The sequence below is a fragment of the Allobosea sp. OK403 genome (assembly GCF_900113835.1).
In the GTDB taxonomy this organism is placed as follows: Bacteria; Pseudomonadota; Alphaproteobacteria; order Rhizobiales; family Beijerinckiaceae; genus Allobosea.
In genome coordinates this window covers 57,672-114,626 of record NZ_FOQV01000009.1, presented here as the reverse complement: position 1 = coordinate 114,626, position 56,955 = coordinate 57,672, and the positions used below count along the sequence as shown (strand labels likewise).

General features: G+C 64.9%; 51 protein-coding genes and 1 pseudogene (2 of these 52 running past the window's edge). 30 read left to right on the top strand and 22 right to left on the bottom strand.

What is annotated here, in order from left to right; genetic code table 11:
• Both BMZ97_RS23850 and BMZ97_RS23845 read left to right on the top strand, forming a co-directional pair.
• Positions 1–235: the final stretch of a YeeE/YedE family protein gene (locus BMZ97_RS23850; protein WP_244546581.1), read on the top strand. The gene continues 266 nt to the left of window position 1, outside the view; the window shows 235 of its 501 coding nt (coding positions 267–501); its start codon lies beyond the left edge, outside the window; it ends in the stop codon at positions 233–235.
• Positions 232–1,014 (top strand): sulfite exporter TauE/SafE family protein, encoded by a 783-nt coding sequence (locus tag BMZ97_RS23845; protein WP_092175681.1) that lies wholly within the window; start codon positions 232–234, stop codon positions 1,012–1,014. Before BMZ97_RS23850 ends, BMZ97_RS23845 begins: the two co-directional genes overlap by 4 nt.
• Positions 1,015–1,102: 88 nt before the next feature.
• On the opposite strand, the gene BMZ97_RS23840 is transcribed toward BMZ97_RS23845, so the two are convergent.
• On the bottom strand, positions 1,103–1,465 hold the full coding sequence (locus tag BMZ97_RS23840) for a winged helix-turn-helix transcriptional regulator (protein WP_244546580.1): 363 nt from the start codon (positions 1,463–1,465) through the stop codon (positions 1,103–1,105).
• Between the two features lie 160 nt (positions 1,466–1,625).
• On the opposite strand from BMZ97_RS23840, the gene BMZ97_RS23835 reads away from it, so the two are divergent.
• Complete coding sequence (locus BMZ97_RS23835; protein ID WP_175525706.1) at positions 1,626–2,360, top strand: SDR family NAD(P)-dependent oxidoreductase; 735 nt, start codon at positions 1,626–1,628, stop codon at positions 2,358–2,360.
• Between the two features lie 221 nt (positions 2,361–2,581).
• Here BMZ97_RS23835 and BMZ97_RS23830 read toward each other — a convergent pair whose 3' ends face one another.
• Complete coding sequence (locus BMZ97_RS23830; protein ID WP_175525705.1) at positions 2,582–3,334, bottom strand: IclR family transcriptional regulator; 753 nt, start codon at positions 3,332–3,334, stop codon at positions 2,582–2,584.
• Between the two features lie 153 nt (positions 3,335–3,487).
• Between BMZ97_RS23830 and BMZ97_RS23825 the strand changes: the two genes are divergently transcribed.
• The 5 genes from BMZ97_RS23825 (at position 3,488) to BMZ97_RS23805 (ending at position 8,298) form a co-directional block, all read left to right on the top strand.
• A complete protein-coding gene (locus tag BMZ97_RS23825) occupies positions 3,488–4,459 on the top strand; it encodes a succinylglutamate desuccinylase/aspartoacylase family protein (RefSeq protein ID WP_092175670.1) in 972 nt (323 codons plus the stop codon).
• 68 nt (positions 4,460–4,527) lie between these two features.
• Entirely contained in the window at positions 4,528–5,571 is a 1,044-nt protein-coding gene (locus BMZ97_RS23820; RefSeq protein WP_092175667.1) for an extracellular solute-binding protein, read from the top strand.
• Positions 5,568–6,437, top strand: a complete 870-nt coding sequence (locus BMZ97_RS23815; RefSeq protein WP_139221306.1) for an ABC transporter permease — start codon at positions 5,568–5,570, stop codon at positions 6,435–6,437. Before BMZ97_RS23820 ends, BMZ97_RS23815 begins: the two co-directional genes overlap by 4 nt.
• Entirely contained in the window at positions 6,434–7,234 is an 801-nt protein-coding gene (locus tag BMZ97_RS23810) for an ABC transporter permease (protein WP_092175662.1), read from the top strand. The genes BMZ97_RS23815 and BMZ97_RS23810 overlap by 4 nt, the downstream gene beginning before the upstream one ends.
• Before the next feature lie 2 nt (positions 7,235–7,236).
• Positions 7,237–8,298, top strand: coding sequence for an ABC transporter ATP-binding protein (locus tag BMZ97_RS23805; RefSeq protein WP_092175660.1), 1,062 nt, complete (start codon positions 7,237–7,239; stop codon positions 8,296–8,298).
• A gap of 214 nt (positions 8,299–8,512) precedes the next feature.
• Here the strand turns inward: BMZ97_RS23805 and BMZ97_RS23800 are convergent, their stop codons facing one another.
• From BMZ97_RS23800 to BMZ97_RS23775, 6 genes are all read right to left on the bottom strand, one after another.
• Positions 8,513–9,178: an RraA family protein gene (locus BMZ97_RS23800; RefSeq protein ID WP_092175657.1), complete on the bottom strand. Its 666-nt coding sequence runs from the start codon at positions 9,176–9,178 to the stop codon at positions 8,513–8,515.
• 90 nt (positions 9,179–9,268) lie between these two features.
• Positions 9,269–10,300, bottom strand: coding sequence for an ABC transporter substrate-binding protein (locus tag BMZ97_RS23795; protein ID WP_175525704.1), 1,032 nt, complete (start codon positions 10,298–10,300; stop codon positions 9,269–9,271).
• A gap of 26 nt (positions 10,301–10,326) precedes the next feature.
• On the bottom strand, positions 10,327–11,019 hold the full coding sequence (locus BMZ97_RS30870; protein WP_175525703.1) for a fumarylacetoacetate hydrolase family protein: 693 nt from the start codon (positions 11,017–11,019) through the stop codon (positions 10,327–10,329).
• A gap of 95 nt (positions 11,020–11,114) precedes the next feature.
• A complete protein-coding gene (locus tag BMZ97_RS23785) occupies positions 11,115–12,827 on the bottom strand; it encodes an ABC transporter permease (RefSeq protein WP_092175649.1) in 1,713 nt (570 codons plus the stop codon).
• Positions 12,824–13,963, bottom strand: a complete 1,140-nt coding sequence (locus BMZ97_RS23780; protein ID WP_092175647.1) for an ABC transporter ATP-binding protein — start codon at positions 13,961–13,963, stop codon at positions 12,824–12,826. Before BMZ97_RS23780 ends, BMZ97_RS23785 begins: the two co-directional genes overlap by 4 nt.
• A 6-nt stretch (positions 13,964–13,969) precedes the next feature.
• Positions 13,970–14,230, bottom strand: coding sequence for a hypothetical protein (locus BMZ97_RS23775; RefSeq protein WP_139221304.1), 261 nt, complete (start codon positions 14,228–14,230; stop codon positions 13,970–13,972).
• Positions 14,231–14,421: 191 nt separating this feature from the next.
• Between BMZ97_RS23775 and BMZ97_RS23770 the strand changes: the two genes are divergently transcribed.
• Positions 14,422–15,318 (top strand): LysR substrate-binding domain-containing protein, encoded by an 897-nt coding sequence (locus BMZ97_RS23770; protein WP_092175641.1) that lies wholly within the window; start codon positions 14,422–14,424, stop codon positions 15,316–15,318.
• Between the two features lie 160 nt (positions 15,319–15,478).
• On the opposite strand, the gene BMZ97_RS23765 is transcribed toward BMZ97_RS23770, so the two are convergent.
• The 7 genes and pseudogenes from BMZ97_RS23765 to BMZ97_RS23735 all read right to left on the bottom strand — a co-directional run bounded on the left by BMZ97_RS23765 (position 15,479) and on the right by BMZ97_RS23735 (position 22,856).
• Entirely contained in the window at positions 15,479–16,360 is an 882-nt protein-coding gene (locus tag BMZ97_RS23765; RefSeq protein ID WP_092175638.1) for an AraC family transcriptional regulator, read from the bottom strand.
• A 26-nt stretch (positions 16,361–16,386) separates the two neighbouring features.
• A complete protein-coding gene (locus tag BMZ97_RS23760; RefSeq protein WP_092175635.1) occupies positions 16,387–16,665 on the bottom strand; it encodes a hypothetical protein in 279 nt (92 codons plus the stop codon).
• Positions 16,666–16,713: 48 nt separating this feature from the next.
• On the bottom strand, positions 16,714–17,364 hold the full coding sequence (locus BMZ97_RS23755) for a glutathione S-transferase family protein (protein ID WP_092175633.1): 651 nt from the start codon (positions 17,362–17,364) through the stop codon (positions 16,714–16,716).
• Between the two features lie 127 nt (positions 17,365–17,491).
• Positions 17,492–18,202, bottom strand: a pseudogene (locus BMZ97_RS23750) (YoaK family protein); the annotation flags it as partial.
• Positions 18,203–18,592: 390 nt separating this feature from the next.
• On the bottom strand, positions 18,593–19,669 hold the full coding sequence (locus tag BMZ97_RS23745) for a PDC sensor domain-containing protein (protein WP_175525702.1): 1,077 nt from the start codon (positions 19,667–19,669) through the stop codon (positions 18,593–18,595).
• Positions 19,670–19,680: 11 nt separating this feature from the next.
• On the bottom strand, positions 19,681–21,651 hold the full coding sequence (locus BMZ97_RS23740; RefSeq protein ID WP_092175625.1) for a glycosyltransferase family 2 protein: 1,971 nt from the start codon (positions 21,649–21,651) through the stop codon (positions 19,681–19,683).
• Positions 21,651–22,856 (bottom strand): HlyD family secretion protein, encoded by a 1,206-nt coding sequence (locus tag BMZ97_RS23735; protein WP_092175622.1) that lies wholly within the window; start codon positions 22,854–22,856, stop codon positions 21,651–21,653. Before BMZ97_RS23735 ends, BMZ97_RS23740 begins: the two co-directional genes overlap by 1 nt.
• A 606-nt stretch (positions 22,857–23,462) precedes the next feature.
• Between BMZ97_RS23735 and BMZ97_RS23730 the strand changes: the two genes are divergently transcribed.
• Complete coding sequence (locus BMZ97_RS23730; RefSeq protein ID WP_092175618.1) at positions 23,463–24,068, top strand: Crp/Fnr family transcriptional regulator; 606 nt, start codon at positions 23,463–23,465, stop codon at positions 24,066–24,068.
• Between the two features lie 80 nt (positions 24,069–24,148).
• The gene (locus BMZ97_RS23725) at positions 24,149–24,853 is read left to right on the top strand and encodes a hypothetical protein (protein WP_139221303.1); all 705 of its coding nucleotides are present in this window, start codon (positions 24,149–24,151) and stop codon (positions 24,851–24,853) included.
• A gap of 118 nt (positions 24,854–24,971) precedes the next feature.
• Here BMZ97_RS23725 and BMZ97_RS23720 read toward each other — a convergent pair whose 3' ends face one another.
• Entirely contained in the window at positions 24,972–25,859 is an 888-nt protein-coding gene (locus tag BMZ97_RS23720) for a LysR family transcriptional regulator (protein ID WP_092175613.1), read from the bottom strand.
• A 142-nt stretch (positions 25,860–26,001) separates the two neighbouring features.
• On the opposite strand from BMZ97_RS23720, the gene BMZ97_RS23715 reads away from it, so the two are divergent.
• From BMZ97_RS23715 to BMZ97_RS23685, 7 genes are all read left to right on the top strand, one after another.
• Entirely contained in the window at positions 26,002–26,340 is a 339-nt protein-coding gene (locus BMZ97_RS23715; RefSeq protein ID WP_092175610.1) for an antibiotic biosynthesis monooxygenase, read from the top strand.
• Positions 26,337–27,332 carry an MFS transporter gene (locus tag BMZ97_RS23710; RefSeq protein WP_244546570.1) on the top strand — a complete coding sequence of 332 codons (996 nt, stop codon included), beginning with the start codon at positions 26,337–26,339 and terminating at the stop codon, positions 27,330–27,332. The genes BMZ97_RS23715 and BMZ97_RS23710 overlap by 4 nt, the downstream gene beginning before the upstream one ends.
• Before the next feature lie 398 nt (positions 27,333–27,730).
• Positions 27,731–28,336 (top strand): class I SAM-dependent methyltransferase, encoded by a 606-nt coding sequence (locus BMZ97_RS23705; protein ID WP_092175608.1) that lies wholly within the window; start codon positions 27,731–27,733, stop codon positions 28,334–28,336.
• A gap of 195 nt (positions 28,337–28,531) precedes the next feature.
• Positions 28,532–29,206 (top strand): response regulator transcription factor, encoded by a 675-nt coding sequence (locus BMZ97_RS23700; protein ID WP_092175605.1) that lies wholly within the window; start codon positions 28,532–28,534, stop codon positions 29,204–29,206.
• On the top strand, positions 29,203–30,573 hold the full coding sequence (locus tag BMZ97_RS23695) for a sensor histidine kinase (protein ID WP_092175602.1): 1,371 nt from the start codon (positions 29,203–29,205) through the stop codon (positions 30,571–30,573). The genes BMZ97_RS23700 and BMZ97_RS23695 overlap by 4 nt, the downstream gene beginning before the upstream one ends.
• 425 nt (positions 30,574–30,998) lie before the next feature.
• Complete coding sequence (locus tag BMZ97_RS23690) at positions 30,999–32,276, top strand: patatin-like phospholipase family protein (protein WP_175525701.1); 1,278 nt, start codon at positions 30,999–31,001, stop codon at positions 32,274–32,276.
• A gap of 200 nt (positions 32,277–32,476) precedes the next feature.
• Positions 32,477–33,658: a Fic family protein gene (locus BMZ97_RS23685; protein ID WP_092175597.1), complete on the top strand. Its 1,182-nt coding sequence runs from the start codon at positions 32,477–32,479 to the stop codon at positions 33,656–33,658.
• Positions 33,659–33,844: 186 nt separating this feature from the next.
• Here BMZ97_RS23685 and BMZ97_RS23680 read toward each other — a convergent pair whose 3' ends face one another.
• Positions 33,845–34,498, bottom strand: a complete 654-nt coding sequence (locus tag BMZ97_RS23680) for a hydrolase (protein ID WP_092175594.1) — start codon at positions 34,496–34,498, stop codon at positions 33,845–33,847.
• A 152-nt stretch (positions 34,499–34,650) separates the two neighbouring features.
• On the opposite strand from BMZ97_RS23680, the gene BMZ97_RS23675 reads away from it, so the two are divergent.
• The 3 genes from BMZ97_RS23675 (at position 34,651) to BMZ97_RS23665 (ending at position 37,255) form a co-directional block, all read left to right on the top strand.
• Positions 34,651–35,544 carry a LysR family transcriptional regulator gene (locus BMZ97_RS23675; protein WP_092175591.1) on the top strand — a complete coding sequence of 298 codons (894 nt, stop codon included), beginning with the start codon at positions 34,651–34,653 and terminating at the stop codon, positions 35,542–35,544.
• A gap of 194 nt (positions 35,545–35,738) precedes the next feature.
• A complete protein-coding gene (locus BMZ97_RS23670) occupies positions 35,739–36,131 on the top strand; it encodes a CopG family transcriptional regulator (protein ID WP_244546569.1) in 393 nt (130 codons plus the stop codon).
• A 17-nt stretch (positions 36,132–36,148) separates the two neighbouring features.
• A complete protein-coding gene (locus BMZ97_RS23665) occupies positions 36,149–37,255 on the top strand; it encodes an extracellular catalytic domain type 1 short-chain-length polyhydroxyalkanoate depolymerase (protein WP_175525700.1) in 1,107 nt (368 codons plus the stop codon).
• Between the two features lie 225 nt (positions 37,256–37,480).
• Here the strand turns inward: BMZ97_RS23665 and BMZ97_RS23660 are convergent, their stop codons facing one another.
• The 3 genes from BMZ97_RS23660 to BMZ97_RS23650 all read right to left on the bottom strand — a co-directional run bounded on the left by BMZ97_RS23660 (position 37,481) and on the right by BMZ97_RS23650 (position 40,255).
• Positions 37,481–38,056: an extensin-like domain-containing protein gene (locus BMZ97_RS23660; protein WP_175525699.1), complete on the bottom strand. Its 576-nt coding sequence runs from the start codon at positions 38,054–38,056 to the stop codon at positions 37,481–37,483.
• A 232-nt stretch (positions 38,057–38,288) separates the two neighbouring features.
• Entirely contained in the window at positions 38,289–39,251 is a 963-nt protein-coding gene (locus BMZ97_RS23655; protein WP_244546568.1) for a L,D-transpeptidase, read from the bottom strand.
• Positions 39,252–39,370: 119 nt separating this feature from the next.
• Complete coding sequence (locus tag BMZ97_RS23650; RefSeq protein WP_092175578.1) at positions 39,371–40,255, bottom strand: hypothetical protein; 885 nt, start codon at positions 40,253–40,255, stop codon at positions 39,371–39,373.
• A gap of 523 nt (positions 40,256–40,778) precedes the next feature.
• On the opposite strand from BMZ97_RS23650, the gene BMZ97_RS23645 reads away from it, so the two are divergent.
• The 3 genes from BMZ97_RS23645 to ligD are packed head-to-tail and all read left to right on the top strand — an operon-like array spanning position 40,779 to position 44,728.
• Positions 40,779–41,084 (top strand): hypothetical protein, encoded by a 306-nt coding sequence (locus tag BMZ97_RS23645; protein ID WP_092175576.1) that lies wholly within the window; start codon positions 40,779–40,781, stop codon positions 41,082–41,084.
• Positions 41,084–42,013 (top strand): non-homologous end joining protein Ku, encoded by a 930-nt coding sequence (locus BMZ97_RS23640; protein ID WP_092175573.1) that lies wholly within the window; start codon positions 41,084–41,086, stop codon positions 42,011–42,013. Before BMZ97_RS23645 ends, BMZ97_RS23640 begins: the two co-directional genes overlap by 1 nt.
• 18 nt (positions 42,014–42,031) lie before the next feature.
• Complete coding sequence (gene ligD, locus BMZ97_RS31640) at positions 42,032–44,728, top strand: DNA ligase D (RefSeq protein ID WP_244546567.1); 2,697 nt, start codon at positions 42,032–42,034, stop codon at positions 44,726–44,728.
• A 314-nt stretch (positions 44,729–45,042) separates the two neighbouring features.
• Here the strand turns inward: ligD and BMZ97_RS23630 are convergent, their stop codons facing one another.
• Positions 45,043–47,439, bottom strand: a complete 2,397-nt coding sequence (locus tag BMZ97_RS23630) for a xanthine dehydrogenase family protein molybdopterin-binding subunit (RefSeq protein ID WP_092175571.1) — start codon at positions 47,437–47,439, stop codon at positions 45,043–45,045.
• A gap of 286 nt (positions 47,440–47,725) precedes the next feature.
• Between BMZ97_RS23630 and BMZ97_RS31825 the strand changes: the two genes are divergently transcribed.
• The 5 genes from BMZ97_RS31825 to BMZ97_RS23605 all read left to right on the top strand — a co-directional run bounded on the left by BMZ97_RS31825 (position 47,726) and on the right by BMZ97_RS23605 (position 54,471).
• Positions 47,726–48,757, top strand: a complete 1,032-nt coding sequence (locus tag BMZ97_RS31825; RefSeq protein WP_348272129.1) for a cupin domain-containing protein — start codon at positions 47,726–47,728, stop codon at positions 48,755–48,757.
• 207 nt (positions 48,758–48,964) lie between these two features.
• On the top strand, positions 48,965–49,336 hold the full coding sequence (locus BMZ97_RS23620) for a hypothetical protein (RefSeq protein WP_092175567.1): 372 nt from the start codon (positions 48,965–48,967) through the stop codon (positions 49,334–49,336).
• Positions 49,337–49,466: 130 nt separating this feature from the next.
• A complete protein-coding gene (locus BMZ97_RS23615) occupies positions 49,467–49,874 on the top strand; it encodes a FixH family protein (protein WP_092175564.1) in 408 nt (135 codons plus the stop codon).
• Positions 49,871–51,271 (top strand): efflux RND transporter periplasmic adaptor subunit, encoded by a 1,401-nt coding sequence (locus BMZ97_RS23610; protein WP_092175561.1) that lies wholly within the window; start codon positions 49,871–49,873, stop codon positions 51,269–51,271. Before BMZ97_RS23615 ends, BMZ97_RS23610 begins: the two co-directional genes overlap by 4 nt.
• The gene (locus tag BMZ97_RS23605; RefSeq protein WP_092175559.1) at positions 51,268–54,471 is read left to right on the top strand and encodes an efflux RND transporter permease subunit; all 3,204 of its coding nucleotides are present in this window, start codon (positions 51,268–51,270) and stop codon (positions 54,469–54,471) included. The genes BMZ97_RS23610 and BMZ97_RS23605 overlap by 4 nt, the downstream gene beginning before the upstream one ends.
• Positions 54,472–54,522: 51 nt before the next feature.
• On the opposite strand, the gene BMZ97_RS23600 is transcribed toward BMZ97_RS23605, so the two are convergent.
• On the bottom strand, positions 54,523–55,917 hold the full coding sequence (locus BMZ97_RS23600; RefSeq protein ID WP_092175556.1) for an MFS transporter: 1,395 nt from the start codon (positions 55,915–55,917) through the stop codon (positions 54,523–54,525).
• Between the two features lie 98 nt (positions 55,918–56,015).
• Between BMZ97_RS23600 and BMZ97_RS23595 the strand changes: the two genes are divergently transcribed.
• A protein-coding gene (locus BMZ97_RS23595; RefSeq protein ID WP_139221302.1) for a LysR family transcriptional regulator crosses the window boundary here: on the top strand, positions 56,016–56,955 show its 5' portion. 23 nt of this gene lie beyond the right edge of the window; the window shows 940 of its 963 coding nt (coding positions 1–940); it begins with the start codon at positions 56,016–56,018; its stop codon lies beyond the right edge, outside the window.

Below are 56,955 nucleotides of genomic sequence, written 5' to 3'. Positions count from 1 at the left end.
TGCCTTCGATGCCGAATTCCATTTGCCCGCGACGACGCCGATCGACACTCGCCTGATCCTGGGCTCGGCGATCTTCGGGGCCGGCTGGGGCATGGCGGGCCTGTGCCCCGGCCCGGCGCTGGCCGCGCTCTCGCTCGGTCTCGCCCCGGTCGCGCTCTTCGTTACGGCCATGCTCGCGGGAATGGTGATCCATGACCGCCTTGCAGCACCGCAGCCTGGCGGGAGCCAGTCATGACGGCGCAGATCCTGATTGCGATCGGTTCGGGCAGCCTGGTCGGGTTCACGCTGGGCCTTGTGGGCGGCGGCGGGTCGATCCTGGCGACGCCGCTTTTGCTCTATGCCGTGGGCATCGCCCAGCCGCACATCGCGATCGGAACCGGTGCGCTCGCGGTTTCGGTCAACGCCTATGCCAATCTGATCGGACACGCCCGCAAGGGCCATGTGCAATGGACCTGCGCGATCATCTTCGCACTGATCGGTTCTGTCGGCGCGCTGGCCGGCTCGACGCTCGGTAAGGCGGTGGACGGACAGCGCCTGCTGTTCCTGTTCGGCCTGCTGATGCTGGTCGTCGGGGCGCTGATGCTGTGGCCGCGCAAGGCGGCCGGCGGCAGCGCGCGGCCGCTCGATCGGCGGATGTGCGTGGCAACCGCGGCCGTCGCGATCCTCGCCGGCGGCGCATCGGGCTTTTTCGGGATCGGCGGCGGCTTCCTGATCGTTCCGGCGCTGATCCTGGCGACGGGGATGCGCACGATCGATGCCGTGGGGTCGTCGTTGCTCGCGGTCGGCACCTTCGGCCTCGCGACCGCTTTCAACTACGCGCTCTCGGGCATGATCGACTGGGCGGTCGCAATCGAGTTCATCGGCGGCGGCGTGATCGGCGGGGTCGTCGGCATGCTGCTGGCGACGCGGCTCTCCGCGCAGAAGCACACGCTTAACCGCATATTCGCGGCGCTGATCTTCGTCGTAGCGGGCTATGTTCTCTACCGCAGCGGCAGCGCATCTGGGGCGCGCTGACAGGCTCTGTCATCCGACGTGGCGCAGCAGATGACCGGCGCCGGCCTCGGCTCACCCTCCCCCGTCTTCCAGGGCCTGCCCCTGTTTTTCAGGGCCCGCCCTTGCCGTTCAAAGCCTTACGCCGGGCGAAGACGCGGGTGACCTCGGCGAGATTGTCCGTGCCCCAGGTGCAGAGCGGCACGAGGGCCTCGGCCAGGCTGTGGCCCAGCGGGGTGAGGCTGTAATCCACCCGCGGCGGGACCTCCCTGTAGTCGGTGCGCTTCACCAGGCCGTCGGTCTCCAGCTCCTTGAGCTGCTGGATCAGCATCTTGTCGCTGACGTCGCGCACGGCCCGCCGCAGCTCGCCATAGCGGGTCGGGCCGCCCTGGGCGAGGAAGTACAGGATCAGCGGCTTCCACTTGCCGGCAACGACCCGCAGCGTCGCGTCGAGGCCGCAGGTGAAGCCACGCAATGTCGGGGTGCAATTCTGGACCGGCGGCGGAGGCGGTGCCAGCGGCGAGGTCGGGCTTGAACGATCTGATGACATTTTCCAGGCACTTACCAAAAGGTGCATACTTGTTGATAAGTGGGTAGGCCTCCAGCTCAGTGCAACCTTAGTGAAGGAGCACATCATGAGCAGACTACAAGGCAAGACGGCAGTTGTGACGGGCGGCGGAAGCGGCATCGGACTGGGAGCCGCCAAGCGGTTCATCGACGAAGGCGCCTTCGTCTATCTTTTCGGGCGGCGGCAGCAGGCGCTCGACGCTGCGGTGGCGCAGCTGGGATCCAACGCGCGCGCGGTGGGCGGTTCGGTGACCGATCTGGCCGACCTCGACCGGCTCTACGAGACGGTCAAAGCCGAACGCGGCGGGCTCGACATCCTGTTCGCCAATGCCGGAACCGGGTCGTTCGCGCCGCTCGGCGAGATCACGCCCGAGCATTACGACCAGATCTTCGACGTCAATGTGAAAGGGCTGATCTTCACGGTGCAGAAGGCCCTGCCGCTGATGGCGGAGGGGTCGTCGATCATCCTGACCGGTTCGAGCACGGGCGTGATGGGGACGCCGCAGTTCAGCATCTACAGCGCGACCAAGGCGGCGATCCGCAACCTGGCGCGAAGCTGGGCGCTGGACCTGCGCGGTACCGGCATCCGCGTCAATGTGCTGTCTCCCGGGCCGACCAGGACGGAGTTGGCGATTGAGGTCGTGGGCGAGGAGGCATTGGACGCGCTTGGAGCAACGACGCCGCTCGGCCGCATGGGCGACCCGACAGAGACAGGGGCGGTAGCCGCGTTCCTGGCCTCCTCGGACAGCAGCTTCATGACCGGCGGCGAAGTCTTTGTCGATGGCGGGCTGGCCCAGGTCTGAGGCGGTTTGGCTCAGGCCTGGCGCCTGAGCGTGAGGGCTTCGCCGACAGGGACGAAGCCCTCACCGCTCTCGCTTGATTGCGCCGCATTGCGCGACGCGGCCGGCGAAGGCGGGGCGGCTGAAGTCCGGCTCGCGGCGAGCCATCAACAAGGGCGTGCGACAAGCCGTGGAAGCGCCGAGGCCGTTGGAGCCAGTCGCCGCATTGCGGATCGAAGGCCAGCTCAGTTGGTCCAGACCGGGTCCCTCATGCGGGCGCCGATCGCCTTTGCATGATGCATGACGCTGGCGGCGATCCGATCCTGGGCTGCATTGTCGGCGGCGATCGTCGGAAAAGACAGGCAGAAGCCCATGATCTCATTGCGGCCGGGGTCGGCGACAGCCGCGCCGATCGACGAAATTCCGGGTGTGATCAGGCTCGATGACCGTGCGATGCGCGTGCGCCGGATCTCGGCCAGTTCGGCCGTGACCTGCGCATCGCTCATGCCACCGAGAACGCCGCGGTCACTGCCGGCCTTCAATTGGGCCAGGGCCTGAGCGTCGTTCAGCCGCGCCAGGATCGCACGTCCGATGATCGAGTCGAAGGCCGGCTTGCGCTCGGCGATCGAGCCAGTGTGCTGGAGCGCATAGCTGCCCTGCTGAGCGGCGAGCAGGACCCGCTCATGGCCCGCGACGATCCCGGCATGGCCGGTGAAGCCGAACTCGCGGACGAGATCGTCGACCGCCTCCTTGACGAGGTCGAGCAGGCTGTGGCGCGCCAGATAGCAGCTTGCCAGCTCCAGGGCCTTGCCGCCGGCGGCATAGCTCTGGTCGCGGTCCTCGCGCTCGAGCAGGCCCGCTTCCGCCAGGGTCTTCAACAGCCGTGAGACCGAGGCCTTGGGCAGGTCGAGCTCGCGGCAGACCTCGCCGACGCGCAGAACCGGGCGCTCCTCGGAGACCAGCGCGAGAATACGCAATCCATTTTCCAGCGAGCTCATTGTCGTTCCATTAGCAAGAACACCGTTGACAGATATGATACGGCAAGCTTTCATGCCCGTACAGCATCGCCATAACAGCACAGCCGGCCGGCGCCCAAACGCCATGGCGTGCAGCAATTGGCGGGCAGTCATGGCAGGCAACAGGAGCAGAGCATGATCGGCACCGCCACAGCCGCAAAGGGCCAGATCACCCGCGGGCATGTCGAGCTCGGCTCCTATCCCGACGGGCCGGTGCTCTCGCCGGTGCTGATCGCCCAGGGCGAGAAGGACGGGCCGACCCTGTGGCTGCAGGCCTGCATTCACGGTCCCGAGGTCGTCGGGCCGCTCAGCATCCAGCGCTTCCTTGGGACAGTGGACCTGAAGCAGCTCTCGGGCCGCGTTATCTGCCTGATGCTGGCGAACCCGCTGGGCTTTCGCGGCTATAACCGCCTGACGCCGCAGGACGGCTATAATCTGAACCGCGTCTTCCCCGGCGATCCGAGCGGGCATCTCAGCTACCAGCTCGCCCACCGGCTATTGGATCTATCGCTGACCCATTCGGATGCGATGCTGGATCTGCATTCCGGCGGCGACCTAACGATCACCTGCCACTACACGCTGTTCCACAACAACGGCACGCCCGAGGGCCTCGAATCCGAGCGCATGGCGCGAGCGACCGGCTCGCCGAACATCTGGAATTCGCTTGAGGAAGGCCTGTCGGGCTGCCATTTCACCCATTACACCAAGGGCGGAAAGCCCTCGCTGATCGTCGAGAGCGGCGGCGGCGCGCGCGTCACGCCGGAAGACCTGGACCGGTTGACGCTGGCGATCTTCAACGTCTGCAAGGCGCGCGGCATGCTGCCGGGCGAGCCGTTGGTTCCCGCGCGCTTCCGCCTCGGCGGCGACGCCATCCACCACAAGGCGACCCATGGCGGCCTGTTCATTCCCAAGGTCGCCCCCGGCGACGACGTCGTGAAGGGCCAGCACCTCGCCGATATCGTCGATCTCTTCGGCGATGTCGTCGAGACCGTGCACTGCCCGGTCGACAAGGCCTGGATCGGCTCCATCAGGCGACCGCATATGCCAATCTACAATGGCGATCAGGTCTTCGAACTCGTCGGGACGAAAGGCTATGATCCGGCCTGACAGTTTGCATAGACCGCTCGGACACGCGTCGCCCGGGCGAGTGGCCCGGCACATCGGAGGGCAATTCCATGGCTGCCTACACTCCAGACCGCCGCCAGATTCTCGCTGCGCTGGCGGCATCCGCCACGACGCCCTTTGCCGCATCGAGCGGCTTCGCACAGGCGCCCTCCTTCAGCGGGCGAAAGCTTGTCAGCTCCGGCTTCGGCGGCTCGACGATGGACATCATCCAATCCGCCATCTTCACGCCCTTCGACAAGCAGAGCGGCGCGGCAAGCACGCAGGTTCCGATGCAGTCGGCTGCCGCTCTCGCCCGGATGAAGGCCGAGGCCGGCAATCCGCAGATCGACATGTTCCAGTTCTCCGGCGGGCAGGAAGCCTATGCCAAGGAAGAAGGGCTGACCCAGCCGCTCACCGGCGTCTCGCGCCTGGGCAAGATCCCGGCCGGCCTGAAGGACCCTGACGGCCAATGGGTGACCTGGGCGGTGATCGCCGAGGGCATCGTCTACCGCAAGGACAAGATCGCGACGCCGCCGACGAGCTACAAGGACTTCCTGAAGCCGGAATATCGCGGCCATGTCGCCTTCCCGACGATCACCAACGGCTACGGCATGGACTTCCTCGTCATGCTCGCCAAGGCCTTCGGCGGCGGCGAGGACAATATCGAGCCGGGCTTTACGGCGATGAAGCAGATCAAGAGCGAGACCATCTTCAAGGCGGCCTCGGATCTGCCGACCTTGTTCGGCCAGGGCGATATCTGGATCATGCCCTATGACACCGGCAACACCTTCAAGATCCAGCAGAGCGGTCTTCCGGTCGCCTTCGCGACGCCGCAGGAGGGCAGCCCCGCCGTCTTCATCACCGCCTGCATCGCCAAGGGTGCCAAGAATGCGGATGTGGCCAATGCGGCCATCGACGCCATGCTGAAGCCTGAAGCGCAGATCGAGATCGCAAGGACGATGCGCTGGACCGCCTCGAACCCGGAGACCAAGCTGCCGGCCGATCTGGCAGGCGAAGTCCCCGCGGTCGACAAGCTCGCCCAGCTCGACCGGGGCAAGATCAACGCGATGCGCGCAGCCTGGACCGATCGCTGGAATCGCGAGATCGCCCGGTGACGGCAGAAAGGCAAGGCGCAGGGGCACGCCGACAGGCTGCACTCGTACCGATCCTGCTCTTTGCGCCCTGCGTGCTGGTCTATGCGATCTTCTTCATCTGGCCCCAGGCCTCGCTGCTGGCGATCAGCGCCAGCAGCAAATCCGGGCCGGGCCTCGACCAATATGCCCGCTTCTTCGGCGACAGCTATTACTGGGAGATCCTCGGCCGCACGCTCGGCATGGGCATCACGGTAACGGTGATCACGCTCGTGCTGGGGCTGCCGACTGCTTATGTGCTGGCCCGCTCGCAATCGCGCTGGGCTGGCCTGCTGCTGCTGCTCACCACCTTCCCTCTCCTGGTCAGCGCCGTGGTGCGCTCCTTCGGCTGGATGGTGCTGTTCTTCAGGGATGGTCTGGTCAGCCGGACTTTGCTGGCGCTGGGCCTGATCGATCGACCGGTCCAGACCATGTACACGATGACCGGCGTGATCATCGCGCTGGCGCAGGTGCTGCTGCCGCTGATGGTCCTGACCCTGCACGGCGTCTTCAAGTCGATCGACCGGGATCTCGAATATGCCGCCATGAGCCTGGGCGCACGGCCGGCCGTGGCGCTGGGGCTGGTGACCCTGCGCCTGGCGCGCGGCGGCATCGTCGCGGGCTCGCTGCTTGTCTTCTCGCTGGCGATCAGCGCCTTCGCCACGCCGAGCCTGGTCGGCGGCGCGCGTGCCAATGTGATGGCGACCGCGATCTACGAGCAGACGGTCGAACTGCTCGACTGGCCTTTTGGGGCCGCACTGGCCGCGATCCTGCTCGTCGTCGTGCTCGGCCTCTCGCTTGCCTATGGCGCCCTGATCGAGGGACGCGGCGAGCTGGAGGCGCCGCGATGACGATCGCCTGGCGCTCGCCGCTCGGACTGGTCCTGCTGCTGCTCTGCGCGCTGACCTTCGCCTATCTGCTGCTGCCGATCCTCGTCGTCGTCGTGGCGCCGTTCGGCGCGACCGGCTATCTCGCCTTCCCGCCGCAGGGCTGGACCCTGAAATGGTACGCAGCCGCGGTCAGTGACACGCGCTATCTCGCAGCGCTGCTGGTCAGCCTGCGCATCGCGCTCGCCAGCGCCGTGATCGCCTGCGTCATCGGCATCGCCGCGGCTTACGCCCTGACGCGATACGACTTCCTGGGCCGGCGCCTGCTCGAGGCGATCTTCCTGTCGCCGCTGATCCTGCCGACACTGGTTCTCGCCGTCGGGTTGACGCTGTTCTTCACGCGCACCGGACTGCTGCAGGGCCCGTGGCGGCTGATCGCGGCCCATGTGATCATCTGCATTCCCTATGTGCTGCGGGTCTCGCTGCCGGTGCTGCGGCGCTTCGATCGCGCGCTGGAGGAAGCCGCCCGCAATCTCGGGGCCTCGCCCTTCGCGGCCTTCTTCCTCGTCGTCCTGCCGGTCGTGCGGCCCGGCATCGTCGCTGGCACGGTGCTGGCCTTCATCACCTCTTTCGACGAGGTGGTGCTGGCCTTGTTCCTGGCCGAGCCCGGCGCGCCGACCCTGCCGGTCACGATCTACTCGGCCGTGCAGTTGGGTTTCGAGCCTTCGGTCGCCGCGATTTCGGGTTTGCTCGTCCTGGCGACCTTCGCGGTGATGCTGCTCTACCACCTCCTGAGCGCCTTCCGGCGCCAACGGGATTGACCATGCAGATCGAGCTTCGCCAGTTGCGCAAGACCTACGGGCCGGCCGTCGCGGTCGCAGAGATCAGCGCCACGATTGCGCAGGGCAAGATGCTCGCCCTGCTCGGACCATCCGGCTGCGGCAAGACGACGACGCTGCGGATGGTCGCGGGCTTCATCGCACCGAGCTCGGGCTCGATTCATGTCGGCGCCCGCGACATCACCACGCTTCCGGCCCATAAGCGCGACACCGGGCTGGTTTTCCAGAGCTATGCCTTGTTTCCGCATCTGAGCGCCGCCGAGAACATCGCCTTCGGCCTCCGGCGCCGCGGCGTCGCCAGGGCCGAGCGCGAGCAGCGCGTCACCGCAATGCTCGACAAGCTCAAGCTGTCCGGACTGGCCGAGCGCCTGCCGCGCCAGCTCTCGGGCGGCCAGCAGCAGCGCGTCGCGGTCGCGCGCGCCCTGGTGATCAATCCCTCGATCCTCCTGCTCGACGAACCCTTCTCCAATCTCGACGCCAAGCTGCGCGAAGGCACGGGCCTCGAACTGTCGCGCCTGCAGCGCGAACTCGGCCTGACCTCGATCTTCGTCACCCATGACCAGAGCGAGGCGATGAGCATCGCCGATACCATCGCCGTGATGAAGGATGGCGTGCTGCAGCAGATCGGCAGCGCCAGCGAAATCTACGAGCAACCGGCAAACCGCTTCGTGGCGGAGTTCATCGGCCGCGCGAACTTCCTGCCGGGACGTATCCTGACTGGTGACGGCCGCTCTCACGAGGTCGCGCTCGATGCCGGCATCACGGTCCCCGCCATCGCCAGCGCTCACCCGGGCGGATCGTCGCGGGTCGAAGTCCTGATCCGCCCCGAGGCGATCGCGCTCACCGAGACCGGTCGAAGCGGATCACTGATGGCGACCGTCGAGGCGATCTCCTACCAGGGGGCCACGGTCTATGTTCACGCGCGCCTTGCCGACGGAACCCTCGTGACTTGTGCCACGACGCCGGAATCCAGCCGCATCGCCGCGCAAGGCGATGCCATCGGGCTGCAGCCGGCCAGAACGCGCTTGGTCTCTTTCCCGATTTGACGGAAACGGGGCCAAAACGCGTCGAGTGTCGTCGGGAGCCCGATCAGGTCCTGACAATCTGAAACCTTGACGCAGGCCGCCACGTGCTTTCCGCGATTGAGGCGCTGCTGTCGCCCCGCTGCGAACATTCCGGTTTGACGCAGCCGTCATTCGCAGCCGAGGCATCGAGGCGAACAAAATGCCTCTTTGCCCCGGTCGCTCCATTCGAATCGGCTCAGTTCATGCACCGTGCTTCCAGCTGATCGACAAATGAGCGGTCCCAGCGGCCCTCGCGGATCTGCTGCATCGTCGCTTCTTCCTTGGCATGCTGAGCCAGCGCTTTTTCGATCACCGACTTGGCAATATCCGGAGAAAAAGCGCAAAGCCCGTCCTGGTCTCCGACGACGATATCACCGGGGCAGACCACCATGCCGCCAACGGTCACCGGCACGTTGATCGCCCCCGGCCCATCCTTGTAAGGGCCGCGATGGCTGACGCTGCGCGCGTAAACCGGGAACGTCCGCTCGCGGATCTCGGCAACGTCGCGAATGGCGCCGTCGACGATCATGCCGGCGAGCCCCAGGGACTGGGCGCCGAATGACATGATGCCGCCGAAGACGGCATTCCAGGGATCCCCGCCCGCATCGATGACCATGACGTCGCCGGGGCGGCAATAATCATAGGCTCGCAGGACAGCCAGATTGTCGCCCCCACGGGTGCGCACCGTCACCGCGGTGCCGACCAGCGGGGCGGGCGAATGGTAAGGCAGCAGCCCGGAGCTGCCGCAGCTGCGATGCAGATTGTCGCTCAGCAACGCGACGGCGATGCCGCGCAGCGCAGCGATGATCGCAGGATCGGCCTGCGGTGCGGAGGGATTCTTGGTCAAGCCAGAGGTGGTCATGCGGTGATGTCCTTGATTCGTGGGTGGAAAGTTCTTGGGTGGACAGTTCTTGGGCTGAAAAATGCGACTGCGCCGGTGTGACCCGTGGATTCAGGGCTTCAATCCGTAAGCGGACAGAACATCCTTCTGCTGCTCGGGCGTAATCATGTCGTTTGATCCAACGTGACGCGCAGACATGGTGGGGCAAGGCACGTCGGTCGGAGCCGGCACGTTGGGGACGCCGCCGATCTTGCAAAGGAGCAGCGCCGCATCCCGGCCAAGCTTCCAGTTGACATAGAGCCGCGCGGCGTTGGGATGGGGCGCCTTCACCGGCAGTCCCATGGCCATTTCCAGCCCGTGGGTCGGCCCGTCCGGGCTCAGGAGACCGATGGGCGCGCCCTGCGCCCGGATATCGGTGGAATGGTTGATGACGCTGGGAACGACCATCTGGAAGGCGCCGGCCGCAACCTGCTGGGCGCCGGAGGGGCCACCGGTCACGACACGGAACTGGTTGGCGGCAAAGCCTTTCACCCAGTCCTCGCCATAGGTCTCGCGCATCAACATGAGCCAGGAGACCATGTTGGTCGAAATCTTGGGGTCCACCATGGCGATCTTGCCGCGCCAGCGTGGGTCGGCGAGATCTTTCCAGCTTTTCAGATGTTCCTGGATGTCCTTGGTCGAAACAGTATTCGTATTATAGGCAACGATGTGCGGCAGCACTTCGCCCACGACATAATGCGTGTTCTTGGCCGGCACGATGACCTTGGAGATGTTCGGCACGACCTCGGGGGTCAGTTCCACGAACAGTTCCGGACGTAGCTGGTAAAGCTGCGAGGAGCCGGAGTAGAGCACATCCGCATGATAGGTCGCGGCGGCGGTCTCGCCGGAGAAGCGGGTGAACAGCGTCGTCGAGGGAAAGCGCAGCCATTCGACCTTGATGAAAGGGTAGCGGGCTTCGAAGCTCTTGACGATGTCCTGCGTCTCGGCATCCACCGAGGAGGTGTAGAGCGTCAGCCTCCCCTCCGCCTTGGCGGCCGCTTCAAGCGCGGCTTGGTCCTGCGCATGGGCGATGCTCGCCGCACAGACACCCAGGCACGCAAAGAGGGTTCGCCAGATCTTTGTGAGCGTCGAGGCTGGGGACATGACTGGTGACTCCGTTGGAAGTGGGCCTAGCAGGCGAAAAACGTGGTTTCGCCCAGGGCTTCGACGCGCGCGGTGGCCTTGCGAACGGAGGCCAGTGCCAGCGGCCCGAGACGGGCTCCGGTCAGGACAATGTCGCCGCGCTTGAGAGGAAGCCCACGCCGGCTGGCATGCACCGCCAGCCATCCGATGGCGGCAAGCGTCCGTTCGAGTGAGGGCTGCGGCAGGCTTGCGTGCCGAAGCTCGGTGTCGAGAGCCAGCTCGATCGCCAGATCGGACAATGCGATGGCGTGCCAATCCGTGCGCCCCGCGCCGATGACGACGCCGGCACAGCTCTGCAGATCGGCCAGGCGACAGAGATCGGGCGCCGCGTCAGCTTCCGAAAACCGGCTCGACAGCAGTTCGATCGCGGGGTGGATCGTGGCGATGGCGGCCGTGACCTCGTCCATCGACAGCGCCCCCTGCCGCGGCACGAGATCAGCTCCCAGGCAGATGGCGATTTCGACTTCCGCCCGGCATGTTGCCAAAAAGCCGGAATCGAATGTCGCCGGGCTCGATGCGAAGAACAGGCGCGGGAGCGGCGAGCAGCGCGGCTCGCCGCCCTCGCGCAAGGGCGCGACCTTCCAGCCGCCGACAGGCCCTGCCCCGGCAACGATCACATTCTGGATCGCATAGGCGTCGTCGAGCGTCGCGGCGGCCGCGATGCCCGCATGAGCAAGCATGCCGCCGTCCCGGATCGCGCCGAGCAGGGCTGCTCCGGCAGAGCGAAGCGGGCCAGCGACATCGGATCGTGGAGGCGCGGAGCGGTTCATCGCAGTCACCGAACCGACCGTGAGCGCACGAACCACAGCATCGCGCCAACGACCACGGCATTCAGCAGGCACATGATGGTGGAGAACGCTGCGAGCAGGCCGAAGCTGCCGGTTTCCCAGATCGTCAGGATGGCGAAGCCGATGACAGGCGTCTGCACGCCCGCGAGCAAGGCCGAGGCGGACAGGTCGCCCATCATGTGAACGAACACCAGCGTCCAGCCAGCGGCAAAGCCGGGCAGAGCGATCGGCAGGACGATGCGCCGAATGGTGCGGCCTTCGCCGGCTCCGGCAATATAGGACGCCTCGCGCAGATCCGCCCCCACTTGCGTCAGGGCCGAGGCGGCGGCGATGGAGCCGGGCGGAATATACATCACGATGAAAGCGATCAGCAGGATCGTCAGCGTGCCCGAGAGGAAGAACGGCGCGCCGCTGAACGTCGTCAGAAACGCCAGGCTGATCACCAGATTCGGAATCGTCGCCGGCGACTTGATCACGACATCGACGATGCGCCCCAGCACGCCACCGCGAAACGCGGCGTAGATGGCCGTCAGGATTGCGATGGTCATGGCGATCGTGGCGCCAGCGCCCGCCAGCATCAGGCTGTTGCGGAACGCAGCGAAGGTGACGCGATTGACGAACAGGACCTGTTCGAAATGCAGCAGCGTGAACCTGGTGGGATCGATGACCGGTGACCAATATGGTTGCACCGACACCAGCAGCAGCGCGGCGATGGGCAGCACCGACGCGACGAGGATGTAAAGCCACATCAGGGTTCGCGCCGGGCGACGCCAGGGCCCCAGCGGCAGCGGTGCCGACCCCGCTGCGCGGCCGCCGACGGAGACGAATTTGCCGGTCGTCGACAATCTGCGCTGCAACAGCCAGAAGCCCATCACGACCAGAAGCATGATCAGGCCAAGCAGCTGCGCATCGGCCAGATGCGGAGGATAGTCCTTGACCAGGAGGTGCACGATCTTGGTCGGCAGGACGTCGATTTCCGCCGTGGTCGCGATGATCGCCGGAATCGAATAGGTGCCGAGGCCGGAAATGACGACGAGCAGGCAGGACCCTGCCAGCGCAGGCCCGATCGCCGGAAGCGAAATGCGCATCAGGGTGCGAAGCAAGCCGGCGCCGCTGATCAGGGACGCTTCCTCGAGCGCCGGATCGAGATTCCTGATCGCCGAGGACACGACGAGATAGGCATAGGGTACGCCATGAATGGTGTAGACCCAGATCAGGCCGACCCAGCCATAGATGTTGAGCTGCGCCGCGTCAGTGCCGAACAGGCGCGACAGCACGCCGTTGATCAGCCCGACATTGGGCGCGGCCAGGAAGACCCAGCCGATGCTCAACGCCACGCTCGGCAGCAACAGCGGAATGATCGGCAGGAGCGTGGCAAAAAGGCCGAGATTGGCGTCGGTCCGCTCATTCAGCCAGGCGAAGACCGCGCCGATCGCCACCGCGAATACGGTGCTCATGCCAACCGCGAGACATGTGTTGCCCAAGACGGGCAGCAACCATGGCTGCGCCAGCAACGACGATAGCGCGGCCATGTTCGGAACGCCGCCCGGGACCAGTGTCGACAGGAACATTCGCCCCAGCGGATAGATGATGAGAACCGCGAGCGCCACAAAGCTCAGGACGGTGGCAAGCGTCAGCGGCTGGAGCAGGATAGGCAGCCGGTGAGGCTTTCGCAGCGCCGTCTCGGGGTGGAGCGTCATGCCCGCGCTCCCTCGGCGGGAACCATGCGCAGCGCCGCAGGGCTGACCGTTATCCAGGCGGGATCGCCTTCGGACAGGTTGCGCAGGCTGTCGTCATGCGACCAGACCCGAAGGGTCTTGTCGCCGACGGTGACGACATATTCCGTGTGGTCGCCGGAGAACAGCTGCGCTTCGATCTGCACCTGGACGGTGTTCTCGCTCACATCCTGGGGCTGGGTCGGGAGGAGCGTGATCTTCTCCGGGCGCAGCACCAGCATGACGGGCGTGCCGGCGGGATATGCAGCAGTGTTGGAGGCGACCCGGAAGAGGCCCTGCGCCGCCTCGACCACGACGCTGCCGCCACCGGCCGAGCGCACCTTGCCCTGCAGGAAATTGCTGACCCCGACGAAATTGGCGACGTAGTGGTTCGGTGGCTCCTCATAGACGCGGCGCGGTGTGTCGAGTGCAGCGATCCGGCCAGATTGCAGCACGGCGACGCGATGTCCCAGCTCCATCGCTTCGGTCTGGTCATGCGTGACATACAGGCCGGAGAAGCCGATCTGCCGCTGCATGCGCTTGAGTTCGAAGCGCAGCTGGCCGCGCACCTGCGCATCCACATTCGACAGCGGTTCGTCGAACATGACGACCGACGAATTCGAGACCAGCGCCCGCGCCAGCGCCACGCGCTGCTGCTGGCCGCCGCTGATCCGGCCGGGATACTGTCCCTCCAGCCCCCCGACGCCGACCATCTCCAGCGCGCGGCCGACCCGTTCGGCGATCGCCGCGCTCGACAGTTTCCGGCCTTCCAGGGGATAGCCGACATTCTGCGCCACGGTCATGTGCGGCCACAGCGCATAGGACTGGAAGATCATGCTGATCTGGCGCTGGTCCGGCGGAATGAAGATGCCCCTGGACGAGGAGAAGACGACACGCCCGTCAATGGTGATCTCGCCTTCGTCGGGCCTCTCCAATCCCGCGACACAGCGCAACAGGGTTGTCTTGCCGCAGCCGCTGGGGCCGAGCAGAACGACGAGCTCGTTCTCGTCCACGGTCAGGCTGATGTCGTCGACAGGAACGATCACTTTGCCGCCTGCACGGCGGAAACGCTTGGTGACGTTCGAGATTACGATGCGTGGTGCCGTGATTCTTGGTGCCATGATTCCTCAGGCCGGTGCGGGATCGAGATTGCGCGGATCGATGCGCGATGAGGTCGACTTCGCGTCAGACCTCGTGCGGCCACCCGGCCGCCACCGTAGCGCCGAGGCCAGGATGCGGGATGAGCGCGCCAGGCAGGTCGCACCAGACGGAGCCTTGAGATTGGGCCGGCTTGAATTGCGCGGATCGGACGGGCGCAGCGCCGCCGGGATGCCGGCCGACCGGCTGTCGCCGCGTCGAGGCGGCTTGCCGTTGCCGCGATGCCGCAACGGGCTTGGCGCCCGGAGCATCCCCACGGATTTGTAGCTGCGCTATCGACATTGAAGCCTCCCATGCGTGGCAAGCTTCGTGGCTTGCAACATTATTGGGCTCAAAATCGCGCGCCTGATATAAAAAAGCTAATTCAAAACTTCGTAATCAATATACAAAACTTGAATGTCTTACCGCAGGGATCGGCGTCATGGCATACGACATCAGGCGGCTGACGTTTTTCGTCAATATCTGTGAAAGGCGGTCGCTGACGGCGGCGGCGAGCCTGTCGAGCGTCACGCAGCCGGTGTTGAGCTATCATATCGCGGAGCTTGAGAAGGCCGTCGGCGAGCCGCTGCTGTACCGCCGGCCTGACGGCGTGGAGCCGACAGAGGCCGGGCTGGTGCTGCTCGGCCATGCCAAAGCCATTCTCAGTGCCGTCAACACTGCGGAAATCGCGATGCGCGAACGCAGGGACCAGCCCGGCGGGGTCGTATCGGTCGGCCTTTTGGCGTCGATCGCTCCCTTGGTCGCACCGCGTATGCTCCACGAGTGCAAGACGCGCTTCCCACAGATCCAGCTGAGAATCTCGGAGGGAACCAGCCTCCAGATGCGCGCGGGCGTCGACGACAATCTGTTCGATCTCGCCGTCAATCTGCGCGAACGCGGAGACAAGGCCAGCCGCTCATTGCTGTTCGAGGATCTTTATCTGTTCGCCCGAAGAGGCCTGATCGATATCCGGAGGGAGACTGTGACCCTGGCTGAGGCGCTTCAGCACAAACTGCTGCTTCCCCCCAAGGGGCACGTCGTGCGCGCATTGCTGGAAGACGCGGCGCGGAAAGCTGGCCTGGCCATCCGGATAGAGGCCGAAATCGAAGGGCTGGCCACATTGAAATCGCTGGTCGCCGAGTCGATTGGCCCTGCTATTCTCGGCTACGGCGCCATCAAGGTCGAGTATGAATCCGGCGCATTCGTCGCAGCCAAGATCATTCGCCCCAATGTTCAAAGAGAATTCATCCTCGATGAGGCCGTGAAAAAATCCTATCCGAAAGCTGTCGAAGAAATAAAGCTGATCGTTATTCGAGCGATTCAGGGTCTGACTAAATGAACATCCTAATTATTTCGGACGCGGAAAGCGCCAACATCGCCTGAGCTTCACTATTATAAGAATTTTCTGCTTAAGCCGCGCGCCTATAAAAACGGGGATGGGTGGACGGCAGCCTGACCGTTTCCAGCGATCGGAAGGGACAGGCCGCCGTCGCAGGTCGCTATTTCAGCGGCAGAAACAGCTCGGCAACGGCCTCATGCTCCGGCACCTCCGGGAAGAGGCTCAGCCGCTGGCAATAGATCGGGAAGTCGCGGGCTTCCTCGCCGCTGGCCGGGAGCCAGTCGCGATACAGGTAGAGCGCGGCGGGCTCCAGATTATGGGTGTTGCCGACGACGCGCAGCACCGCGCAGCGTCCGCCTGGGATCTCTCCGGCCTTGATCTGCTCGCCATGCGCCTCGATCGGCCGGTCGGTCCCGACACAAAGGTCGTTGCTATAATCGGCTGGAGAAGCGGGCCGCCGCTCGGAACGCCAGACATTGAAGGTCGGGCTCGTACTGGGGTGCAGGCCTGCGGCCTTTCGCCAGGCGATGAAGCGCTGGATGGTGGCGCCCAGCGTCGCCGGATCGCCCCGATGCTCCATGATCGCCACCCGCGTTGTCGGCACATCGCGGATGATCACATCGTCAGCGGTAAAATTCGTCTGCATGAGCTTGCTCCTCGCATCGTCGAAAGGCCCGAAGGCCGCAAGCCACGGCTCCCAGTCGGGAGACTTCCGGAACGACGAAGGCGACTGGCCGAACCGTTGCCGAAAGGCGCGGGCGAAGGCATCAGGCGCATCGTAACCGGCATCCATCGCTATGGCCGTGACGCTTTGGGCGTCCCTGTAGGCCAGCCGGTACGAAGCGCGCTTCATGCGGGCAAGCTGGACATAGCGATGCACGGACACCCCGAAGGTGGACATGAACTGCCGGTGGAAATGGTATTTCGAGAACGCCGCGACGCCGCTCAACACGTCCAGGCCCAGATCGTCGTCCAGATGCCGGTCTATATGGTCCAGCACCCGCTGCATCCGGGCATGGTAGTTTTCAAGCGCCGCCTTCATCGTCCCTTCCTCCGTGGCGCCGCCAGTTAGTCGCAGATGGCCGTAACCGGCTCGACCGATCTTGCGGTCTTCCGTTTCGCCGGTTCTTCCGGTTTCGCGATGGCCCGGCCCGGCGTTTCAATGCAAACCCGGTCCGCTTCAATGAGCACGAAAACGACGCGGAACTTGCCGAATTGCGAGCTGTCCGGCGGCGGAACGCGAGCGACACCAGACATCGGCGCATCGCCGCAAAGCGGCCCTCCGGCGCGCAGCCGCGTCAGGACCGGTGTCGGCTCGTTGGGGGCGTCATGCTCGAGACGCGCCATATCTGCCCATGAGCCGCATCTGCTAATGAGCCCGGAAGCGGAGCTCTATCAGCCAGCCGATGCGGCGGTGAAAACCGCCAACTGCGCGTCGAAGGCACGCTTATAGGCCGGCCGCACTTCCGCGCGGGCGACATAGGCGCAGAGGTTCGGATAGCCCTCCAGCAGGCCCGATCCCTGCAGCCGGCGCAGCACCGTCACCATCAGCAGGTCGCCGGCGCTGAACGCGCCATCGAGCCAGTCGGCATCGCCAAGGCGGCTGGACAGCGCGCCCAGCCGTTTCCCGATAGTGTCCTCAAGCGCATGCAAGCGCTGCGCGTACCAGGGCTCGTCGCGCTCGAGGATCGTGGCAAGGGCGCGCTCGAAGATCGGCGGCTCCAGCGTGTTGAGCGCGGCAAACATCCAGGCGATTGCGCGCGCCCGGGCATTCGCATCACCGGGCAGCAGGCCCGCATGCTGCTCGGCGATATGGAACACGATCGCGCCCGACTCGAACAAGGCGAGATCGCCCTCCTCATAGGTCGGGATCTGCCCAAAGGGATGTAGCGCGACATGTGCAGGCTGCTTCATCTCGCCAAACGACAGAAGCCGGACATCGTAGGGTTGGCCGACCTCTTCAAGCGCCCAGCGCACGCGCATGTCCCGCGCAAGCCCCCTGCCGCGATCGGGGGATCGTTCAAAAGCGGTGATGGTGATGGTCATAGCCAGGCTCCGGATCCCTGCACGCTGCCCCGAAGAGCCGTCGTTGACAACAAAGCGTCGAACGACCGCTCAGAGACCGGTTGTGCTTCCCTCAGCCCTCATCCTGAGGCGGTTTCGAGCGCGTCAGGATGACCGGAAATCCAGCAAGCACCACAAGCGCGATCGCGAGCGGAACGGTGGTGATGTAGCCGATCTGCTTGAAGCCGACCGCGCCGACGATCCCCCCGAACAGGAACAGGCCGATCAGCGTCGCCAGCATGCGCAGTTTTTTCCGGCTGGCCACGACCCTGGGGTGCTTCTCGGGCGCTATATTGACGTAGACCAGCTTGCCGAGCTCGATTCCAAGATCCGTCACCATGCCCGTGACATGCGTCGTGCGCATCCGGGCATTGGAAATCTTTGTCACCATCGCATTCTGCAGCCCCATGATGAAACAGAGCAGCGGGATCGCGACGGCGATGAAGGTGGCCGTTCCATTGAAAAAATGGCCGGAGAGTCCAAAGCAGAGCAGCAGGACCGCCTCGACGAACAAGGGATAGGCAAACCGGGCCGATTTGTGGTTTCTCCGGCCCCAGTTGATCAGGATCGCCGACAGTCCGGCGCCGGCAAGGAATGCCGCCAAGGCGAGGAGCGCGACGCCGACGAGCGCGAAACTCCCAAGCACCACATTATCGGCGATCGACGAGACGATGCCCGACATATGCGAGGTGTATTGCCCCACTGCCAGGAATCCACCGGCATTGGTCGCTCCGGCGATGAAGCACAGCACTTCCGCCAGACGCAGATCTCCGATCGCGCTTCGCTCGACCGCGACTGTCGATCGCAGGTGATCCGCCAGTCGATGGCTGATCGGAGGCCGCGTTTCCCGAGCGCTCAACATTGAAATGCCTGCTTGTCCCTGTGGCGCGCCGCAGCGGCGACCGAACGACACCTTAGGCAGACCTACAGCATTTTCGAGCGAAGTGGACACCGGTTCGCGTAAAGAAAATGCGATAAAACAAGAAGCTAGAGCATTTCCGTGATTCGCAGAAACGCGGAAATGCTCTAGCAGGTCCAGGCCGAAAATGAAGAGACCGGAGCAAGGAGCGGGCCAGGCCTGATGGCGGGCGCGATGGGGCGAATGGTCACCGCGCGGAACCGGCGCGCGATGATCTTCGGGACCGTTACGGGCGAAGCGAAACGGCTTGGCTTTGGAGACGGCTGGCCGGGCGTGGATCGGCGCGGGCGATCATCTGCGCAACAGCTTGGATTGGAGCCTGACCAGCGCGTGGCTCAGGCGCGCGGCTTCCGCATAGCGGGTCTCGACATAAGGTATGGTTTGCTCGCCATCCGCGACGATGGCTTCCGACGAACTGGCGAGCCGTCGCAAAGGCGTTGTGATCCAATGAGAGCCGAGGAAGAGCAACGCCAGCGCTACGATCGCGCCCGCGCCAAGCATCAGCCAGAAGGTGCGAACCAGCTCGCGCGTCGTGGCAAGCGCCTCATCCAGGTTCTGCCGCACGAGAAGAGACCAGCCGAAACCGGGCAGGTCCCCAGATGAGACGGTCGGAACCACGACCGTCACATAGTCCTTTCCGTCGGGCCAGCGCTCGTCCAGCACGGCCAGGGTCACGCGGTTGGCGGCCTGGGCGGCCCCGATATCCAGCGGCTTGTTGATCAGGCTGGCCGGGCCATAAAGCACCGTCCGGTCGCGCGAGAGCAGGAGAAGCTCGATCCCCGGCGCCTGCAAATTGTTCAGGCTGTCGACGACCCAGCGCCAGTCGAGATGGGCGCCGACGACACCGACCACCGCGTTAGACTTCTGGATCGGCGCCGCCAGATCGATGAAATCATACGGCTCCGCCGAAGCCGGCATCAGCTTCGCCAGCATCTGCGCTTGGTGGACATCGACCGCGGTCGGCTCTCTGAGGCCGCGGCGAAACCAGGGCCGCTCGGCGACGCTTTGCCCTTCGAGCATGCCGCGCGAGGCGGTAAGCACGGTGCCGTCCACATCCGCGACCCCGATCCAGGAATAGCGCGTATCGAGCTGGCTGATAAGGTTGAGGCTGTCACGGCTTTTCGCGGGGGCGTCGACATCGATGATCTTCGAGAGCGCGCTGACCTCCTGCCAGAGCTGGTTGAGGCGCCGGCCGATCTGGTCGGCGCTCAGTTCGCCACGCGCCTTCAGCCTCTCGACGAGCAGCGTCTCGGCGCGCCGCTGCAGGGCGCCGGTGTAGAAGGTGCCCGCGATAATCGCCGGCATGAGCATCAAGACGGCGCCGCCGCCAAAGACCATGGAGCGCAGGCTCAATCGTCCGCTTGCCATCATTTTCTCCTTCATCGCGTCAAGGCGCGGGCGAGTTCGCGGATCATCTGGCCGATATCGCCCTTGCCAGTGCCGGGCAGCACTGCGGCGGTATGCAACCGCGCGATGATCCGCTCGCGCTGCTCCTCGCTGGGGGTGAGCCTGATGCGGTAGCCATCCAGCGTCGGCGCGATGACGCGCGCCGCGATCTCCCCGATGATCGGCAGGCGCAGGCTGCCCTGCGCCCCCACGGGCAGGCCGGAAGGGCCGCTGATCCTGGCGCCGCCTATGCCGAGATTGACCAGCCAGCCGCGATGCTCCTCGCCGGCGACGGTAAGGGTCACCGGCTCGATGATCTGGCGCATCGGACGGTCCGGACGCGGACGCTCGATGCAGGCCGCGATCGCCACCAGCAGGACAAGCAGGTTGTAGATCGTCCAGAACATCACCACGGCCATGCCGTCGCCGGCGCGGGCGGCGTTGTTGACCAGAAAGTCGGAACTCAGATTCATGACGAGGCCGCCGACGGTGAGCCCGAAGAACACGATGAAGGGCCACATCATCGGCCATTGCACGATCACCTTGGTCCGGTCGCCGCCCTTGGCGGTCACGGAGAAGCTGTGCGGCCCGGGCGTCAGCAGCCCGAGCGCGCAGGCGCGCGTGATCGGCCAGGCGGCCATGAGCTGGGCGACGTCGTTGACGATCGGGATGAACAGCCCTTTCGAGAGCCAGTTCAGCACGGCCATGACGGCAATGTAGTAGGGCAGGTAATAGATGATGATGTCGGCGACCGAGGCGTTGACGATCGTGACGCCGAACCACCAGTAGAGCAGCGGCCCGATGATGCTGGCGAGGCGGAAGGGGAAGGTCGTGGTCCAGTAGAGCAGCGAGTCGAACACGCTCAGCCGGTGGATGAGGCTGAGCCTGTGGCCGCCGAACGGGTTATAGACGTTGCGCACGATCTGCATCATGCCCAGGCACCAGCGGCCGCGCTGAACGATGTATTCCCGCAGGCCCTCCGGGGCGAGGCCTTCGGTCAAGGGCTCGTTGAGATAGACCGTGTTCCAGCCGTTCTCGGCCAGCCGCAGGGTCAGCAGGAAATCCTCGGTCACGCTTTCCGTCGGAAAGCCGCCGATCGCCGCAAGGGCCTCTACCCTGACCATCGAGGAGGTGCCGCAGCAGACGGCGATCCCCCAGGCGTCGCGTGCCGGCTCGACATTGTCGAAGAAATGCCTCTGCTCGTCGGGATAGGCCGAGCTGATGCCGAGATTGTGCTGGATCGGGTCGGGATTGAAGAAGTGCTGCGGCGTCTGGACAAGGCCCGTCGCGCGATCGTGGAACAGCGCCAGGGCCCGTTCGACGAAATCGGTATGCGGCACGAAATCGGCGTCGAGCACCGCGACGAAATCAGGTGGATCGGCATCGCCGGCCCGCTGCGCCAGCGCATGGTTGATATTGCCGGCCTTGGCATGGGCATTGTCGGGACGAATGAAATAGCCGATGCGATGGCGCTCGCAGAGCTCCCGCAACCAGGGACGCCGGCCGTCATCCAGGATGAAGATCCCGAGATTGGGATACATGATGGTCTTGGCGCCGATAATCGTGCGCTCCAGCACCTCGAGCTGTTCGTTATAGGTCGCGATGAGGATGTCGACGCGCGGCGCCGGAGCCGGCCGCCACCAGCCCTTGTTGCGGTCGGCCTCGCTGCTGCGCTCCTTCACCCGCGACAGGATGAAGAAGGCGATGGTCGAGGACAGGACGGTAAGCGCTTCCAGCAGCGCGAAGGACCAGCTCAGCACAGCGTCGGTGGTCCAGGCCAGCGGTGCGACCGTGTCGGTGAGGCGCCAGATCACATAGCGCCAGGCCAGCAACATCGCAGCGCCAAGCAGGAGCGCGCGCCAGTACCAGAGCCTGGGATCGAGCAAGGGCAGTAGCAGCAGGCGCAGGCCGACGACCACGGCCGCGCCGGCAAACGCCGCCAACAGGGGCGGCAGGGCGAGCATCAGACCCCGTAGCGGGTCAGGAAGCGACGCAGCGTCGCCAGCGGCCCGCTCGAGAAGATGACGCGCCCCGTCCGGCCGATCGCACAGGAGAGGTCGGGCTGGTTGGCAAGTTCGGGCACGTTGACCGTCACATCGAAGCGTTCCAGATGCTCGGCGCTCGGCCCCACCGCGAGATTGGCGTAGAGGGCCGAGGCGCCCGAGCCGCCCAAGCGCGTGATCGTGCCATCGAAGATGCGATCGTCACCGAACAGGCGGAACTGCACGGATGTCCCGATCGAGAGGCTGTCATAGAGCGCTTCCGTCACGCTCGCGGTCACGACCAGGCTTCGGCAGTCGACGAGCTTCACCAGATCCTGGCCGCGGCGCGCATATTCGCCGTCATCGACCAGGAAGTCCCAGGCCATGCCGGCGACGCGCGCATTGAGCGTCGCCGAGGTCAGGCGGCTGACGCGAACCCGCTCGGCCCTGATCTGGCGCTCGAACTGCGCGCTTCGTGCTTCGATCTGCTCCTGTTCGGCGGCAAGCTCGGCCAGGCGCAGATCGAGCTCGCGGACGCGCTGCGAGGAGAACGGCGCGTCATTGTAGGAATCGCCGATGAAGACGCCGCCGCGGGCCGAAGTCAGCTCGGTGGCGAGATAGTTGCTGCGCTGCCGGGCACTCTCGAGATCCTGCTGGGCGACGTCCTGGGCGGCGCGGGCGCGTTCCAGATTGGCCGCGGTCTGCACGCCGCGACTGCTCAGGTCATTCGCGCGCTTCAAGGCCCCGTCGGCCTCGCGCAGCCGCGCGAGCGCGGCATCCTGGGCCGCCCTGCCCTCGGCTATGCGCGCCTCGATCTGGCTGACGCGCCCCTTCTGATAATCGGCGAGCTGCGCTGCAAAACCCGCACGCGCCTGGCTCAGCGCGGTCTTTTGCGTGGCGATGCGCCTGAGCTCGATCTGCTGGTTGTCGCGGTCGCGTTCGAGATCAAGCAGGCGGGCGGTGTCGAAGCGCTCATCGGCGATGTCGGCGACCAGTTCGCCGGCATTCACCCGCGCGCCGATGCTCCTGACGGCAAGGCTGACCTGCCCCTCGATCGGCGCGCGGATCACGTTGATCCGCGCATTGATCGTCGCGTCGGCCGATGTTCCCGCGAAATATTCGCCAACCAGCACAAAGAGACCGCCAAGCAGCAGAACGACGCCGATAAGGATACGGAAAAGTTTCAAATTTTACCTTCCGGTATGCCGAGGCATTTCATTCACGCCGCCAAACGTGACGAATACCTTAACATCCGTGTCGGCATTATCGTGACAACCTCTAACCGCTCCTTGACAAGCGATATCTGCATTAATGCTGGCAAGTACGTGTCCGATCTGGCGCAATTTACAGTCAGAACCTGACAGCAACTCACGCATGCTCTTCCGTCTGGACGAGATGCGACGGGAGCGAAGGTTGGGGAGCGGCCGGAAAGCGGAGCTGAGCAGAGGCAGCAATGCGTCTCAATCGATTGTGCTCGCCGGGGTCATCCCGCAGTTGCTGCGCGTCGCGCAATGCCTTGCTGCTGTTCGGTCAACGCCAAGATGACGCGTCCGGATCGCGCTCCATGCTTGTGCCGACGGCCGACAGACCGCGCCCTTACCGAGGTGAGTGGGTAGGCCGCGCCCCATGACTCTGCCGGGCCGGCGGCGGCAGGCGTCCGCCTGCCCCGACAGCGCATCAAATTCTGCGGCTCAGCCAAATGACGCGATGGGCCGATCGTGGATATCATCCACCGCGCCAAACCTTAAGACGTTAAGTCTGCTCGGGCAGGAACCATTCGCAGGAACCATTCCATGTCGGTCCCGAAGTCGCTTCCAACCGCCCTGCGCGCCATTGGTATCGACCGAAAACTGAAATCTGGTGAGGCGCTGTTTCGGCTGGGTGATAAGACTGCAGGGTTTGGTGAGGTCATCGCTGGTCGCGTGCGGCTTTCACGGGTCGATCGCTCGGGCCGCGAAGTCATTCTTCATGTGGCAGGCCCGGGCGAGACTATCGCCGAAGCCTCGCTGTTTGCCGCCTCATATCATTGCGATGCTATCGCCTCGACGAATGCGCTGGTTCGCGTTTATCCGAAGTCGGCAGTGCTCGCCATGTTCGAGAAGGACCCGAAATCCGCGCAGGCTTTCACGGCAATCCTTGCCCGCCAGGTGATGAACCTGCGCACCCGGATCGAACAGCGAAATATCCGATCAGCACTTGATCGCGTGCGTCATTTTCTCAGCATAAACTCCGACGAAAGCGACCGGACAGTCCGTCTTGAGGGCACACTGAAACAGCTCGCCGCCGAACTGGGACTGACCCACGAGGTGCTCTACCGCACGTTGAGCGCACTCGAGCGCGCTGGCGAGATCGAGCGCGTCAAAGATAAAATCTTACTGTTGCCACCGCATGAGATGTGATCTCGATCATATGTGGCTACTGCAAGTTCGGCTAGCAAGTGAGCCGGGGCGCTGCGCGTCATGAAGAAAGAGACCAACCAATGCCGACGTTTCCCTGGAAGACGACACTCGCCGCTACCGCGGTCCTCGGTTCAACAGCTTTCGTTTTCGCCCAGGCGTCGCCCGGTATGAACGGGCCGATGGGCATGCACCGTCAGATGATGTCGGGCCAAATGGCGCAAGGTGCGGGCGACATGAGCCAGATGCACAAACACATGATGCAAGGCAAAGGCGGCATGGCTCCAGAAACGAGCCAAGGCACGGGCAAAGGAATGCCAGACAGCATGCATGGCGCGAGTGGCGCGCCGACGATGCCGGGGCAAGACGCCTTCGGTGCCATTCAGGAGGTCGTTCGGATCCTCTCGGCCAATCCGGCGACCGACTGGTCGAAGGTCAATATTACGGCCTTGCGAGACCATCTCATCGACATGAACGAAGTTACGCTGCACGCTGCGGCAAGCGAGCACATACTCGACGACAGCATCGAGATTATGGTGACCGGTGAAGGCCGCACCCTGGCCGCCATCAAGCGCATGGTGCCGGCGCATGTGAAAGAGTTGAACGACATCGGCTGGAAAGCCGAAACTGATGAATTGCCCAATGGCGTGAAGCTGACGGTGAACGCCAGCGAGTCCACGCCGCTCGCCAAGCTCAAGGCGCTCGGCTTCATGGGTATCATGGTGCAGGGCGCTCATCATCAGGCACATCACTTGATGATGGCGAAGGGCGGATTTGCCGAGCATTGATGCTGATCCGGTCGGCATGACCCAGACAGATTCGATCACGGCCCGCTAACGTCGCCGCCGACTTCGGCTCAATCGCAACCGCGAGGGCGAGCCAGCTCTCAGCGGCTCAACGAGGCCCTTATTGCGGTTGCAGATGCTCGGCCATGAAGTCGACGAAGGCCCTCAGCCTGGGCGTGATCTGGCGGCTGGCCGGCCAGAGCAGATTGAACTGATCGGCCTGCATCACCCACTCCTCAAGGACTGAGACGAGACGGCCGTCGGCGATCTCGCGGCGGATCGCAAAGGGCGGCAGACAGGCAATTCCCAGCCCCGCGATCGCCAGCTCGATCAGCGGATCGACCGCCGTCGCGCTCATCCGCTCGGGCAGGACGATCTTCCCCTGCCCTTCCCCGGGAGCGAACGGCCAGGGTCGCAGCTTGCCGGTGCTCGGCGAACGCTGGTGAAGACACTGATGCCGGGTCAGGTCGTCAGGGGTGACCGGCACGCCGCATCTCGCCAGATAGTCGGGTGAGGCGACGATTTTCAGCCGAAACCGTCCGAGATTGCGGCTCATCAAGCGGCTGTCCGATGGCTGCCCGGTGCGAATGACCGCATCGAACCCTTCCTCCACGACATCCACCAGGCGATCCGTGAAATCCAGCTCGAGCTGGACCTCGGGCCAGGCGCGCATGAAATCAGCCATTACCGGTGTCAGCAGCATGCCGACCAGCGGCAGGCTCACGCGCAGCCGGCCCCTCGGCGTTCGATTGGATCGGGCAAGCTCGGCTTCGGCCGCCTCGACCTCCTCGAAGATGCGGCGGCAGCGTTCGAGGAACAGCCGTCCTTCTTCGGTCAAGGTCATATGGCGCGTGTTGCGATGGAACAGACGCACATCCAGCCGTTGTTCTAGCCGCACCACCGCCTTGCCGACCGCGGAGGCGGAGAGGCCGAGCTTGCGGCCGGCCGCAACGAAGCTGCCGGTTTCAGCCGATTGCACGAAGGCATCGAACGCAGTGAGCTTGTCCATGCCATTCATGCTAGCGGAATTATATTCCGCAGTCACAGGAACAACGGCCTGTTTTTCCGAAAGAAGCCACCCGCTACCCCTTGGCCCGCACCCCATTGGTCTTCCGCAACCCATGGGCCTTCCGCAAACCAAGGAGACGACCATGATCCCCGCCTTCACCGCCGAGCCCGCCCCGACGACCTTCATCGTCAACGTGATCCACGCTCACCCCGGCAAGCAGGAGGAAGCATTCCGGTTGATCCAGGATGTCGTCCACTATGTCGCCGGGCGGAAGCCGGGCTTTCTGTGGAGCAACCTCGCCAGGAGCACCGATGGGCTGACCGTCGTGAATATCGAGGCGATTTCCGATCCCGGCGATGTCGGGATCTTCTTTTCCGATCCGATCTTCCTCGAGAAGTTCCGCAAGCTCGACACCGTCTCGTCCAGCGAGTTTCACACCTACACCGTCGGCGATCTGGTGCTGCCGAAGGCCTCGGCGTGACGGCCCGCGTCGATCGGTTGCCGGTGGCGGGACTCTGCGCGCTTGCGGTGGCCGGCTTCGTCACGATCCTGACGGAGGCCTTGCCGGCCGGCCTGCTCCCGCAGATCGGAGCTTCGCTCGATGTGAGCGAGGCCATGGCCGGACAATGGGTCGGTCTCTATGCGCTGGGGTCGCTGCTCGCCGCGATCCCTTTGACGGCGGCGACGCGAAGCTGGCGCAGGCGACCGCTCCTGCTCGGCGCCATCATCGGTTTCGCCATAGCCAATCTGATCACGGCCCTGACGGCGAGCTTCATCGTCGCACTCGTGGCGCGTTTCGTCGCAGGTGTATCGGCGGGCCTGTTATGGGCGTTGCTGGCAGGTTACGCGGTTCGCATGGCGCCAGCAGGCCTCGCGGGTCGGGCCCTGGCCATCGCGATGGCCGGGACGCCCCTGGCTCTCTCCATCGGCATCCCGGCCGGCACGTTTCTGGGCATCTTCGCCGGTTGGCGACTGACATTCGGGCTGCTCACCGCCATCGCGCTGCTGCTGGTCGGCTGGATCATCGCGACAGTGCCGGACTTTGACGGCGAGACTGAAACGCGACGCCCCTCGCTGGCCCAGGTCTTTGCGATTCAGGGCGTACGGCCGGTGCTGACAGTGACGCTCTGCTTCGTGCTGGCCCATAATATCCTCTACACCTACATCACACCGCTGCTGACCCGCCACGGCATTGTCGGCCAGACCGACCGTGTCCTGCTGGTCTTCGGCGTGGCCGGTCTTGTCAGTATCGGCCTGACCGGCGCCCTGATCGACAAATGGCTGCGCCCGTTGACCCTCATCGGCATCGGCCTGTTCCTCGCAGCGGCGCTTCTGCTCGCGTGGATCGGCGCAGCGCCGGCGATCTATGGGGGGCTTTCATCTGGGGGCTGGGCTTCGGCGGGGCGGCAACGCTGTTTCAGACCGCATCGGCACGCGCCGCCGGGCCGGCTGCCGATGTGGCGCAGGCAATGATCGTCACCGCCTGGAATATCGCGATTGCCGGCGGGGCCATTCTGGGCGGCGTCATTGTCGGCACGGTAGGAGCAGGCGGATTGCCATGGGTCGGCAGCGCCCTGCTTGCCTGCGCCGCGGGATCGGCCCTTTGCATGGAGCGCCGCTCCAGCGGGCGAAACCCGGTCATGTCAGGTTAACGCCAGTGATCGGCTCCGCTTCGCGGCAGAGCCGACCATCCGCATGTCGAAAACCATGCGGGCCTGCCGCTAGAGCATTTCCGCGTTTCTTCGAATCGCAAAAACGCTCTAGCTCCTTGTTTTATCGCATTTTCTTCACGCGAACCGGTGTCCACTTCGCTCGAAAACGCTTCTATGACGGTCGTTCGAGCACCAGTTTAGGCTGACCACGAGGGGAGCATGACCGACCGCATCGAAGATACTGTGATCGCGGTTTACCAGCGCCATGGCTGCGCCTGGGCCAGGCTGCGCGGTGACCGCTTGGCGGAGGGCTCATGGCTCGATCGCTTCTGCGACCTACTTCCTGCCGGAGCTGGAGTGCTCGACATTGGCTGCGGCTCCGGCCTGCCGATTGCGCGCGAGCTGATCCGACGCGGCTTTGATGTGACGGGGCTGGACGCCACACCGGCGATGCTCGCTTTGTTTCAGCGCAACCTGCCGGGCACCCCGGCGCATCTGGCGGATATGCGCGACCTTGCCTTGGGCCGGCGTTTCGCAGGCTTGCTCGCCTGGGACAGCTTTTTTCACCTCTCGCCCAGTGATCAGCGCGCCATGTTCGCCCGTTTCCAGGCTCATGCCGCGCCGGGCGCCGTGCTGATGTTCACCAGCGGACCTGCCGAAGGTCAGGCGATCGGTGAATTGGAGGGCGACCCGCTCTACCACGGCAGCCTCGGCCCGGACGAATATCGCGCCTTGCTGGACGCCGCCCGCTTCGCGGTTGTCGATCACGCCGTGGAAGACCCGAGCTGCGATCGAACCGTCTGGCTGGCTCGCCAAAGCGGGTGATTAGATCGGCGGCTCCGTCATGCGACGGGGCGGAAAGCGCCCGGACTGCAGACCACCAGATAGCGAGCCTGTGGATCATGCCTCGTCCATTGCACGCTATCGATCGACTCAGACGAACAGTGATATGAGAGCGCCGACTTGGTCTCTTCCCTCAGCGGCGCAGCATCCAGCGCCAAGCTCGGATACGCATAAGCGATGCGAATTCTCCTCGTGGAAGATGAGCCGGAAATGGCGGCCGCGCTTTGCACGACCCTCAGTCAGCACGACATGGTCGTCGATCATGCCGCGACGCTGGCGGAAGGCGCGGAAGCGATCGAAACCCCGGTTCACAACGCGATCCTTCTCGACCGCCAGTTGCCGGATGGCGATGGCCTCACGCTGATCCCCAGGCTTCGCGCGAGAAAGCATCCCGCGCCGGTGATCGTCCTGACCGCACGCGGCGATGTCACGGATCGGGTCGCAGGTCTTGACCTCGGGGCCGATGATTACCTCGCCAAGCCCTTCGCGATCGACGAATTGCTGGCGCGGCTGCGTGCTGTGCTGCGCCGGCCAGCGGGGCTTGCGCCCGACATTCTACGGGCCGGCCGCCTGGAGTTCGACTGGCGCGACCGCTGCGCAAGCATCGATGGCGCGACGCTCGATTTGCCGCGCCGGGAACTTCTCGTGCTGGAGGCCCTGTTGCGTCGGCGCGGCCGCACGGTGCAGCGCGCTGCGCTGGAGGAGGCGGTTTACGGCTTCGACGACGAAATCCAGTCGAACGCGCTCGACATGCATGTGTCGCGCCTGCGCCGGAAACTGGCCGACGCTGGAGCAGGGCTGGAGATCCATGGCATTCGCGGCGTCGGCTATCTCCTGAAGCAGGCGATGTGACCAAATCCCCCGCCAAGGGCCACTCGCTCAAATGGCGCCTCGTCCGGCGCTTTCTCGCGTTGCAGGCCGCAATTCTCTCGCTTCTCGTCGTGCTCGTCATCGGCGCGCTCTATATGGGCGGCCATCTCTTCAACTTCGAATCCGAAGATGTGACCATCGAGGCGCTGAAGACAGCCGTTGAGCGCAAGGCCGATGGCGGGCTCATTTTGCGGACGACGCCTGCGCTGGAGACATTGCGCACGGAAGTTCCCGATCTCTGGTTCATCGTTCGCGATCGGCAGGGTCACACGCTGGTCGAAGGCATGCCGCCATCGCATTTCGCCCGCATCGGCGATGCGCTCGACGGCGTCGGCAATGCGCGGCTCGGCTGGAACCTGGGTGATCCGCCGCGCGCCAGCGCGCTGATCCGCTGGGTCAATGGCGCGGCTGGAGAGATCCAGATCGCCACCGGGCCAGGCGCGAATGCCCCGCTGAGCTGGCTCGTTAAGGCGGTGCTGATCGTCTTCATGAGCTTCGTTTTGCCGGCGCTCGTGATCATGGGGCTCGTGACCATCATCGCAACACCCATCGTCGTGCGCCGGGCTCTCGTCGGGCTCGGCGAGGTGGCGGATCAGGCCGAACAGATCGATATCGATCGGCAAGGTACACGGCTATCCACCGATTCCGTGCCGAGCGAGGTGAGCCCGCTCGTTGCAGCCGTCAATCGTGCCTTGCAGCGACTGGACGAGGGCCATGCCCGGCACAAGCGCTTTCTCGGCGATGCCGCCCATGAGCTTCGGACACCGATCGCCATCCTGCAGACGCGGCTCGAATCCCTGCCGGAATCGGCTCAGCGGGCCCGCCTTCTGGAGGATGTGGCGAGGCTTGCCGTGATGGCCGAGCAATTGCTCGACCTTCAACGGATCGAACACAATCCGGACGATTTCGCCAGGCTCGACCTCGTCGCAATGAGCCGGCGCGTCGCTGCCGATCTTGCGCCTCTGGCCATCGCTTCGGGCTATCACCTCGCATTCGAGGCAGAGGCCGAGCCTGTCGCCGCATGGGGCGACGAAGCCGCGCTTGAACGGGTCTTGGCCAATCTGGTTCAGAACGCCATCGAGCATGGCGGCCGTAGCGGTACGATCACCATCACCGTCGGACGAGAACGGACGATCGAAGTCGCCGACGAAGGGCCCGGCATACCGAGCGAGCAGCGCAGCCGCATTTTCGAGCCCTTTTTTCGGCTGGCACCGCGCGAGCGAGGCGCCGGCCTGGGGCTGCATCTCGTCGAAGCGATCATTCGGCTTCACGCGGGGGACGTGGTCGTTCTGGACTCATCGTCAACGGGTGCGCGTTTTCGCATCACTTTGCCCCCACCAGCAGCCTGACTTCGGATCTGCGGTTTTTTTGAAGCCTCCCCACGCCGCATAATGCTGGGATAATCGACGCAGCCGAGATGTGGCCCCCCGGCGAGCGTTACCTTTCACGAGGGACGATCTCGCCGCTGAGAAGGGCTCTCACGCGTCGAATGTCTATTGTCCCAAGAACAGCCGCTGCCGGAAATCGGCGCTACGCCAGAGCGACACGCCATCTCCTGAGAGACCGTTCGGAAACTCCGCGAGCCCTCATCCTGAGGAGCCATTTCCTCGGAAATAGCGTCTCGAAGGATGTTCCAAGAGTCTCCGGAACCATCTGGAGCATTCTTCGAGACACCGCTGCGCGGCTCCTCAGGATGAGGGCTGGAATTTCCAAACAGGCTCTGAAAGCTGCGGCGCTCATGCTGTGTGTTGCGGGATGCGCCGAGCCCGCCAATATGCCCTCGAATGCCGTGCTGACGCATATTGGCGTGCCCGCTGCGCCAATGACCCTGGCAAAACCCAGCGACACCGCAGTCATCCTCGCCTTTTCCGGTGGCGGGGCGCGCTCGGCTGCCTTTGGCTACGGTGTCTTGTCGGCGCTGGCCGAGCAGCGGTCTCCGGGTATGGCCACCCGCACTCTCGCAGATGATGTCGCCGTGGTGGCCGGCGTTTCCGGCGGGGGCGTTCTTGCCGCCCATTTCGCGCTCTACGGACCGACAGGGCTTTCCGGGTTCCGCCGCGATTTTCTCGATCAGGATCCGGAGGCGTCACTGCGCACCTCATACACGCCGGACAACCTGCTGCGAGCCTATCGCGGCGGCGTCAATGATCTATCCGGCTTCGCAGCCTGGCTCGATGACCGTCTCTATCACGGCGCGACCCTGCGCGATGTCGAGCGACGCGGGCGCTCACGGCTCGTTCTGCACGCGACGGACCTTTATAACCGCGCGCCCTTTTCCTTCGATCGCAAGAGCTTCCTCGCGATCTGCAGCGACTATGACAGCTTCTCCCTGGCCCATGCGGTCGCCGCTTCATCGGCTGTGCCAGTCGCATTCGCGCCCGTCGTCATGCGGAATTTCAACGACGCCTGCCCTGTCGCCGGACAAAGGACAAGCCCGACACGGCCGACTGTTCAGGCCTCGCTGTTCGAGAGGCATATCTCGGATTCGCAGGAGCGCTATGCCAGCGCAAGCGACCTGAACTATCTCAAATTGCTCGACGGCGGCCTCGTCGACAACCTCGCGACGAGCAATCTCGCCGGGCTGATGAAACAACCGGCGCCCGAGCCGCTCCAGCCTGCTACGGCGCGACAATTGCGGCGGGCGATCATTATCGTCGTCGACGCCTCGACGCGGGTCGGCGGCGACATGTCGAATGCCGCCGTGGGGCCCATGGCGACCGATACCGTCGTCGCTGCCGCCGACGCCATGATCGACAGTGCAAGTCGGATGAGTTTCGACGTGCTCGAACAGGAGGCGGCACGTTGGCGCGATCGGCTCACGCATTGGCGCTGCAACACGCGCTCACCACAGGCGGGATGCGACAAGCTCGAGGTCAAGGTGGTGCGGTTGTCGCTGGCTGATGTGCAGGAGGCCAACGAGAAGGCGCGCATCATGCAACTTCATTACAGGCTCAGCCTGAAACCCGACGATGTCGATTTCCTTGCCGGTCTCGGCCGGCGGCTCCTGCGTGGCAGCGCCGTGTATCAACGCTTCATCCGTTCGGCGTTTTGAAGCCTTCCTGGGGCGGCTGAATCAGAACGCGGCAATGATCACATCGGCGGCTCCGTCGTGCGACAGGCTGAAAGCTATCCGCGCGGAAGGTCACCGCCATGTTGGTGGGCCCCCTTATTTAAGGGCGCTTACCTTAGCTCAGCCCTTATTTAAGCCAAACGACAATTGCTTAAATAAGATCGCGACATCATAGTGGGCTCATGCACGAACCCGCGCCCAATCTCCGGCTAGGCCGCTTTGTCGAGACCCCTGTTGCGGGCGAGATGGTGCGCGCCTTCGTGCCGCCGCCCTTGCCGCCGGAGCCGTCGATCGACGTGCTTGCCCTGCTGGAACGCTTAAGTCTGGCGGAGCGAGCCTTGGGCCGTCTCGACGGCATCACCGTGCTGCTCCCGCGCCAGGAGCTGTTTCTTTACATGTATGTCAGGAAGGAAGCGGTCCTCTCCTCGCAGATCGAGGGCACGCAATCGACCCTTTCCGACCTGCTTCGCTTCGAGACGGAGGCGCAGGCCGGCCAACCGATCGACGACATCCGCGAAGTCTCGAACTATGTCGATGCCATGATGCATGGGCTGGAGCGGCTGGAAACCCTGCCGCTGTCGCTGCGCCTGATCCGCGAGATGCATGCGCGCCTCCTGCAAAGCGGGCGTGGCGGCACGAAGAGTCCCGGCGAATTTCGGCGCTCGCAGAACTGGATCGGCGGCACACGTCCCGGCAATGCGCTCTTCGTCCCGCCACCGCCGCCCGAGATGCATGATTGTCTGGATGCGCTTGAGCGCTTCATGCACGAGGAAGGGTCGCGACTGCCCGCCCTCATCAAGGCCGGCCTGCTGCACGTTCAGTTCGAGACCATTCACCCGTTTCTGGACGGCAATGGCAGGATCGGGCGTTTGCTGGTCACGTTGTATCTCTGCGTCAACGGCGTGCTGCGCAAACCGCTGCTCTATCTGAGCCTTTATCTCAAAACCCATCGCGCAGAGTATTACCGCCTGCTTCAGGACGTGCGCGCGCATGGTGTGTGGGAAGCCTGGCTCGATTTCTTTCTCACGGGCGTCGCAGATACCGCCAATCAAGCGTTCGACGCAGCCACCCGGATCGTCGCCTTGTTCAAGGAAGACCGCGAACGCATCACGCTGGAAAGCGATCGGGCTGGCTCGGCGCTGCGCATCCACGATCTGTTTCAACAGAATCCCTATCTGACGGCCAACCAGCTCGTTCAGCAAACGGGCCTCTCCGCCCCGACGGTCAATGCGGCGCTCGCCGATCTGGAGCGGCTCGGCATCGTCGAGGAGGTCACAGGTCGCAAACGGGGCCGCGTTTTCAGCTACCGGCGATATCTCGCAATCCTGAGCGAGGGCACCGACCCGCTCCCCATTGCGGTCTGACAGAAGGGATCGGCTCGGCGCCCTGTCATGCGACAGGCTGAAAGCTGCGGGAGCGCGGACCAATAGATCCGGCCGCTTGCATGACGGCGTGGACGGTCTTTCCATTGAGAGGGGATGAAGAGGCTCGATACGCCATCCGCCTTTTTCGCAACGCACGGCTCGCGAAGCTCCCCATCCCCGCTCAAATCAACCAGCGGTGCTCGGCACCGGCGTGTTAAGCAACTGCTGCTCCCACAGATATGCGATGCCGCTGCCAGCAGCGTGCTGCTTGAGCACCTCCGTCAGCTCGCCGGCGTGCTCGGTGCGCGCCCAGTCGCGCTGCCATTCTGCCGCCAGCGCAAGCCAGGTCATCATATTGGCGCCGGCCGCGATCATGCGCTGGATGGCGACTGCGTGGGCTTCGACCGAGGTGCCGCCAGAGGCGTCAGTGATGACGGTGACATCCCAGCCTTCGCCCAGCGCCTGGATCACCGGCATCGCGACGCAGATCTCGGTCCACAGGCCGGCGATGACGAGCTGCTTGCGGCCGGTCGCCTTGACCGCGTCCACAACCTTCCTGTCTTCCCAGGTGTTGATGAACGTCCGGTCGATGACCTCCTGGCCGGGAAACACATCGGTGATCTGAGGGAAGAGGAGACCGCCCCGCTCAGCGATCACGCTCGTCAGGATGGTGGGGACGCCGAAGGCCTTGGCGGCTTTCGCCAGCGCCGTCGCGTTGTTGACCACCGCATGCGGGTCGTGGCTGTTGAGGTTGGCAAGCTGATAGGGCTGGTGGTCGATCAGAACGAGTACCGAGTCTTCTGGACGAAGAAGCGAAGCAAGTCCGTTACGAAACGTCATTATTACATCCTTTTCCGCCGTTGTTCGCGGCATCGGTTTTGCGGGAGACATACGCCAGGGGCGACGTTGCCTGGGGTTAGTCTTGCCGTTCCCATTCGAGATGCGGTAGCGCCATTCTATGGCAAGCTGTGTCGCGGAAAGGGGAACGCTAAATGGATATCGAGGAGTTGCAGACCTTCGTAGAAGTGGCTGATGCTGGGGGCGTTTCGCCCGCTGCGCTCCGGCTCGGCGTCTCCAAGTCAATCGTCAGCCGGCGGCTCTTCCGGCTCGAAGCGGAACTTGGTGTCCAGCTTCTTGCGCGGACCACCCGGGGCGCCGCCCTCACGGAAGCGGGGGCCACGTTCCGAGATTATGCAGCGAGAATCTGCGCCGAGATCGACGTGGCCAGGGAAACGATCCTGCCCACCGGTGAGCTTCGCGGCCGCTTGCGAGTTGCCGTGCCGCTTTCTTTCGGCCAGACCCATTTCGCTCCCATCCTCGCGGAAATGGCGCGCCGCCACCCCCAGCTCCACATCCACACCTGCTACAGCGATCGCTTCGTCGATCTCATCGCCGAGGGTTATGATTGCGCGATACGGGTTGGCTATCTTCAGGATTCCAACTTGATCGCAAGACGCATCGGACCAATCCATGGGAAGTTCGTCGCGAGCCCGGACTACATCAAGGCGCATGGGTCGCCCGAGACGCCGGAGGAGCTCGTCGCCCATGAGGCTCTCATGCAGGGCACTGAAGCCTGGCAACTCATGGATGGCGACAAGGTCATCACGGTTCGCCCGCAGGGGCGCTTCAAGGCCGACAACGGCACCGCTCTGGTCGCCGCTGCGGCCGCAGGGCTCGGCATCGCTTACCTGCCGGATTGCCTGACCCACGGCTATATCGCGTCGGGTGCGCTCATGCCGGTCATGACGCGTCATCCACCGCCTCCGGCCGGTGCATATGTCGTCCGCCCGCCAGGCCAGCATCCCGCACGGAAGATACGGGTCCTCACCGAATTGCTGATTGAGTATTGCGAACCGAACCCGCACCTCGCGGGTGTCGACCGCTAAAGCGCGAACGGCGCTCTCCGCCCCCCGGCAATGTCGATAACACGCCTGACGTGATATCCTGGCTCTTACCCGGCGCGGCCCCTTTCCGGACATTCGCCCTGCCTATGGAAGAGTAGGTCGCGCGCGCCCTGCTCCCTTGATATCCGTGCACCAGCATCCATATACCATCCATATGGATGGTATATGGATGCAAGATGAAAACGCCGGATAGCGAAAAACTGACCCTGAATCTCGGCTTCGTGGACCTTGGCCGTATCGACCTCCTGGTCAGGGATGGCTTTTACTCGAACCGTTCGGATTTCATTCGCACGGCGATCCGTAACCAGCTTTCCACCCATGCCGACGTCGCGGAGAAAGCCACGACGCGGCTGGCTCTCGAACTTGGATTGCGGATTTTCACCCGGCAGGATCTGGAGGCGGCAGTCGCCGCCGGTGAACGACTCGAGATCCGGGTGCTAGGCTTGGCGATCATAGCCAACGACGTCTCGGCGAAGCTTGCAAGAGATGCCATCGCCTCCCTGACGGTTCTCGGCGCGCTGCATGCTGCTCCCGAGATCAAGGCCGCTTTGGCCGACCGCCTGACATGACACTAAGGATAGTCTCCATGAACCCACGCTTTCACGCCGCGATCGGCGAAGCCATGCGCCGCCTGCGAACGGCCGATGTGGCGGGTGCAACGGCTGCAGTACAACGCGCTCTCTCCGGTGAGGCCGCGCCCACGCGCCGACCAGCCGAGGAGGGCAAGGCAAATGCGGTCGGGTTCAACGCCCCTCTCCCGCGCCGGCTTGGTGAGGTCCTGCGCATGCTTCGCAACGAGCGGGGTCAGTTCGAGCAAGCCGCAGGGGAGACCAGGCGCGCTCCTGACGCCTCAGACGACAATGAGCGCTTTTGCCAGCGCAGCTTTCACGCTGCGGCGGGATCGGTGACCTACAAACTTTACAGGCCAGCCGACCATGCCGAGCGGGAGCTGGCGCTGGTCATGATGCTGCATGGCTGCACGCAGGACCCGGACGATTTTGCGCGAGGAACGCGGATGAACGCGCTTGCCGACGAATTCGGCCTGATCGTCGCCTATCCCCACCAACCGCGATCGGCCAATGCGCAAGGCTGTTGGCATTGGTTCGAGACACGTCATCAGAAGCGTGGTTCAGGCGAGCCTGCGGTGCTGGCGGGTCTGGCTCAGGAATTGGCCACGGACTTCAAGATCGATCGAAAGCGCATTTTCGTTGCAGGCTTGTCGGCGGGCGCAGCCATGGCGGATGTGCTGTCGGCGACCTATCCTGACGTCTTTGCTGCAGCGGGCATCCATTCCGGCCTGCCGCATGGCGCAGCCTCCGACGTCATGTCGGCATTCGCTGCCATGAAGGGCACCTCTAAAGGGGGCCATCAGACGCAAGAAACGGATGGCAGAAAGATCATCTTCCACGGCGACGCCGATGTCACGGTCAACCCGTCAAATGGCAAGATGGTGTTCGACCGAGCGCAGTCTCGCCACGGCAAGCTGCCGGAGGTTAAGACCGATGGCATGGTCAACGGCAGGCGCGTCACCCGGATGGTGCGCGGCCCGGCAATCGGTCCCGCGACCGCCGAGTATTGGATCGTTCATGGCAGCGGCCACGCTTGGTCGGGCGGTGACAACGGGGGAAGCTTTGCAGACGCAACAGGCCCCGATGCCTCGCGTGAGATGATCCGATTTTTCCTCCAAAGTTGAGGAGAGACCGGGGGGAGGCACAGGGCGGGCGGAGCGCGTCTCAAGGGCTGATCCGAACCGATGTCGCATATCGGACCTGTCCCGCCGAGGGGATGAAGGTCGCGCGCCGGCCCGAGCATCACCAGTTGCATCGGCCCTATCGCGAGTGCTGCCCTGCGTTATCCAATCCTCACAGACCGAGGCGGCTTGCGCAAAGCGGCGAGCAAGCTGGTCAGACGCGCTCGCTTACTCGACCGTCCATTGGCAGATCCGAAAGTCGCGCGAGCGCTTGCGCATGTCGAGGTGGAGGTGATCTTTATGGGCGCTGTCGGATCCCGGCCCGAGCACGGTCATAAATCTTGCGCAGGCGCTCTTGCTGATCGCGCCGCGCATCGACAGCGTCGCCGCGTCACGGCCAGCCAGCGGGATGATGTGCCCGTCCTGCATTTTCAACGCGCTGACATCCAGCGCGTTGCCGCTGGCATGCTCGCTGATCAGAGCGCCCGCGACACCGTTGCGGGGACGACAGGCATGTCCGCCGACCCCGGCCAGAGTGGCGAGCTTGGCGTTCTCGCCTGCGACCAGCTCCGAGAGGTCGTCGCGAATCCATGCCAGGACTTCGAGCCCAAACGAGCAGCGGACCGTGATCGCGCTGTCCAGTTCGACCTTGGATCCGTCCGGCCTATCGATACGCTCGAACGTGACCGGATCCTCAATACCGCAGTCGCCCGTGCTGCTGGCTGGTGCCGGAGGGAGTGCAACGCCACCGCGCTCCTTGAACGTCTCGACGCAGGCTGATGGGCCCGGTGGTTTCTCCGGCATCTGCGCCTGCGAAGGAGAGGAGGCGGTCGTCGCCGTAGGATCAGCTACGAACTCGGCCGGGCGCCGTGGCGGCAGGGGCATGATTATCAAGGTTTGCGGCGGGCGCACTGATCGTTTCACCCCAACGGCACGAGCCGGAGCGGCCGGCGCAGACAAGGCCGGTACAAGACTCACGAGCAATGCGACCGAGATTGCGACGGCTTGCCAATACCGGCTGGGGAGACGCACGCACTCAGTCCACGAAGCGCACGGGCACACCCGGCTTCACCAGGTCGGCGAGTTCCTCCGCATCCCAGTTCGTCAGCCTCACGCAGCCATGCGACGTCGTCTTGCTGACCTGCGAGGGTTCAGGGGTGCCGTGGATTCCGTAAGTCGGCTTGGACAGCGCAATCCAGATCGTGCCGACCGGGCCATTGGGGCCGGGTGGGAGCACGAGGACCTCGGTGTTCTTGCCCTGCTGGAAGTTCTTTCCGGGGTCGTAGGTGTAGTTCGGATTCCTCGCCACCCTCTCGACCGTGTATTCGCCTGTAGGAGACGGGGTGTTCTCGCTGCCGATGGTGGCCGGATAGCTCGCCAGAACCTTGTCATCCGCGGCGAAGACGACAACCATCCCGGTGCTCTTGATCGCGTCGACCCGCCGGGCGCTGCCCTTCTCGAGCGAGCGTTCGGCCCAGACCACGAAGAGACTCGCGCCTGCCGCCGAGAAATCCGCGCCGGGATTGAGCGCCCTCAATAGCTTCTCGCTCATGTGGAAGCGCTCTCCCAGCATCTCCTCAGGGCTGGTGTAGGAGAGGCGCTTCATCTTGGCCTGCTTGGCATAGTCGCGCGGTATCGCGTCGGCGAAGTCGTACGCTATGTCCTTTGCCGAGAGCTTGTATTCGGACACGACATCGTTGGCGCTGTCACCCCCAAGGCCGAGCCAGGTGAACTCATCGATCTCATCGCCGCCGCCAAGGTTCGCCTGACGTCGGAACTGCGCGACGGCCTTGCGAAAGTTCTCACCGCCGCCACCGTCGATGACGCCTGGCGACACGCTGCGACGACTGAGCAGCACCTGGGCCTTGACGATAAACGGATCCGGACCGGCTCCCGACTGGCGCTGCCGGTCGGAGAACGTCACCTGGTTAATCTGATCGGCAGTGAGTGCGAGAACTGCGTTTGTTCCCAGACCCAGAACCACCGCCAGCATCGCCATGCCTAGATTAGCGGTTCTCATAGAAACCCCCTTGAGCCAACGACCTCTATCCACCGAACGCGCCTGGACTGAGGAAGCGCCGAGCAAGGCTCGCGAAAGCCTCGCCCGGCAGGACTCGTTCACCGCCGGCCGAACAAGGCGCTAAGATCCATTTCCTCGTCGCGATGCTTTCCGCCCAGTTGGGCAGCGAGCCAAGCCGCGGCAGCGCCAAGCATCAACACGGCCGCAGTCAGGAAGGCCGTGATGACCGCCGTCTTGCGCGCGCGCTCGGCGGCCTGCTTGGCGGCTTCCTTGGCCTGTTCGAGCTTGGCGAAGGCATCATCGACGCGCTTCTGGGCCTCGGGCTGCGGGATGTTCATCCGGGCAGCGACGCGCGTGGCGATGTAGTCGCGATCCGCCTGTTCGAGCTTTCCGGAACTCAGCCCGGTCAAGAGGATCCGCGAGGCTTCCTCACGCTCGCCCGCGGTCGGGGGCATCGTTCCCGTGGATCGCATGACGGAATCCAGTGCCGAGCCCAACGGGTCAGCCTGCTGGCTGATCAGGGCGGCTGCTCCCCCGGATGCCGCGGCTGCGCCAGTGACGGCTGTCTTGGCTGCACCCAATAGCGACGAGCCTGCTATCATCGTGACCAGCAATGCCCCTGCAGCCCAGACGACCAAGCCGTGCGCGCCGTCCCGGACATGGCGTTCATGGTCGCTGGCGTCGCTGGCCGGGCGACGCATGCGGCCTGCGAGATAGCCGCCGGCATAACATGCCGACACCGTGATCCAGATGGCCCAGAGGCCACCGGCGATGGTGAGAGCGATCAAGCTGGAGGAGCGCGCCGTATCGGCCGAGACCATCGACAAGCCCAGTGCCGAACCGAAAGCGGCCATCACCGTGGTGATCGCTGCGGAAAGAACGGCGCCACCGAAAATGGCGCTCCATTCGAGATAGGAGCCGTCCGAACCGCCCTTGGCGGTCGCTGGGGAGACGACGACGACGTCAGTTGTGCCCATCGACATGATGCCGCCCCCTATCGCAAGCCGAGGAACGAAAGGATGGCCAAGACGACCACGATAAGCCCGACGAGATAAATGATACCGTCCATGATGCCCTCCCGTTGCATCGTCACGCATGTGACTTCTGTTGAACGAGCATAGTGGTCACATAGTTCCCTTCGGAACCCCGATGAATGAAACACTCAGGAAGGCGATGGGTTGATCAGTCATCTAGCAGGAGGTTTGGTCATGGGACGCAGCATATTACTTTGGATGTTGGGAGTTCCCCTGCCGATCATTATTCTCCTGGCCTTGTTCCGCTAGGTGCGCGACAGAGCGATCTTGCCGGAGTGCCCAAGCACACACCCTGATGGATCTTGGATTTCGCCGCGCCTTGGGCGACTGAAGAGGCTTGGGCAACTGAAGAGCCTTGGGCAACCGAAGACATTCGCATCACAGAGCAGCAGTGGTTCGCCTTTAGCACTCGCCTGGGAACAGCCCCGTGCGAGGCACGTTGAAAGGGGTGGGCCTCTTCGGGAGTGGCGTTATGCATCTGACGGCAAAGGACAGGTTGATCGCGGCTCTGGTTGCGCAGCTTCGCGCCGAGCGCGAGACGCGCGACACGCTCGCCTTCGTCATCGCCAACGGCCAGCTCGATCGTAATGTGCTCACCGCCATCCTGACCGACCCGGTCCCGGTGTTCACGCAGGACGATCTCAATCGCGCCGAGGCTCTGTCCCGGCAGGATCTGTCCCGGCAGGACCTGTCTGGGAAGACTCTCTCCCGGCAAAATCTGTCGCGGAAAGATGCGTCCCGGCGTGGCGGCAACCCCCCGCGACGGGAGGCTGCATAATGGCTCCGCGTCCCGCCTGGAAGGGCTATCTCAAGCTCTCGCTCGTCTCCTGCGCCGTCGAATTGACTGGTGCGACGGACCACAGCGAGAAAGTCTCGTTCCGCATCCTGAACCGCAAGACCGGCAACACCGTCCGCCGGCAATATATCGACAGCGTCACCGGCAAGCCGGTGGCCGATGAGGATGAGGTCAAGGGCTACGAGATCGGTGACGATGAGTATCTGCTGGTCGAAGAGGATGAGATCGACGCGGTTCAGATCGAATCCTCGCACACCCTGGCGATCGAGCATTTCGTCGACCGCAACGATATTCCGCAGATCTATTTCGACATGCCCTATTACGTCACCCCGTCGGACAACGCCTCGGAAGAGGCCTTCGCGGTCATCCGCGAGGCGATGTCGCGGCAAGACAAGGCAGGCATTGCGCGCATCGTGCTGTATCGCCGCGAGCGCCCGGTGATGATCGAGCCCTTCGACAAGGGCCTGCTGCTGACGACGCTGCGCTACGACAAGACGGTGCGCAAGCCCGACGAGGTCTTTGCCGACCTCGCCAAGGCCAAATTGGATCGGGAGCTGATCGAGCTGGCGACCCACATCATCGACAAGAAACAGGCGGCGTTCGACCCCTCCCATTTCGAGGACGGATATGAGGCGGCGCTGCTGGAGCTGATCCAGGCCAAGCAGAAGGGCAAGAAGCCGCCGGTGGTGCAGGCGACAGAACGCCCGGCCAATGTCGTCAACCTGTTCGACGCGCTCAAGCAGAGCCTTGCCGGGGACAGCGGAGCCGAGAGCCCTGCAGCAAAGCATCCCGCATCGAAGATTCCTGCATCGAAGATTCCTGCATCGAAGGCTCCGCCAGCGGGGAAAGCGGCCGCTCAAAAGTCCGCAGCCAAACCCCGCAAGGCCGCCAAAACCCGAAAAAGAGCCTGATCGGCGGAGGCCGCGACCATGGCCAGTCTCGAGCTTTATCGTGCCAAGCGGAACTTTTCGCGCACCGGGGAGCCGAAAGGCGCGGCGGCGCGCAACAAGGCGGCAAGCCGGGGCGGTGCCTTCGTCATTCACAAACATGCGGCACGCCGCCTGCATTACGACCTCAGGCTCGAACATGACGGCGTGCTCTGGTCCTGGGCCGTGACGCGCGGTCCCAGTCTCGATCCCGACGACAAGCGCCTCGCCGTGCATGTCGAGGACCACCCGATCGAATATGGCGCCTTCGAGGGAACCATACCCGCGGGTCAATATGGCGCCGGCTCGGTCATCATCTGGGATGAAGGCCAGTGGCTTCCCGAGGGCGACCCCGCTTTCGGCATGAGCAAGGGCCATCTCGCCTTCACGCTGGAAGGGCATAAGCTCGCCGGCCAATGGCATCTGGTCCGGCTGAAACCCCGGCGCGGTGAAAAGCGCGATAACTGGCTTCTGATCAAGGTCCGGGACGAATTCGCTGGGGATGACGAGGATATCCTGGAAATCGCGCCGCTTTCGGTGAAATCCGGGCGCAGCATCGAAGAGATCGGCGCGGATGGCACGAAGCTCTGGCCGGTGACGAAGCGGCCCGGCGCGGGCGCCCACAAGGTGGCGGGCACGAAACGGCGCGCGGTCAAGAGCACGGCCAAAGCTGACGTGGCACTTCCGCCTTTCGTCGCGCCCTGCCTTGCGACCCTGCGGGACAAGCCACCCGTTGGGGACAACTGGCTGCACGAGGTCAAGTTCGACGGTTACCGGCTGCAAGCGCGGATCAAGGCCGGCCAAGGGAGCAACGAAGTGAGATTGTCGACCCGCTCGGGCCTCGACTGGACCGAGCGCTTCGGCACAACCCTTGTGGACGCTCTTGCGAAGCTGCCTTGCGAAACCGCCTTGATCGACGGTGAGGTCGTGGCTCTGGGCGAGACCGGGATTTCGTCTTTCTCGGCGCTGCAGGAGGCGCTCGCGGAAGGACGCACCGGCGCCCTCGTCTTCTTCGCCTTCGACCTGCTGCATCTCGACGGTGAGGATCTGCGGGCCGAGCCGCTGCTGGCGCGCAAGGAGCAGCTCGAAGTCCTGCTCCAGGGCGCCGCGCCCGATGGACCACTGCGCTACAACGAGCATTTCGTCGAGCCCGGCCAGACCATGCTGCGCCATGCCTGCCGCATGGGGCTGGAGGGCGTCGTCTCCAAGCGGGTCGACGCGCCCTATCGCAGCGGCCGCGGGCGCGACTGGATCAAATCGAAATGCACCCAGCGCCAGGAATTCGTCATCGCCGGCTATGTGCCGTCGAAGGGCTCAGATCACGTCGCATTCGGACGGTTCCGTCCGAATGCGAAAAACGTGATCGATTCCAGGAGTTCAGAGCATTGCTCAAGCGAAAAACCGGTGCCCACTTTTTCGCGCAATGCTCTGGGCCGTGAGCTCGGCTCGCTCGTGCTCGGCTATCACGCCGATGGCGCGCTGCAGCCAGCGGGACGCGTGGGGACCGGCTTCACCCGCAAATCCGCCGCCGCACTCAAGCGCAGGCTCGATGCGATAAAAACCGAAAACCCGCCCTTCGCGGGAACTGCCGGGCGTGACCGTGAGGTGGTCTGGGTCGAGCCCGAACTCGTCGGCGAGATCGAGTTTCGCGCCTGGACCGCCTCAAAAACCCTGCGGCATGCTTCTTTCCTCGGCCTGCGCGAGGACAAGCCCGCCACCGAGGTCGTCGCGGAAACGCCGGCTTCGTCCAAGGCGCCCTCCAAAGCTCCGGTCTCCAAGGCTGCGGCCTCGAAGGCCAAGGCCGTGTCGGCAAAGCCCATATCAACAAAGCCCGGGGCGGCGCCGGCCCGAGCCCGGACCGAGGTCAGGCTCAGCAACCCCGACAAGCCGCTCTGGCCCGATATCGGGCTCACCAAGCAGGGCCTCCTCGATTACTACGCGACCGTCTGGCCATTGATGCGGCCCTTCGTCGTCGACCGGCCTCTCAGCCTGCTGCGCGCTCCCAACGGCATCTCCGGCCACGCCTTCTTCCAGAAGCATGCCGGCCCCGGCCTGAACAAGGCGGTCGCGACACGCCGCGACACGGATGGCGAGGAGCTGCTGTATATCCGCGATTTTGACGGGCTGGCCGCGCTGGTCCAGCTCGGCACGGTCGAAATCCATGTCTGGGGCGCGACGATCGACGCGATCGAGACCCCCGACCAGGTCATCTTCGATCTCGATCCGGACGAAGGCGTGCCGCTCGAGCGCGTGCGCGAAGCCGCGCTCAGCATCCGCGAACGGCTCGGCGAGCTGGGTTTCACCAGCTTCCTGAAGACCTCCGGAGGCAAGGGCTTCCATGTCGTCCTTCCCCTGAAGCCCGGGGCCGATTGGGTCGAGGTCAAGGGTTTCGCCCGCGATTTCGCCAAGGCGATGGAGCAGGCCGATCCCAGGCGTTACACCGCGACCTTGTCGAAGAAGGCCCGCAAGGGGCGGATCTTCATCGACTATCTGCGCAATGCGCGCGGTGCCACCGCGATCGCGCCCTATTCGACACGCGCCCGCCCGGGCGCTCCGGTGGCCATGCCGATCGGCTGGGAGGCGCTCGCCAGCAGCGAGCCGAACGGCGCGAGGGCAGCCGAGATCGCCGCAGGGCAAGCTTTGAGCGACACGGTCTGGAGCGGATTCTGGCAGCCCGCGCGTGGGCTCGAGCCCGGCTAGAGCGACTGCAAGCGAATGGAACACCGGCTCGCGTGAACGCGTTTTAAAACAAAGAGTTGGAGACACTTCCTAGCAAACTGAATCGGAAGCTTCTCAAGGCGGATGAGGCGATCATGGCCGGACAGCAACAGCCGGGTGCACCTTTGCGCAGGGCCGCGGCGGACGAGCTGACGATCCGCCGCCTGCGGCGCGGCGCGGGCTTCAGCTATCTGGGCTCCATCCTAGAGCGTCATTCTCGGGCTTGTGCCCTGAGAATCTCGTGACTAAAGCGCTCTGGTTTACGAGATGGTCGGGGCAAGCCCGACCATGACGCGCTACGCCCTCGGGCCGTCCAGGCCAGCTCCGGCCCCTCCGGACCGGATCGCCCGCCAGACCGCCTGGGGCGTCGCCGGCATGTCGAGATGGGTGACGCCATGGGGCGCCAGCGCATCGACGACCGCGTTCATCACCGAGGGCAAGGAGCCAGCGCAACCCGCCTCCCCGCAGCCCTTGGCGCCGACCCGGTTATTCTGCGTCGGCACGCCCTGGCTGACGAAGGAGAAGAACGGCACATCCGCCGCCCGGGGCAAGGCATAGTCCATATAGGAGCCGCTCATCAGCTGGCCGCTGTCGTCATAGACGGTGCGCTCGAACAGGGCCTGGCCGATGCCCTGGACGACGCCGCCATGGAGCTGGCCCTCGACGATCATCGGGTTCACCACCGTGCCGAAATCATTGACCATGACATAGCGTGCGATCGCGACATGCCCGGTCTCAGGATCGATCTCGACCTCGGCGATATGGCAGCCATTGGGATAGGCCGAAGGCGCCGATTTGAAGACATGATCGACATCGAGCGACTGCGGCAGTCCCGGCGCGAGCGCCGTGCCGGCCTGCAGCCGCGCCGCGAGTTCCATGATGCCGATCGCGCGGTCGGTGCCGACCACGCTGAACCGGCCCGCGGCAAAGGCGATATCGGCGCTATCGGCCTCCAGCACATGGCCGGCGATCAGCTTGCCCTTTTCGATGACGAGATCGCTCGCCTCGATGATCGCCGAGCCGCTCGCCATCAGCGATTTCGAGCCGCCGGTGCCGCCGCCCGCGATCAGCCGGTCGCTGTCGCCCTGCACGAGCTTGATCTTGTCGAAGGGCACGCCGAGCTGGCTGGTCAGCAATTGGGCGAAGGGCGTCCAATGGCCCTGGCCGTAATCCAGCGTGCCGGTGACGATGGTCACGCTGCCATCCGGCTCGAAATGGATGCCGCCCATTTCATTGCTGGGCGGCGCCGTGACCTCGAGATAGCAGCCGATGCCGCGCCCGCGCAGCAGCCCGGCCTTCTGGCTCTTCCTCAGTCGCCCGGCATAGCCTTTCCACTCGGAGGCTTCGAGCGCCCGCTCGAACAGCGCCGGGAAATCGCCGCTGTCATAGACTGTGCCCACCGGCGTCGCCCAGGGCAGCCTCGCGGGCGGAACCAGATTGCGCCGACGCAAGTCCGCCTTGTCGATCCCCACGCCGCGGGCGGCCTTATCGATCAGCCGCTCCATCAGGTAATTGCCTTCCGGGCGGCCGGCACCGCGATAGGCGCCGATCGGGGCCGTATTGGTCACCGCGCAACGCGTCTTAACCTCGACCAGCGGCGTCCTGTACATGCCGACCGAGTTCTTGCCGATATTCAGCGTCGCCATCAGCGGCCCGGCGGGCGTGACATAGGCGCCCATATTCGCCACGCCGGTGAAGCGCGTCGCGAGAAAGCGCCCGCGTGCGTCCAGCGCCAATTCAGCCTCGAAGACCATGTCGCGGCCATGGTGATCCGAGACGAAGCTCTCCGAGCGCTGATCGGTCCACCGGACCGGCCGCTTCAGCATGCGGGCGGCATGGAGCAGCACGACATATTCGGGAAACACGGCGGCTTTCATGCCGAAGGAGCCGCCGACATGGCCGGTGACCAGGCGCATCCCGGCAGGCTTCACCCCCATGGCCGCGGCCAAACTGTTACGCATGCCGAAGGCGCCCTGGCTCGGCGCATGCAGCGTGTAGCGCTTCGACTTAGCCTCAAAGCTCGCAATCGCGGCGCGCGGCTCGATCGGGTTGACGACGACGCGGTTGTTGACGATCCGCAACCGGGCGACATGCGCGGCCTCAGTAAAGGCGGCTGCGACCTTGGCGGCGTCGCCGGAGTGGAAATCGACGATCAGATTGCCGGCGACGTCGTCATAGAGCTGCGGAGCCCCAGGCTTAAGCGCCGCCTCGGCATCCGTGACGGCGGGCAGGATCTCAATGTCGAGCCTGACCATCTCCGCAGCGTCGCGGGCCTGCTCGGCGCTGCGCGCGACGACGACCGCGACGGGGTCGCCGACGAAGCGGACCTTGCCTTCCGCCAGCGCCGCACGCCCAGGCTTTCGCATCGCGGTCCCATCGCGGGCGGGTATATCGACCACCGTCAGGATGGCGTTGTAGCCGTGGCCGTCGAGGTCGGCTGCGGTATAGACCGCGACGACGCCCTTCATCGCGCGCGCCTCTGCCGTGTCCACCGCCTTCAGATCGCCATGCGCATGCGGGCTGCGCACGAAGGCCGCGAAAAGCTGCCGCTCGACGCTGAGATCATCGGTATAGCGCCCCTGCCCCTGCACGAGGATCGCGTCCTCCCGGCGCGGCACGCGCTGGCCGATCTCGACCGAAGCCGCGGCAGCGCCACCAAGGGAAACGTCAGCAGGAGAAACGCGAGAGTTCATCAGGTACCGGCCATAGGAGAACGGGAGAGATCGGCGAACGGGCGAGGAAAGCTCAGCATCATTGATAGGGCCGGTATTGGACCCGCTGAAAGAGCACCCGATGCAGCCCCGCCAAGCGCCCAGCGGTTGCGAAACGCGCAGAGCATGCCAAACTCACAGGCGGTCGCCAAACTCATGGACCGAGCCGGCCTCGTCGCGAAGGCAGGCTCGCAAAAGCGTGATGCTTGGCTACCCCGCGGCTGGGCAGTACGAAACAGGTGTCCTGATGGGCCTTCGCTTCATTTTCATGCTCACACGCAACGACCGCACGGTCAGCGATGCGATGGAGCAGCTTGCGATCGCGCTGGCGCTCGGCGTCCGGCATATCGGCTTCAAGGATATCGGCCTGCCGCTCGACAAGCTGAAGGAACTCAAGACCGCGATCAGGGCGGGCGGCGCGACCTCCTATCTCGAGGTGGTTTCGCTCGATCGCGACAGCGAAATCGCATCGGCGAAAGCCGCCGTCGAGATCGGCATCGACATTCTGCTCGGCGGCACCAGGGTCGATGAAGTCCTGCCGATCCTTGCCGGCACGACGATCCAGTACTGCCCGTTCCCGGGCAGGATTTCCGGGCATCCCAGCGTTCTCGAAGGGACGATCGACGAGATCGTCGCCAGCGCGCGAGCGCTTGCCGCGCGCGAGGGCGTGCACGGGCTCGATCTCCTGGCCTATCGCTCGCATGAGAACGTGCCGGCGCTGATCGCGGCCGTCTGTGGTGCAGTGTCCAAGCCCGTCTATGTGGCGGGATCGATCGACACGCCAGGCCAGATTGCCGCGCTGAAGCAGGCCGGGGCGGCCGGCTTCACCATCGGCACGGCCGCGCTGGACGGGAAATACCCGGCCGACGGCACGGATGTGCCGCGCCAGCTGGCGACGATCATCCGCGATGTCGCAAAGCTCAACCGGCACATCTCGCCGTTTCACAAGGATAATCTGACGCACGCTTTCGGACGCTTTTCCGAGAGGCGATTTTCCGACGCCTGGCCGCCTCGCCTCGCCGCTTCGGTCAATAATCCGCGGATCAAGCTGGCGAGGCTCGAGGGCGAGACCGGCTGGCATTTCAACAACCGGGAGGACGAGGTCTTCTTCGTCCATAAGGGCCGGCTTTTGATGAAGTTCCGCGACCGCGACGAGGTGATCGAGGAAGGCGAGTTCATCCTCGTGCCACGCGGCGTCGAGCGCTGCCCGACCGCGCTGGAAAAGCTCTGCGAGGTCGTCATGCTCGAAATCGACGCGACGCGCCACGACAGCCAAGGCAGCAAGGAACAACGCGCCTGAAGCCTGCGCCCGGGCGCAGGCTTCAGCTCAGCTTTTGATTCAACGGGATCGGAAACTGCTGTAGCTCTTTGTTTTAACACCTTGTTTTAATGTGTTTTCTTGACGTGAATTACCTCCGCTTCACTCGATGTCTCGCCATGAGCAGTTGACGATCTCTTGAAGTCGCCGGCCTTCCGCGAACAGCCCGCATGTGGCACTCATCGCCCCATGAAGCTCCGGCTCCTCGCGCATTGTCTGGTTCTGGCCCTGTTCGTCACGGCCAGCGTCCTGACGGCTTTCGTCAGCCCGGCCAAGGCAGGCTATGGCCGCGTCGAGGTCGAGGCGACGATGCCGATGGCGTCCGACATGCCATGCTGCCCACCCGATCAGGGTGGGCAGCCGGACTGCAAGACGACCTGCCCGGCCTTGACCTTCTGCCTGGCCAAATGCTTCGCCAGCGAGCCGTTGCAGGCCTTTGCCAGGCTCGCGCAGCCGATCATCGTCGCGCTTGGAATTGCCGGCGACGACGCCGCGCAGGCCTCGCGGCCTTTCGAGCCGCCGGCACGACCGCCCCGAACCCAAGGCAGCGCCGGCGCCTGAGCGCCGGCTCCGGCTGCGCGGGTGATCCGGCGCAGTCGCCTGAGCCGTGGCTTTCGCCACGCGAAATGGCCGTGCGCAGGCCTGGCCGTGCACAAGCGCGGCAGCCTGACCCATTCGGGATTCAAAGATCATGACCTCTTTCACCACAACGCGCGCGCTCGCCGCCGTGCTTTCGCTTGCGACCTTGGTGCTCAGTGCGCCTTCGGCACGAGCCGACATCAAGGACTATGAGTTTCGCCTGACTCAAAGCGAACTGAAGCAGGGCAACGGCGTCATCGTCACCGTGCAGCTCATCGACAGGCGCTCGGGCAAGCCGGTGCCCGATGCGGTGATCATCGCCAAGCGCCTCGACATGGAGCCGGACGGCATGGCGATGATGGCGGCGCCGATCGAGACCTCGGCCTCGACGGAACCCGGCACCTACCGCTTCAAGGCCGATCTGACGATGGCGGGAGGCTGGCGCCTTTCGCTCGGTGCCAAGATCCAGGGCGAGACCGGCACGCTCGAAAACAAGCTGACCCTCAAGGCCGTGCCATGAACCGCATCGCCCTCACGGGCCTCGCCCTCACCGTCGTCATGACGGCGGGGGGCGCGGGCTATTGGGCGGGGCACCGGGGTCTTCCGGTGCCTGGCCCCAGCGAATGGCGCGGGGGCGAAGGCACGCGCGCGGCTGGAGAGCCTGCCGGAACGGGCGCGGTGATCTACTACCGGGATCCCGACGGGAAGCCGCTCTATGCGGCAGAGCCGCGCCGAACGGTGGATGGCAGGGCGTACCGGGCCGTCCGCGCCAGCGAGGATGTCAGCTTCGACGAGCCGGCCGCGCCGCCGGTCCGGGCCACTGAGGCGAAAGCTGAGCGCAAGCTGCTCTATTACCGCAACCCGATGGGGCTGCCCGATACCTCGCTCGTGCCGAAGAAGGACGGGATGGGGATGGACTACCTCCCGGTCTATGCGGGCGATAACGACGATGGAAACAGCGTCAAGGTCAGCCCCGGCAAGCTGCAGCGCACGGGCGTCCGCTCCGAGCCGGCCGAGCGGCGCGTCCTGTCGCTGCCCGTGCGGGCCTCCGGCACGATCCAGCTCGACGAACGGCGTATCACAGTCGTGACGACGCGCTCTGACGCTTTCATCGACCATGTCGAGAACGTCACGACGGGTGACCAGGTCCGCAAAGGGCAACCTTTGCTGCGATTCTATTCTCCCGAGATCGCAGCCGCATCCGCGCAATATCTGTCCAGCCTCGGGGTGCAGGGCGCGCGGCAGCGTCTCGAAAACCTCAACGTTCCCGCTGAGGTGATCGCCGAGATCGAGCGCAGCCGGAAAGTCACGACCTCGATCGTCTGGACGGCGCCGCGCGATGGTGTCGTCACCGAGCGCAATGTCGTCGATGGCATGAAGGCAGCGCCCGGCGACGTCCTGTTCCGGCTCGCTGACGTATCGACGGTCTGGGCGCTCGTCGACGTCAATGAGCGCGACTTGCCGATGATAGAGCTCGGCCAGGCCGTGACGGTCCACGCCCGCGGCTTCGTCGGCCGGAGCTTCACCGGCCAGGTCGCCGTCGTCTATCCGCAGGTCAATCGGCAGACGCGGACCACGCGCGTGCGCGTCGAGCTCGCCAATCCCGAGGGCATCCTTCGTCCCGACATGTATGTCGACGCCGAGATCGCCACCGGCGCCCAAGCGCCGGTGATCACCGTTCCCATGAGCGCCGTCATCGATAGTGGCACGCGCCAGGTCGTGATCATCGACAAAGGCGAAGGCCGCTTCGAGCCGCGCCCGGTCAAGCTCGGCCAGCGCAATGCTGACTTCGTCGAGGTCCGGGACGGCGTAGCGGAGGGCGACCAGGTCGTCATCGCAGCCAATTTCCTGATCGATGCCGAAAGCAACCTCAAAGCCGCCTTGCAGGGCCTGACCGCCGCGGGAGAGGCAAAATGATCGCATCCCTCATCACCTGGTCGGCCCGCAACGTCATGCTTGTGCTGATCGCAACCCTGTTCGCGGTCGCCGGTGGGCTCTACGCGCTGAGCCACCTGCCGCTCGACGCGATCCCGGACCTCTCCGACACGCAGGTCATCGTCTACACCGAAAACCCCGGCCAGGCCCCGCAGGTGGTCGAGGACCAGGTCACCTATCCCTTGACGACCGCAATGCTGACCGTGCCGAAGTCGAAGGCGGTGCGCGGATTCTCGTTCTTCGGCGTCTCCTTCGTCTACATCATCTTCGAGGACGGCACCGACATCTACTGGGCGCGCTCGCGCGTGCTCGAATACCTGAACGCCGCGGCCAAGCGCCTGCCGAGCGGCGTCACGCCGACGCTCGGCCCCGATGCGACCGGCGTCGGCTGGGTCTATCAATATGCCGTCACGGCGCAGAACCAGAGCCTGGCGGAGACGCGCACCACGCAGGATTACGCGCTGCGCTATGGCCTCGCCAAGGCCGAAGGCGTGGCGGAGATCGCCAGCGTCGGCGGCTTCGTCAAGCAGTACAACGTCATCGTCGATCCACAGCGGATGCGCGATCTCGGCATCGCGCTCGATAAGGTGCGCGAGGTCATTCGCGCCAGCAATACCGATGTCGGCGGACGCACGATCGAGCTGTCCGGGTTCGAATTCATCGTGCGCGGCAAGGGCTACCTGCGTGGGATCGACGACATCGGCAAGATCGTGCTGAAGACAGATAACGGCACGCCGGTGCTGCTCCGGGACTTGGCGCGCGTCGAGCTGGGGCCGGACGAGCGGCGCGGCATCACCGAACTCAATGGCGAAGGCGAGGTCGCTAGCGGCATCGCCCTGCAACGCTCCGGCTCCAATGCGCTCGATGTCATCGACAGCGTCAAGCAGCGCATCGCCACCCTGATGCCGAGCCTGCCGGAGGGCACGAAGATCGTGCCGGTCTATGACCGCTCCGAGCTGATCAACTCCGCCATCGAGACGCTGAAGCACACGTTGATCGAGGAGAGCATCATCGTCGCGCTCGTCTGCATCGTGTTCCTGCTGCATACCCGCAGCGCGCTCGTCGCCATCCTGATGCTGCCCGTCGGCATCCTGATGGCCTTCGGCGCGATGCGCCTGCTGGGCCTGGGCGCCAACATCATGAGCCTCGGCGGCATCGCGATCGCGATTGGCGCCATGATCGACGGCGCGATCGTGATGATCGAGAACGCCCACAAACATCTGGAGCGCGCCGCGCCCGGCAGGTCCCGGGCCGAGGTGCTGATCGAAGCTGCGCGCGAAGTGGGGCCATCGCTGTTCTTCAGCCTGCTCGTCATCACCGTATCGTTCATGCCGATCTTCACGCTCGAATCGCAGGAGGGCCGCCTGTTCGGCCCGCTTGCCTTCACCAAGACGTTCGCGATGGCCGCCGCCGCCATCCTGTCGATCACGCTGGTGCCGGCGCTGATGATCCTGTTCGTGCGCGGCAAGATCATCCCGGAACACAAGAACCCGATCAACCGCGCGCTGATCTGGGTCTACCGGCCGCTGATCCGCGGCGTGCTCAAGGCCAAGGCGCTGACGATCGTGCTGGCGCTCGTGGTGCTGGGGGCCAGCGCCTGGCCGCTCGGGAAGCTCGGCACCGAGTTCATGCCGGCATTGAATGAGGGCACGCTGCTGTTCATGCCGACGACGCTGCCGGGGATTTCGGTGACGTCGGCGGCCCAATTGCTGCAGACGCAGGACCGCATCATCAAGGGTTTCCCCGAGGTCGCGTCGGTCTATGGCAAGGCCGGGCGGGCCGACACCTCGACCGATCCCGCGCCGAGCGAGATGTTCGAGACGGTCGTCAACCTCAAGCCCAAGGGTCAGTGGCGGCCGGGGGTCACGACCGAGAGCCTCACCGCGGAGATGGACAAGGCCCTGCAGTTCCCCGGCGTCTCGAACGCCTGGACCATGCCGATCAAGGCCCGCACCGACATGCTCGCCACCGGCATCCGCACGCCGGTCGGCATCAAGGTGCTCGGCCGAGACCTCGCCGAGATGGAAAAGACCGCGCGCGAGATCGAAGCCGTGATGCACAACGTTCCCGGCACGTCCAGCGCCTATGCCGAGCGCGTCATCGGCGGCTACTATCTCGACATCGTGCCGGACCGGGACGCGCTCGCCCGCTACGGGCTGATGGTGGGAAACCTGCAGGACACGATCTCGATGGCGCTCGGCGGCGACGCGGTCACGACGACCATAGAGGGCCGGGAGCGCTACACCGTCAATGTCCGCTACCCACGCGACCTGCGCAGCGACCCGCAGGCCATTGCGCGCGACGTGCTGATCTCGATGCCGGGCGGCGGCACGGTGCCGCTCGGCGAAGTCGCCAAGGTCCAGCTCGCGCGCGGCCCGACCTCGATCCGGACCGAGAACGGGCAGCTCGCCCTCTACATCTTCGTGGACATGCACGACCGAGATCTCGGCGGCTACATCGCCGATGCGCAGAAGGCCGTGACCGACGGCGTTCGCTTTCCGCCAGGCACCTATGTGCAGTGGAGCGGGCAGTTCGAATACCTGGAGCGCGCCACGGAGAAGCTGAAGATCGTCGTCCCCGTGACGCTGCTGATCATCTTCCTGCTGCTCTATCTGAATTTCCGGCGGCTGACCGAAACCCTGATCGTCATGCTGTCCTTGCCCTTCGCGCTTGTCGGCGGGCTGTGGCTGATGTGGTGGCTCGGCTTCAACATGTCGGTTGCGGTCGTGGTGGGGTTCATCGCCCTGTCCGGGGTCGCCGCCGAAACCGGCGTCGTCATGCTGATGTATCTCGACCAGGCCCTGAACGAGGTCCGGGCGAGACGGCAAGCCGCTGCTCATGCGTTCATGCGCGCCGATCTCGATAAGGCGATCATGCTGGGCGCGGTCGAGCGGGTGCGGCCGAAGATGATGACCGTGGTGGCCATCATGGCGGGCTTGATTCCGATCCTCTGGAGCACGGGAACCGGCTCCGAGATCATGCAGCGCATCGCCGTCCCGATGATCGGCGGCATGGTCTCCTCGACCCTGCTGACGTTGATCGTGATCCCGGCGATCTACAGCCTGGTCAAGGGCTGGGGGCTGCCAGATCAGGACGCATCGAGCGCCGCCGTGGCTGCACCCGCATCCAGCGGGGCTGGACCGATTGCACCGGATCCTGCCGTCATTCCTGTGCGGCGCTGATCACCTCCATCGGCCGATCCCAAACGGACATGGACCCGACGCCATGCCACATCAGGCTCCAGCCCGGTGCCTTCGGTTCAATGAAGCCGGGAGCAGCAGGCAAGCCAGCACGCCGCACGCCGACGCGACAGCGGCAAAGCCGAAGGGCCAGACGAAGCCGGCAGCGGCAAGGTCGAACGGCGCAAGCGCGCCAAGCGCGGCGACGCCCATCGCAAAACCGGCCTGTCTCGCGATGACGGTGACGGCCGATGCCATGCCGCTGGCCTCCGCCGGCGCGAGCGCCATCACGGCCCCGGACAATTGCGGATGCGACAGCGCCGCCCCTATGCCGATCAGCATCATCCCGGCGAAGGCCCATGCGACCGCCGGCACCCTAGCTTCCGTGAGCGCCGCTACGGCCAGCGCGCATCCGCCAATCGCGACCAGCGTCAGCGCCGACGCGAACAGCCGCCGCCAGCCCAGCCGGGATGCGAGGCGACCGCCAAAGGGCGGGATGACGAGCATCGGGAGGGTCGCGGCCAGCAGCCCCAACCCGGCCGACCTGGCCGTCCAGCCGAAGGCGCTGCCCAGGAAAAGCGGCAGGTAGACGAGGACGGCCCAATATCCCGCCGAGACGGCCAGCAGCAAGGCGGCGACGCCGGCCATCGGCCGGCTCGCGAAAACGGCCGGATCGAGCATCGGCCGCGGCTGCCGCCGTTGCCGGACGGTGAACAACGCGACAAGCCCGGCACCCGCCGCGAGCCCGATCGCCATGCGGATCAGCGAATGGCGGGCCTCCAGGATAGCATCGATCACCAGCCCCAACGCCAGGGTCAGGATAACGACCCCAAGCCAGTCCAGCGGCTTGTCCGTGTCGTCGCGCATCTCGGCCACGATACGCGGCACCACAAGCGCGATCAGGGCGCAGAACGGCAGATTGGCCAGGAAGATCCATCGCCATCCCAGCTCGGAGCTGATCACGCCGCCCAGGCTCGGCCCCAACGCCATCGCGACCCCGGAAACGACGCCGACGATGCCGAAGGCGCGGGCCCGCGGTCCCGGCGCCGGAAACGCGGACGCGATCAAGGCGAAAGCCCCGGTCACGAGAAAGGCCGCGCCGCCGCCCTGAGCCGCGCGGGCCATGAGGAAGAACGGACTGTTCCACGCAAGGCCACAGGCAAGGGATGCTAGGAGGAACCAGGCATTTCCGATGATGAGCGTCCGCCGCCGGCCGAAGCGGTCGGCCAGGGCGCCCGCCACGAGCAAGGTCGCGGTAAAGGCTATGCTGTAGGCATCGACGATCCAGGCCAGGCCGTCCACGGGGACGCCGAGATCCGTCCCGATTGCCGGCATGACGACCACGACCGAGGTCACGTCGAAATTCGCCAGGAAAGCTCCAAGGCCCAGCGTGGCTGCGGTCAGCCGGCTACGGGCATTCCAGGCATCGTCTTCCAGAAAGTGCTGCATGGCTCCGGCATGACGTGTCAGGCCAGCCCACGGCAAATGAGCATTGCTCCGCACGGCATGAAGCTGTTTCATGCGGTGTGCGTTCCATCTCAGCCCAGATGCCGCCTTTCGCGGGCCTGCTCACGTTCGAGGCTGTGCTACGGCTCGGCAGCATGACGCTCGCCGCCGATGAGCTCGGCCTGACGCAGAGTGCCGTCAGTCACCGGATACGGGCGTTGGAGAGCTTCTTCGGCGCCCCCCTGCTTGAACGGCTCAACCCCGGCCTGCGCGCGACCGAGGCAGGCCTGCGGCTCGCGCGCGAGCTCGCTCCGCTGCTGGGCACGATCGCGGGTATGCGACGCCGGATCGCCGACCAGCGGGGGCCGCGGGTCTTCCGGCTCGGCCTCAGCCCGTCACTGCTGGCTTGGTGGCTGTCGCCCCGCCTCCCCTCTCTCTGCAATGCCTTTCCAGATCTGTCGATTGAGGTTTGTACCTGGGACACGGCGGCCGAGGCCGCGCGCACCGAGGTCGACCTTGCCCTGCTGTGGCTGCCGCAGGCTGGCAGGCTGCAGGCTGACACGATGCAGGTCGACACCATGGGAGAAGCCCGCGAGCTGCCTTTCCCGTCCGAGAGCGTCTTCCCGGTCGTCGCACCGAGGCTGCTGGAGACCATCGGCCCAGGTCAGGATTGGCGGGCGCTGCCGCTGCTGGCGAAAGGACGGCGAGGCGATGAGACGGAGCGGGAATGGTCCTGGACGACCTGGCTGCGGAAAGGTCCCGGCCTTGAGGCGTTGCGCTTCCGTGATATCGGCAGCTCCCTCCAGGCAGCGCTGGATGGCAACGGCGTCGCTCTGGCGCGTTCGCTGCTCGTCGCCGATGCCTTGCGTCAGCAACGCCTGGTGCGCCTGCCCGGGCTGGGCGAGGCGCATGCCTGCTCCAACACGCAGGTCGCCCAGTGGCGGGATCCCCGGGACCGGACGGCCGAGCGCATGGCGGCCTGGCTCGTATCGTCAGCGGGGCAGGACATGACGGCCGATGCTGGCATGGCGACTGGGGAAG

Coding starts and splice junctions, on each gene's coding strand:
- BMZ97_RS23845 (WP_092175681.1), top strand. CDS start 232: ATGACGGCGCAGATCCTGATTGCGATCGGTTCGGGCAGCCTGGTCGGG.
- BMZ97_RS23835 (WP_175525706.1), top strand. CDS start 1,626: ATGAGCAGACTACAAGGCAAGACGGCAGTTGTGACGGGCGGCGGAAGC.
- BMZ97_RS23830 (WP_175525705.1), bottom strand. CDS start 3,334: ATGAGCTCGCTGGAAAATGGATTGCGTATTCTCGCGCTGGTCTCCGAG.
- BMZ97_RS23825 (WP_092175670.1), top strand. CDS start 3,488: ATGATCGGCACCGCCACAGCCGCAAAGGGCCAGATCACCCGCGGGCAT.
- BMZ97_RS23820 (WP_092175667.1), top strand. CDS start 4,528: ATGGCTGCCTACACTCCAGACCGCCGCCAGATTCTCGCTGCGCTGGCG.
- BMZ97_RS23810 (WP_092175662.1), top strand. CDS start 6,434: ATGACGATCGCCTGGCGCTCGCCGCTCGGACTGGTCCTGCTGCTGCTC.
- BMZ97_RS23805 (WP_092175660.1), top strand. CDS start 7,237: ATGCAGATCGAGCTTCGCCAGTTGCGCAAGACCTACGGGCCGGCCGTC.
- BMZ97_RS23800 (WP_092175657.1), bottom strand. CDS start 9,178: ATGACCACCTCTGGCTTGACCAAGAATCCCTCCGCACCGCAGGCCGAT.
- BMZ97_RS23795 (WP_175525704.1), bottom strand. CDS start 10,300: ATGTCCCCAGCCTCGACGCTCACAAAGATCTGGCGAACCCTCTTTGCG.
- BMZ97_RS30870 (WP_175525703.1), bottom strand. CDS start 11,019: ATGCTTGCTCATGCGGGCATCGCGGCCGCCGCGACGCTCGACGACGCC.
- BMZ97_RS23785 (WP_092175649.1), bottom strand. CDS start 12,827: ATGACGCTCCACCCCGAGACGGCGCTGCGAAAGCCTCACCGGCTGCCT.
- BMZ97_RS23780 (WP_092175647.1), bottom strand. CDS start 13,963: ATGGCACCAAGAATCACGGCACCACGCATCGTAATCTCGAACGTCACC.
- BMZ97_RS23770 (WP_092175641.1), top strand. CDS start 14,422: ATGGCATACGACATCAGGCGGCTGACGTTTTTCGTCAATATCTGTGAA.
- BMZ97_RS23765 (WP_092175638.1), bottom strand. CDS start 16,360: ATGAAGGCGGCGCTTGAAAACTACCATGCCCGGATGCAGCGGGTGCTG.
- BMZ97_RS23760 (WP_092175635.1), bottom strand. CDS start 16,665: ATGGCGCGTCTCGAGCATGACGCCCCCAACGAGCCGACACCGGTCCTG.
- BMZ97_RS23755 (WP_092175633.1), bottom strand. CDS start 17,364: ATGACCATCACCATCACCGCTTTTGAACGATCCCCCGATCGCGGCAGG.
- BMZ97_RS23745 (WP_175525702.1), bottom strand. CDS start 19,669: ATGGCAAGCGGACGATTGAGCCTGCGCTCCATGGTCTTTGGCGGCGGC.
- BMZ97_RS23740 (WP_092175625.1), bottom strand. CDS start 21,651: ATGCTCGCCCTGCCGCCCCTGTTGGCGGCGTTTGCCGGCGCGGCCGTG.
- BMZ97_RS23730 (WP_092175618.1), top strand. CDS start 23,463: ATGTCGGTCCCGAAGTCGCTTCCAACCGCCCTGCGCGCCATTGGTATC.
- BMZ97_RS23725 (WP_139221303.1), top strand. CDS start 24,149: ATGCCGACGTTTCCCTGGAAGACGACACTCGCCGCTACCGCGGTCCTC.
- BMZ97_RS23720 (WP_092175613.1), bottom strand. CDS start 25,859: ATGGACAAGCTCACTGCGTTCGATGCCTTCGTGCAATCGGCTGAAACC.
- BMZ97_RS23715 (WP_092175610.1), top strand. CDS start 26,002: ATGATCCCCGCCTTCACCGCCGAGCCCGCCCCGACGACCTTCATCGTC.
- BMZ97_RS23705 (WP_092175608.1), top strand. CDS start 27,731: ATGACCGACCGCATCGAAGATACTGTGATCGCGGTTTACCAGCGCCAT.
- BMZ97_RS23700 (WP_092175605.1), top strand. CDS start 28,532: ATGCGAATTCTCCTCGTGGAAGATGAGCCGGAAATGGCGGCCGCGCTT.
- BMZ97_RS23690 (WP_175525701.1), top strand. CDS start 30,999: ATGCCCTCGAATGCCGTGCTGACGCATATTGGCGTGCCCGCTGCGCCA.
- BMZ97_RS23685 (WP_092175597.1), top strand. CDS start 32,477: ATGCACGAACCCGCGCCCAATCTCCGGCTAGGCCGCTTTGTCGAGACC.
- BMZ97_RS23680 (WP_092175594.1), bottom strand. CDS start 34,498: ATGACGTTTCGTAACGGACTTGCTTCGCTTCTTCGTCCAGAAGACTCG.
- BMZ97_RS23675 (WP_092175591.1), top strand. CDS start 34,651: ATGGATATCGAGGAGTTGCAGACCTTCGTAGAAGTGGCTGATGCTGGG.
- BMZ97_RS23670 (WP_244546569.1), top strand. CDS start 35,739: ATGAAAACGCCGGATAGCGAAAAACTGACCCTGAATCTCGGCTTCGTG.
- BMZ97_RS23665 (WP_175525700.1), top strand. CDS start 36,149: ATGAACCCACGCTTTCACGCCGCGATCGGCGAAGCCATGCGCCGCCTG.
- BMZ97_RS23660 (WP_175525699.1), bottom strand. CDS start 38,056: ATGCCGGAGAAACCACCGGGCCCATCAGCCTGCGTCGAGACGTTCAAG.
- BMZ97_RS23655 (WP_244546568.1), bottom strand. CDS start 39,251: ATGGCGATGCTGGCGGTGGTTCTGGGTCTGGGAACAAACGCAGTTCTC.
- BMZ97_RS23650 (WP_092175578.1), bottom strand. CDS start 40,255: ATGTCGATGGGCACAACTGACGTCGTCGTCGTCTCCCCAGCGACCGCC.
- BMZ97_RS23645 (WP_092175576.1), top strand. CDS start 40,779: ATGCATCTGACGGCAAAGGACAGGTTGATCGCGGCTCTGGTTGCGCAG.
- BMZ97_RS23640 (WP_092175573.1), top strand. CDS start 41,084: ATGGCTCCGCGTCCCGCCTGGAAGGGCTATCTCAAGCTCTCGCTCGTC.
- ligD (WP_244546567.1), top strand. CDS start 42,032: ATGGCCAGTCTCGAGCTTTATCGTGCCAAGCGGAACTTTTCGCGCACC.
- BMZ97_RS23630 (WP_092175571.1), bottom strand. CDS start 47,439: ATGAACTCTCGCGTTTCTCCTGCTGACGTTTCCCTTGGTGGCGCTGCC.
- BMZ97_RS31825 (WP_348272129.1), top strand. CDS start 47,726: ATGCTCACACGCAACGACCGCACGGTCAGCGATGCGATGGAGCAGCTT.
- BMZ97_RS23620 (WP_092175567.1), top strand. CDS start 48,965: ATGAAGCTCCGGCTCCTCGCGCATTGTCTGGTTCTGGCCCTGTTCGTC.
- BMZ97_RS23615 (WP_092175564.1), top strand. CDS start 49,467: ATGACCTCTTTCACCACAACGCGCGCGCTCGCCGCCGTGCTTTCGCTT.
- BMZ97_RS23610 (WP_092175561.1), top strand. CDS start 49,871: ATGAACCGCATCGCCCTCACGGGCCTCGCCCTCACCGTCGTCATGACG.
- BMZ97_RS23605 (WP_092175559.1), top strand. CDS start 51,268: ATGATCGCATCCCTCATCACCTGGTCGGCCCGCAACGTCATGCTTGTG.
- BMZ97_RS23600 (WP_092175556.1), bottom strand. CDS start 55,917: ATGCAGCACTTTCTGGAAGACGATGCCTGGAATGCCCGTAGCCGGCTG.